Below are 56208 nucleotides of genomic sequence, written 5' to 3' on the forward strand. Positions count from 1 at the left end.
GGCTGGAACGGCAGCGCGCCGAGTACCGGCTGGGCAGCGATGACCGAGCAAGCCATGGCACTGGCCACGGCGTCCGCCGCGCCGGACAGCACCGCACCCATCGGTGACGCGGCGGCGGCACCGCCGACGGCATCGGCGTCCGTGTCAGCGCCGAGCGCCCCCACCAGCCCCGCTGCGGCCGACCTCGGTGCACCGGCAATGTCAGCGCTGCACCAGCTGTTGGGCGCTGCCCGGCAGGCACATGCGGCCGGCGCGGTACCTGGCGGCGCAGCGCTGGCCGCGCAAGCCGTCGGCGCCTCGGCCCAGCCCGTTGCCACCCCCACGGAAAACGCCTTCCTGGCGCCCGAGGCGCCTCCCGCGCTGGCGGTACCGGCCGACGCCGTGCACGCCACGCTGGCCAGGCTGCAGGGCCAAGCGGTCGCCCCCGGCGGCGCCCGCCGCAGCATGGCCGATCTGCACAACGCGCTGCTCGCCCAGGTCCGTGCCGAGCATGGCGCGCAGGCGTCATTGACGGTCAAGGACAGCGACACTTTCGATCTGCTCGACATGCTCTACGGGCAGATCCAGCGCGAGGTGCGGCCCGAGGCCGTGGCCGCCGACCTGCTGACCCGCCTGCAGGTGCCGGTCGCCCGCGCGGCCCTGTCCGACCCGGCCTTTTTCGTGCGCGACCAGCACCCGGCGCGCGAACTGCTCAATGCGGTGGCCGAGGCCGGCGCCAACTGGCTGGGCGAGGAAGACGTGGACCCGCAGCTGGTGCAGAAGCTCGGCCACGCCGTCGACCAGGTGGTCAACGAGTACGACGGCGATGTGGCGGTCTTCGACACCGCCAACGAGGAGATCCAGCAGCACTTCCGCACGCTGGCCCACAAGGCCGAACTGGCCGAGCGGCGGCATGTCGAAGCCGCCCGCGGCAAGGAGCGGCTGGAGGCGGCCAAGCAGCAGGCCAGCACCAGCATCGAGCAGTTGTGCGCACAGGCCGCGCCCCCGCGCTTCGTGCAGGCGCTGCTGAAACAGGCGTGGTCGGACGTGCTCACGCTCACCCTGCTGCGCAACGGCGAGACCTCGCCGCAGTGGCAGCAGCGCCAGCAGGAAACTGCCCGGATCGCCGAGGTGACCTGCCTGGCGCCGGGCATGGCCGAGCGTGATGATGTGCTGGGGCAGCAGGTCGAGTCCGCTCTGCTGCAGGTCGGCTACCACCAGGACGAGGCGGCCGCGATCGCGCGGCGCCTGTCCACGCCCGGCGGCGAGGATGACAGCAGTTCACGCACCGAACTCACCGCCCGCCTGCGTGCGCGCACCCGGCTGGGCGAGCAGGCCGACGCCAGCGACCCGCGCAAGGTCGCCCCGCTCGCGCGCAGCACCGCCGAGGACGACTGCTACCGGCAGCTGCGCACCCTGCCCTTCGGGACCTGGTTCGAGTTCACCACCAACCAGCAGGGCGACGTGCGCCGGCAGCGGTTGTCCTGGTACAGCCTGATCACCGACAACGCGCTGTTCGTCAATCAACGTGGGCAGAAGGTGGGCGAGTACTCGCTGGATGCACTGTCGCGGCTGATGGCCCATGGCCAGGTGCGGATCGTCACCGAAGACAAGGGCAGGCTGATCGATCGTGCCTGGCAGGCTACCCTGCGCACCCTGCGCTCGCTGGCCGGCAGCCCCGCGGAGAACGCCGAATGACCACACCCGATACCCGCCGCGCGCCGCGCCGCCAGGTGACCGAGCTGGTCCCCGTGACCGACCTGATGGCCGAGACCGTGATCGGCCGGCTCGGCAATGTCTCCGAAACCGGCATGCTGATGCTGGCCTCGGTGCCGATGCAGGACGATGCGCTGTACCAGTTGCAGTTCACCATTCCCGGCCCGCAGGGTCAGCCGCTGCTGATCGACGTCGGCGTGCACCTGCTCTGGAGCGAGCAGACCCATGCACCGGGCCAGGCCTGGGTGGGCTTCCGCTTCCTGACCTTGCCCCGCGAATCACGCGAGCAGCTGCGGCAGTGGATCGCCGAGGAAACTTCGGCAGTCTGAGCGCCGGTTCCGGCACAGCGCCCGCTGGCGGATTGCGGCAGAATCTAGGGCTGCATTCCGCACTGCCAGCGAGCTTCATGCCATGAACCAGCCAGACCTCGGCGCCCTGTATTCCCACCATGCCAGCGTGATGCGCCAGCGCGCCGATGAAGCGCTGGCCCGTGGCGGCTTCGACCATCTGGTGATTCCCAGTGGCACCCTGCATTACCAGGCCTTTGATGATCGCGATTACCCGTATGCGGTGAATCCGAACTTCAAGGCCTGGCTGCCGCTGACCAAGCTGCCCAACAGCTGGCTGGTGTACACCCCCGGCAAGCGCCCGACCCTGATCTTCCATCAGCCTTTCGATTACTGGCACGTGGTGCCGGGTGCGCCGAATGGCTGGTGGGTGGAGCATGTCGATATCCAGATCATCCGCACGCCCGACGAGGCGCTGGCGCTGCTGCCCAAGGGTGCGGCGCGTTGCGCGATCCTCGGTGAGCCGCGCAGTGCACTGGGCGCCTTCGTGCCGAACAATCCCGCACCGGTCATCGATTACCTGGACTGGCAGCGCGGCTACAAAACGCCGTATGAAATCGCCCTGATGCGCGAAGCGCAGCGACTGGGCGTGCGCGGCCACCGTGCCGCCGAAGCCGCCTTCCGCGCTGGCGCCAGCGAATTCGAGATCCACATGGCGTACTGCCGTGCGGTCGGCCAGGACGCCAATGAGTTGCCCTACGGCAACATCATCGGCCTCAACGAACATGCGGCCGTGCTGCACTACACCGATCTGGGCCGCAGCGCGCCGACCCCACTGCGCAGCTTCCTGATCGACGCCGGTGCCAGTGCCCACGGCTATGCCAGCGACATCACGCGCACCTATGCGGCCAGCGGCCATGACGAATTCCAGGCGCTGATCGATGCCGTGGATGCGGCCCAGCAGCAGATGGGCGCCGCTGTGCGTGCCGGCGTGGACTACAAGCAGCTGCACATCGACGCACACCTGTCGCTGATGGGCATCCTCAAGGACTTCGGCGTGCTCAACGTCTCGCCGGAAGCGGCGTTGGCCACCGGCGTGAGCGCGGCCTTCTTCCCGCACGGCCTGGGCCATCTGATCGGGCTGCAGGTGCATGACGTGGCCGGCTTTGCCGCCAGCGACCGCGGTGGCCGCATCGAGCGCCCGCAGGGTCACCCGTACCTGCGCATGACCCGCGTGCTGGAGCCGGGCATGGTGGTCACGATCGAACCGGGCGTGTACTTCATCGACATGCTGCTGGACGAAGTGAAGCAGGCCGGCAATGGCGCCAGCATCAACTGGGACCGCGTGGATTTCTTCCGCCCGTATGGCGGTGTGCGGATCGAGGACGAGGTGCTGTGCACCGAGGGCGATGCGGACAACCTGACCCGCCCGGTGTTTGCGGCCGCCAGCTGAGCGGCGATGCGGGTGCCGACCCACGGTCGGTACCTGCACTGCATCGTGTGCCCGCCGCCGGCCGCTGATCGCCGCCCCGGTATCCGCGTAGAGCCACCCCATGGGTGGCTGAAGACCACGCCGGCACGGAGCGCAGCCACCCATGGGGTGGCGCTACCCTGGCGCGGATCAGCGCCTGGCCATTTCTTCTTCGATCTCATCGGCACTGCGCGCCAACGCTGCGGTCAGCACCTGATGGCCGTCCTCGGTGATCAGCACGTCGTCTTCGGTGCGAATCCCGATGCCGCGCCAGCGCGCTTCCACGCTGCGGTCGTCCGGTGAGACATACAGGCCGGGCTCGATGGTGAACACCATGCCCGGCTCCAGCATCCGCGAGTCCCCTGCCAAGCGGTAGTCGCCTACGTCATGCACGTCCAGGCCCAGCCAGTGCCCGGTCTTGTGCCGGTAGAAGCGCTGGTAATGCGCTTCGGCGATGTTCTCTTCCAGCGTGCCCTTGAGCAGGCCGAGCCGCAGCAGGCCCTCGGTCAAGGTCTCCACCGCGGCCAGATGGCCAGCCTCGTACGCATTGCCCGGGCGGGCCTGGGCCAGTGCCGCAGCCTGCGCCGCACCGACCAGATCATGCAGCGCGCGCTGCTCGGCGGTGAAGCGGCCGTTGACCGGGAAGGTCCGGGTGATATCACTGGCGTAGCCGCGGTACTCGGCGCCGGCATCGATCAGGACCAGATCGCCATCGTGCGCGCGCGCGTTGTTGTCGCGGTAATGCAGGATGCAGCCGTTGGTACCGGCACCGACGATGCTGCTGTAGGCCGCACAGGCATCATTGGCACGGAACACACGCTCCAGATCGGCCTGCAGTTCGTACTCATGGATGCCCGGCCGCGCCACGTGCATCGCCGCACGGTGCGCCTGCACGCTGATGTCGGCAGCGCGCTGCATCACGGCGATTTCCGCGGTCGATTTGAACAGCCGCTGTTCGTGCAGCAGGTGGCCCAGCTCCAGGAATTCATGCGGCGGCTGCGCGCCATGCCGCACCTGCGAGCGCACCCGGTTGACCCAGCCGATCAGCTTGAGATCGAACTCGGCATCGCGGCCGAAGTGGTAGTACACCCGCGAGCGCCCTTCCAGCAGGCCGGGCAGGATGTCGTCCAGATCGTCGATCGGGTACGCATCGTCCATGCCGTACTGCGAAACCGCGCCTTCCTGGCCGGCGCGCGCGCCATCCCAGGCTTCGCGGTCGGCGTCGCGCTCGCGGCAGAACAGGATCACCTCGCCATGGCGACGGCCCGGGATCAGCACCAGCACGGCCTCCGGTTCCGGGAAGCCGCTCAGGTACCAGAAATCCGAGTCCTGGCGGAATGGATAATGCGTATCCAGGCTGCGCACCCGCTCGGATGCGGCCGGCAGCACCAGGATCGCGTCATCGCCGGCCATCTCCATCAACTGCTGGCGGCGGCGGGTGTATTCGGCGGCGGAGATGCCGGTCAGCTGCCGGATATCCATCTCAGTTCAAGCGCTGCCGGTGGCGCGCGGCCATCACACAGTCGCCGTGCAGCAGCAGCACCGCCACGCGGATGAACTCCTCGATCTCGGCCAGCGCGTCTTCATCGTCGTCGTTGCCGCTTTCGAAGTCTTCGCTGGAGGCCTGGGCCAGCTTGGCCAGATCGGTCAGGGCTTCATCGCCCTCTTCGGACAAGGCCGGCCGGTTCTGGCCCGAGCCCAGCCCGAAGCCGCCCAGGAACGCACGCGCCCAGGTGAACAGCGCATCGGCCTGCGCGGCGGTATCGCTGGCATCGCTCAGCAGCAGCTCGAAGGCGAAATCGCGGTCTTCCATCTGCGCTACGCTGGCATCGAGCAGGCGCGCCAGGGCGTCACCTTCGGCCGGGGTCGGCAGGTTGTCATCGGCCAGCACGCGGGCCGGCCATTCACGCACCGGCGCACCGCCGGCGGACAGCCAGCCGCAGAGGCCGCCGTGCAGTTCAGCGGCGCTGGCGCCCAGGCCCAGGGCCTGGCTGGCCTGGTTTACGTCGTCGACACTCGGGAGTTCGGTCATCTTGGGGCTACGGTTTGTGAGCGCCACAGTGTAGCAATCCACCTGTGTCCACCGGGTTGCCATGGCCCGCCCCGGCCCCCGCCCCGGCACCGGCGGGCCGACTGCCGGCAGGCCCCGTCATTATTCGCTTGACCGCCCCGTCCGCCCTTGCCTATGGTGCCGGACATGGAACCCGCCGACGCCATCGCCCAGTTGCAGGCCTTCGCCGCCCGCGTCGAGGCGTTGCTTGAGCGCAACGAACGCCTGGCCGACGAGAACCGCAGCCTGCGCCATCAGCAGGAGCAGCTGGTGGCCGAGCGCTCCCAGCTGCTGGCCAAGAACGAACAGGCCCGCTCCCGGGTCGAAGCGATGATCACCCGCCTCAAGTCCCTGGAGCAGCACACATGAGCCAGACCGAACCGGTCAGTGTCCGCATCCTGGATCGTGAATACACGGTGGGGGTGGGGGCCGAGGAACGCGAGAGCCTGACCGCCGCTGCCCGGCTGCTGGATGCCAAGATGCGCGAGATCCGCGGCAGCAACCGGATGGCCGCGGTCGACCGCGTCGCGGTGCTGGCCGCGCTGAACCTGGCCCACGAGCTGCAGCAGCTGCGTGATGAGCACGCCCGGCAGGCCATTGCTCTGCAGCAGACCCTGAGCGATCTCAATCGCCGCCTGGATCGGGCTTTCGACAGCGCGGGTTGATCCACGCGACCGGTTCCACGCGGTGATTGATTGCACACGTGCATCGCGCGGTCTTCATCGATCTGAATTGATGTGCAATTCGACCGACGAACGGACTGGTCGAATCGCACAAGAGGGCTATAATCCTCGTCGCGTTCTCTGCTGTGAACGACGGCGTGTGCAAACATTCGCCTTGTCCCTTAATTACGACCACGGGTGCGCGACGGCGCCGGGAGTGCAAGTCCGCCTTGTAGCGGGAAGCCCGATGGAACCCCAGCGTACCCACTTGAACCCCGGGTTCAAGGTCGTTTCGCATGCATCGTCACGGCGGAGAATGCAATATTCCAGCAAGAGCGGCGTTCCCTTGGGACGTCGCTCTTGTTTTATCCGCTTCCCCCGCACGCTCCGGACCCAGGCATGACCGACCCGCGCTCCGCACTGCGCCAGCAGCTGCGCCAACGCCGCCGTGATCTCCCCGCCGCCGTGCGCCTGGCCGCCGCCGAACAGTTGGCCGATGGCCTGCTCGCCCTTCCTTTCGCGCCCACGCAGGGCCATGTCGCCGGCTATTGGGCGATGGATGGCGAGATCGCGCTGCACCGCTGGCAGATGCAGTTGCCCGCCGGCCTGACCTACTGCCTGCCGGTCCTGCACGAGAAGACGCTGCGCTTCGCGCCCTGGCGCCCCGGGCAGGCACTGACCACCAACCGCTTCGGCATCCCCGAACCCGATCTCGCGCTGGACGACACGCTCGCACCGGAGCAGATGGCGCTGGTCGTGGCGCCGCTGGTGGGTTTCGACGCACAGGGGCGCCGGCTGGGCATGGGAGGCGGCTGGTATGATCGCAGCTTCGCATTCCGCCACCAGCGCCCGGCGCCGCCGTGGCTGGTCGGGGTCGGCTTCTCGGTCCAGCAGGTCGATGACCTACCGGTGCAACCCTGGGACGTCGCGGTGGATGCGATCTGCACCGACGTCTCCACCCTTGTCTGCGTACCGACCAACGGTCGGCACCTACCGTAATCAAAGACTCCGCATGACCGCACGCAAGCGCTACTGGCTGATGAAGTCCGAACCGGACGCCTTTTCCATCGACGATCTGCAGCGCGTGGGCCGTGAGCCCTGGAACGGCGTGCGCAACTACCAGGCGCGCAACTTCATGCGCGATGGGATGAAGGTCGGCGACGGGGTGATGTTCTACCACTCCAACACCAAGGTGCCGGGCATCGTCGGGCTGGCCACGGTGGCCAGCGAGGCCTACCCGGACGACACCCAGTTCGATCCCAAATCCGATTACCACGACCCCAAGGCGACCCGCGAAGAACCGCGCTGGATGCTGGTGGACGTGGCCTTCGAGCGCAAACTGCGCGACACCATTTCGCTGGATGAGATCAAGCTGCACGCCGATGCGCTGGGCGAAGGATTCCCGCTGACCGCACGCGGCAACCGTCTCTCGATCCTCCCGGTGACCGCTGCGCAGTGGAAGCTGCTGCTGTCGCTGGAAAAGCACTGACCCCTTTCCTCCAAGAGTTGCCCGCCATGTCCGAAGCCAAGCGCCTGGCCGCTGAAAAAGCCATTGAATACGTCGAAGACGGCATGATCGTGGGGGTCGGCACCGGCTCCACCGTGGCCTACTTCATCGATGCCCTGGCCAAGATCCAGCACCGCATCAAGGGCGCCGTGTCCAGCTCGGACCAGAGCACCGCGCGCCTGAAGCAGCACGGCATCGAGGTGCTCGAGCTCAACCACACCGGCAACCTGTCGCTGTATGTGGATGGGGCCGACGAATGCGACGGCAACAAGAACCTGATCAAGGGCGGCGGTGCCGCGCTGACCCGCGAGAAGATCATCGCCGAGGCCAGCGAGCGCTTCGTGTGCATCATCGACCCGAGCAAGCAGGTCAAGGTGCTGGGCAAGTTCCCGCTGCCGGTGGAAGTGATCCCGATGGCCCGCAGCCTGGTCGCCCGCCGCATCATGGACATGACCGGCGGCCAGCCGGCCTGGCGTGAGGGCGTGGTCACCGACAACGGCAACGTGATCCTGGACATCCACCACCTGGAGATCACCGATCCGGTCAAGCTGGAGCGCGAGCTCAACCAGCTGCCGGGCGTGGTCAGCGTCGGCCTGTTCGCGCGCCGCCCGGCCGATGTGGTGATCATCGGCGGTGAGCCGCCGATCGTGATGTGATCCCGTGGCCGGCGCCCGCGCCGGCTGCCCCAACGAGGTACGCCCATGTCCCTGTTGCGCCTGCTGCCCCTGCTCCTGCTGTTCACCCTGGCCGGCTGTGCCAGCACCAACGCCCGTCACTGGGTGGAACTGGACGGCAACCGTTACCACGTTGAACTGGCCACCAACGACGATACCCGCGCCCGCGGGCTGATGTTCCGCGACCAGATGCCCGAGGACCACGGCATGCTGTTCATCCATGAACGCGAAGAACTGCAGGCGTACTGGATGAAGAACACCAAGATCGCGCTGGACATCCTCTACTTCGATGCGCAGCGCCGCCTGGTCAGCCAGCAGCGCGATGTGCCGCCGTGTTCGGCCGGCGATCGTTGCCCGCCCTACCCCAGCAGCGAGCCGGCCCGCTACGTGCTGGAACTCAACGCCGGGCAGGCCGAAAAGATGGCGCTCAAGGACGGCACCGAACTCACCTTCGGCCCCGGCATCGCCGACGGCAAATAAAAGTGCCCTGATAAACGCGCCGCGCCCTTGAATCGCGGCGCGTTTGTCGCCAGTCTTGTCCCATGCAGGGGCAGATCACATTGCCGACGTGGGACTCACTGGCCGAGCTGGATGACGAGGCGCTGCCGCTGTTGCCGACCGCGTTGCTGATCGCCCGGGACGAATACCCGGATCTGGACCCCGCCGTCTACGACGCGGTCCTGCAGAGTCACGCCGACCACCTGCGCACCGAGATCGCCACGATCGACATGTGGCCGCTGAAGATCGCCGCGGTCAACCGCCACCTGTTCGACGAGCTGGGCTACAGCGGCGACCATGGCGAGTACTACGACCCGCGCAACAGCTATCTGAACCAGGTCTTCGAACGCCGCCTGGGCAATCCGATCTCGCTGGCGCTGGTGCAGATGGAAGTCTCGCGCCGGCTCGGCATCCCGCTGGACGGGGTGTCCTTCCCCGGGCACTTCCTGGTGCGTCTGCCGCTCAACGACGGCGTGCTGGTGATGGACCCGTTCAACGGCGGCCGCCCACTGGGCGTGGAGGAACTGCGCGAACGCGCACGCTCACACCTGGGCGGTGAAGTCCCCGACGACGACGTGCTCGCGCAGATCCTGGACCCGGCCCCGGCACGCGCGATCCTGATGAGGATGCTGCGCAACCTGCATGGCGTGTACGTGGAACGCGGCGAATGGGACCGCGCCGCGCGCAGTGCCGACCGCCTGCTGAAGCTGGCACCCGAACAGGACGACGCGCTGCGCGATCGCGGCATGGCCTACCTGCAACTGGATTACGAGGCCGGCGCGCGCAACGACCTGGGGCTGTATCTCAAGCGCAATGCCAAGGCCAGCGATGCCCAGTTCGTCCGCGAGAAGCTGGTCGGCCTCGGTGGCGTGGTGCCGCGCCTGCACTGACGGTGCCGCGACGCGGCGCCTGGCGGTGCCTCAGTCGACTTCGACCATTTCGAAATCATCCTTGGTCACGCCGCAGTCCGGGCACGTCCATGTATCAGGGATGTCTTCCCAGCGCGTGCCCGGGGCGATGCCCTCGTCCGGCAGCCCGTCTTCTTCCCGGTACAGGAAGCCGCAGACAACGCACATCCAGGTGCGGAAGGTGGTGGCGGTTGCGTCGGTCATCGGATAATCACGGCGGGACAAGAACTGGCAGCGCTCATTGTCCCACTCCCGTTGCGCTACCGGTAGCCATTGATGAATCACGCTTCAGCCCCCACGCCGCCCCGCGGCGTCTACCTCATTACCCCCGACGAGCCCGATACCGCGCGGCTGCTGGCGCGCACCGCGCCGCTGCTGGCGGCCGGCGCCACCTGGCTGCAGTACCGCAACAAGAGCGCCGATGTGGCCCTGCGCCACGCCCAGGCCGCTGCGCTGCAGGGCCTGTGCCAGCTGTACGCGGCGCCGCTGCTCATCAATGACGACGTGGCCCTGGCCCAGGCGGTCGGCGCGGCCGGTGTGCACCTGGGCGAGGACGATGGCGATATCGCCGCCGCCCGTGCCCTGCTCGGCCCGGACGCCCTCATCGGCGCCTCCTGCTATGACACCCTGGCGCTGGCCGAGCGCGCGGTCGCCGCTGGCGCCAGCTACGTCGCCTTCGGGGCCTTCTTCCCCAGCACCAGCAAGGCCACCACCCGCCGTGCCCCACCGGACCTGCTGCGGCAAAGCGCCGCACTCGGGGTGCCCCGGGTGGCGATCGGCGGGCTGAGCCCGGACAATGTGACACCGCTCATCGCTGCCGGCGCCGATCTGGTTGCCGTCATCAGCAGCGTGTACGCCGCGCCCGACCCGGTCGCCACGCTGCACGCCTACCTCGCTTGCTTCCAGGATACGACCGCATGAACCACGACCAGTCCCACGCCCTGTTCACCCGCGCCCAGACGCTGCTGCCGGGCGGCGTCAACTCGCCGGTGCGCGCGTTCAAATCGGTCGGTGGCGAGCCGTTCTTCGTCAAGCGCGCCGATGGCCCCTACCTGTACGACGTGGACGACAACCGCTACATCGATTATGTCGGCTCCTGGGGCCCGATGATTGTTGGCCACAACCACACCGCCGTGCGCCAGGCGGTCAAGCAGGCGATCGGCAACGGTCTGTCCTTCGGCGCGCCGTGCGAAGCCGAAGTCACCATGGCCGAAACCCTGACCCGGCTGGTGCCGTCCTGCGAGATGGTGCGCATGGTCAACTCGGGCACCGAGGCCACGCTGTCGGCGATCCGGCTGGCACGCGGTGCCACCGGCCGCAGCCGCATCGTCAAGTTCGAAGGCTGCTACCACGGCCACGGCGACTCGTTCCTGGTCAAGGCCGGCAGCGGCATGCTGACCTTGGGCGTGCCGACCTCGCCGGGTGTCCCGGCCGGGCTGAGCGAACTCACCCTGACCCTGCCCTACAACGATGTCGAAGCGGCCACCGCGCTGTTCGCCGAACAGGGCGAGCACATCGCCGGGCTGATCATCGAGCCGGTGGTGGGCAACGCCAACTGCATCCCGCCGCGCGAGGGCTACCTGCAGCACCTGCGCGCACTGTGCACGCAGTACGGCACGGTGCTGATCTTCGATGAAGTGATGACCGGCTTCCGCGTGGCGCTCGGTGGCGCGCAGGCGCATTACGGCGTTACCCCGGACCTGACCACCTTCGGCAAGATCATCGGCGGCGGCATGCCCGTGGGTGCCTACGGCGGTCGTCGGGAGCTGATGTCGCAGATTTCCCCGGCCGGCCCGATCTACCAGGCCGGCACGCTGAGCGGCAATCCGGTGGCCATGGCAGCCGGCCTGGCGATGCTGGAACTGGTGCAGGAACCGGGCTTCCATGATCGCCTGAGTGCTTCGGCCGCGCGCCTGTGCGCGGGGCTGGAAGCGGCAGCGGCGGACGCAGGCGTGGCAGTGACCACCACCCAGGTCGGCGCGATGTTCGGCCTGTTCTTCACTGACCAGAAGGTGGAAACCTACGCCCAGGCGACCGCGTGCGACATCACCGCGTTCAACACCTTCTTCCACGCGATGCTGGAGCGCGGCGTGTTCCTCGCCCCCTCGGCGTATGAAGCCGGCTTCCTGTCCAGCGCACACGACGACAGCATCATCGAGGCAACGCTCGAGGCCGCGCGCGAAGCGTTCAAGGTCGTCAAAGGCTGATCAAATAACGGGGACGGGGGTAGTTAATAATGACCCCCGTCCCCGTTAAATATTGATTGCTTCAACCGAACACGAAACGGCCTTTCATCATCGCGAAGTGGCCCGGGAACGAGCAGAAGAAGGTGTAGTCGCCACCCTTGGTCAGCTTGGCGGTGGAGAAGGTGACGCTGGTGCTTTGTCCACCGCCGATCACCGGGGTATGCGCCAGCACGCGCGCATCGCCCTTGGGCAGGTAGCTGTCGGCCAACGTGGTGCGCATGCCAGCCATTGCCACCGGCTGGTAATCCGCGGCGCGGGTCAGTACCCAGTTGTGGCCCATCGCGGTCGCCGCGAGCTTGCCGGTGTGGCGCAGGGTCAGCTTCACCTGGGTGCAGTCCGCGGCAACCTTGAGTTCCTTCTGGCTGAAGCTCATCTGGTCGGTACTGTCGATGGCGATCGCGCAGACACGCGCATGGGCGGCCGGGGCCAGCATCAGGCCGGCAAGCAACACGAGGGCAAGCAGTTTCAAGGCGATCTCCATCAGGCAGTCTCCGCGATTCTAGTGACCGCCCGTGCAGGCGACGTGCGACGCGATGTCGCAGCGCAGGCCCCGGCTGGGTTACGGTCAGCCCTGGACCTGGACGAGACTTCCCCATGCCGCGTGTGATCGAGTGCCTGCTGCTGGATTTCGATGGCGTGCTGGTGCGCTATGCGCGACACCTGCGTGTGCGCCATCTGGCCGCCAGCATCGGCTGCAGCGCGGCGCAGGTGCAGACGGCACTGTTCGACAGTGGGCTGGAACGCGCCTACGACAGCGGCATGGCGACCGACGCTTACCTGCAGCAACTGGGCGATGCGCTGCAGACCACGATCAGCATCGCGCAGTGGCAGGCCGCGCGCCTCGTGGCATGCATCCCGGAGACTGGCGTCATCGAACGCGTGGCACGGATCGCGCAGGCACTGCCGATCGGGATCCTGACCAACAACGGCGCGCTGATGGCGCAGACGATTCCACAGCTCCTTCCGACCTTGGCCGATGCGCTGCACGGCCGCATCCTGTGCAGCGGTGCGCTGGGCGGGCGCAAGCCGGATCCGGCGATATTCGCCAAGGCGGTGACGCTGCTCGGCGCACGTGCCGAGCGCACGCTGTTCATCGATGACCTGTTCGTCAACGTGCGCGGGGCACGGCTGGCCGGCCTGCAGGCCGAGACCGCAACGGACAGCCGCGCGTTCGGCAAGATCATGAAGCGATACGCCCTGACCTAGCGCCGACCGTTGGTCGGCTGCGCTCGCCCCAGAACACCAGCAGCCGACCAACGTTCGGCGCTACCGCCGTTGGCTAGCGCGACGCGATGAACGACTGCACGGCCGCGCGCAGACGCTTCAGGCCTTCGGCGATTTCTTCATCGGTGATGTTCAGCGACGGCACGAACCGCAGCACATCCGGCCCGGCCTGCAGGGTCAGCAGGCCGTGTTCGGCGGCGTGATCCAGGAGGGGACCGGCCTGGCCGGCGAAATCCTTGTCCAGCACCGCGCCCAGCATCAGGCCGCGACCGCGGACCTGGCTGAACACCTTGAACTCGTCGTTGATCTTGCCCAGGCCATCGCGCAGCGCCTGCGACTGACGGCTCACGTTGTGCGCGATCTCCGGTGAGGACAGCTTGCGCAGCGCCACCCGGGCGACGGCCGCGGCCAGCGGATTGCCACCAAAGGTGGTGCCGTGCGCGCCGAACTGCATCACCTCGGCCACCTTCGGGCCGGCCAGCATCGCGCCGATCGGGAAGCCGCCGCCCAGTGCCTTGGCCAGGGTGACGATGTCCGGTTTGATGTTGTCCTGCCAGTGCGCGAACAGGGTACCGGTGCGGCCCATGCCGGCCTGGATCTCATCCAGCACCACCAGCGCATTGTGCTGGTCGCACAGCTCACGCACGCGCTGCAGGAAGCCCGGCTTGGCCGGCATCACGCCGCCCTCGCCCTGGATCGGCTCCAGCATCACCGCGGCCACATCGCCGGCGGCCATCGCGGTCTCCAGCTGCACCTCATCGTTGAAATCGACATAGCGGAAGCCACCGGGCAGCGGCTCGTAGCCTTCCTGGTACTTCGGCTGGGCAGTGGCGGTCACCGCCGCCAGCGTGCGCCCGTGGAAGCTGCCGCGGAAGGTCACGATCACCCGCTGGTGCGCCGGGCGGCCCAGCGAGGAGGCCCACTTGCGGACCAGCTTGATCGCCACTTCATTGGCTTCCGCGCCGGAGTTGCACAGGAACACGCGCTCGGCGAAGCGCGAGGCGGTGACCAGTTCTTCGGCCAGCCGCAGCGGCGGCTCGCTGTAGAACACGTTGCTGGTGTGCCAGAGCTTGCCGGCCTGCTCGATCAGCGCGGCGGTGAGGTCCGGATCGTTGTGGCCCAGGCCACACACCGCGATGCCGGCGGCCAGATCGATGAATTCGCGGCCCTGGTTGTCCCAGACGCGCGCGCCCTGGCCACGTTCGAGCACCACCTGGCGCGGTTTGTAGACCGGCAGGTAGTAATGCGACAGGGACAACAGCGGATCGGTGGCAGCGGCAGTCATGGCGGTCAACGGCTCAGGAAAGATCCCATTCTCGCGCTTTGGGCCGGTGGGGCACAATGCGCCCCATGCGACCGTTCACTGCCCCCCAGCTCAACCCCGCCACCGACTCCGGCTGGCGCCGCCAGTGGTTCGACATCATCTACCGCCACGACACCCGGCCCTCGCGCAATTTCGACCTGCTGCTGGTCTACGCGATCATCGCCAGCGTGGTGGTGGTCATGTTCGACAGCGTGCAGCGCTTCCATGCGGCCTATGCCGACTGGCTGTACGTGCTCGAATGGGGGTTCACGATCCTGTTCACCGGCGAATACCTGCTGCGGCTGGTGGTGGTCAAACGCCCGCTGCGCTACGCATTCAGCATCTGGGGCATCATTGATCTGGCCTCGATCCTGCCGACCTACCTGTCGCTGTTCATCCCCGGCGCGCAGAGCCTGCTGGTGGTGCGCGCGCTGCGCATCCTGCGGGTATTCCGGATCCTCAAGCTGACCCGCTACATCGAAGAAAGCGGCGTGCTGATGGAGTCGCTGTGGCGCAGCCGCCGCAAAGTGCTGTTGTTCCTGTTCACGGTCATCACCATCACCATCATCGCCGGCACCATGATGTATGTGATCGAAGGCCCCAACCACGGCTTCACCAGCATCCCCAGCAGCATGTACTGGGCGGTGGTGACCATGGCCACGGTGGGCTTCGGCGACATCGTGCCGCAGACCGTGCTGGGCCGCTTCGTCACCTCGGTACTGATCCTGATCGGCTACAGCATCATCGCGGTGCCGACCGGGATCTACACCGCCGAACTGGCCAACACCATGCGTGATGCCGAGCATGCCGCGCGCCGGGATGCGCGCGGCTGCCCGCACTGCGGGCTGGAAGGGCACGAACCGGATGCCCTGCACTGCCGCCACTGCGGCGACAAGCTGCCCCCGGTCTTCAACGTGTGATCACCGCGGGGCGGGCCGCCTGGCAGCCCGCCGCGCGCCCGCTCAGCGTGCGCCGCTGGACTGCGCCAGGCGGTTGCTCATGTCGACCAGGTCGTTGTAGCTGACCAGCAACGCTTCGGCCGAGCCCTGCGGGTTGTTGATCCGGCCGCCGCTCTGGATCAGCATCTGCTCGCTGCGGGTGTACGGCTTCTTTGACTCGACGCGCTCGATACGGCGACCGGCATCACGGGCCAGCGTATCGGCCGCACGCTCCAGGTGCCCCCACATCGCATCGCCCTTGCCGACCTTGTCATCCTGCGCCTGCTGCAGCAGCGCCTGGAACGCGGTGAGCTGGGTGCGGGCCACGGCCAGGTCCGGCGCCTCGGTGTTGAGCAGTTGGGTCAGCTGCTTGCCATCACCGAGGATCTTGATCTGGTAGTACGCCATGGAGCGGCCTTCAGAGGCTTCAATCTCCTTGAGCTGCTCGGCACGGCGTTCGTCTTCGCGCTTTTCCAGTGCGGCATCCAGCGCGGTGCCTGCATCGAAGAAGGCCATGTAGGCTTTCATCAACGGCGCATGCTGGCTGCGCATCCCGGCATGGTCATCGCGCAGGTAGTCCTCGCGGCTGTAGTAACGGTCAGCCTGCTCGATCAAGGCGTACAGGTCGACGAAGGTCTTCTGGTAATTGCTGGCTGCCGGATCCAGTGCCGGCTCGGCCGGCGTCATCGCCAGCGCGGCCACCATCGGGGCATTGCATGCGTCCACGCGATGCGACAGCACCGTGCCCGGCCCACGCACCTTTTTCTCGTTGCCGGTCGGGCCGGCCTCCGGGTCCTGCATCCAGCCGATGTACTGCTGGAAGCCTTCGTGGATCGGCTGTTCAACGGCATTGAAGCAGGCGATGTAGGCGTTCACCTTCTCCACGCCCTGGGTATCGGCGACGCTGCCCGGCCCCTTGCTGCAGGCGCCGAGCAGGCTGATCAGGGCAATGGCGGCGGCAAGCGGCGCGGTCCGTGTGCGGAATGACATGCGAGTGTCCATACAAATTGGGGCCCGCACCTTAACAGCCCGGTGTGTGCAGCCGCTGTCATCGCACGCCGGGCGCGCGTCACTCCAGGAACAGATCCGGCATCAGCGGGCGCGATGGATCAACGGCGTAGCCGCTCAGATCGGTGATGCCGGCCTGCGCCAACACCTCGTCATCGAGCAGGAACTGTCCGCTGAAACCGGCCGCCTCACGGCACAGCACCGCGTGCGCGGCATCGGCCAGAATCGCCGGCGTGCGGCAGCCCCCGATGTCCACGCCGGGAATCATGTTGATCGCATCGGTGGCGATCACCGTGCGCGGCCACAACGCATTGACCGCCACGCCCTGCGGGCCGAACTCGGCCGCCAGGCCGAGGGTGACGAAGCTCATGCCCATCTTGGCCAGCGTGTAACCGGTGTGCGGGGCCCACCACTTCGGGTCCAGGCTCGGCGGTGGTGCCAGCGTGAGAATGTGCGGGTTGGGCGCCTGCAGCAGGTGCGGCAGGCAGGCCTGCGCGCACAGGAAGCTGCCGCGCGAATTGACCTGCTGCATCAGGTCGAAGCGTTTCATCGGCGTGTCCAGCGTGCCACGCAGCCAGATCGCGCTGGCGTTGTTGATCAGGATGTCTATGCCACCGAAGGTATCCACGGTGGCGGCGACGGCCGCGCGCACCTGGACTTCTTCGCGGATGTCGCACTTCAGTGCCAGCCCCTGCCCGCCTGCGGCGGTCACTGCCTCGGCAGCGCTGTGGATGGTGCCGGGCAGCTTCGGATTGGGCACCGAGGACTTGGCCGCGATCGCGATGTTGGCGCCGTCGCGTGCTGCACGCAGCGCAATGGCCAGGCCGATGCCGCGCGAGGCGCCGGTGATGAACAGGGTCTTGCCTTGCAGACTGGCCATGCGCGGAATTCCTTGGATGCGAGTGCAGTGAATCCGCATTATGCCGCCCCGGCGCACACGCCGGATTCATGCGCCGCGTCGATACTGGGCGTTCACGTTCTGCATGGAATGAGCGACATGACGGCGATCCGCCTTCCCCTGACCGCGTTGGCCCTGGTGCTGGCCCTTGGCGCCTGCCAACCTGCTGGCGATCCTGCCGCCTCGGCGACGCAGGACGCGGCTACCGTCCCGGGCACCGCCGGTGGCACCTCCCCCTTCGGCGAAGCGGCGATCTGGGACGGCGAGGTCGACGCCTGTCGTGGCCAGGCACCGGTCGCCGATGATTGTCTGTCCAAGGCGATGCAGGCGGCCAAGGCCAGCCCGCAGGCGATCGCCGCCGCCCATCAACTGGGTGCGCAGGGCAATCCCGGCTACGTGAGCGCATGGCTGGACCAGGACGGCGTGGGCATCGCCACCATCGAATACCCGTTCCGTGCCAACACCAATGAAGGCACGCTGCTGGTCGACAGCGCCGGGCACACGGTGGATGTGGATGCGGACGTACTGCCGGAAATGTCGCGCGCCGATGCCACCGTCAAACCGTTCCTGGATGCACACCCGGATGCCTCGCCGTTTGCCCCGGCCGAAGCCAGCGGCAGCGAAGCCCTGCCCAACGGCGGCGTGCGCCTGATCTACAGCACGCCGCTGCGCACCTGCCATGCGTGTGCCGAGGATGGGGTGCTGCGGGTCGCCTACGATTTCGATGCGCAACGCCGCTTCGCCGGCAAACAGATCCTCGATCTGCGCTGATCACCCGCGCGTGGTCAGCCTCGGCCCGGCGCTGGCCCGGTCATTGCGGCGAGTGCGCGCTGCCTGCGCTCACGGCTTGGGCCCCTGCCCTTCGTTGTCTTCCCAGTGCAGGATTTTCCGCGTGACAAAGCGATAGACCGGCTTGCCGGTACGGAACCAGAGATCGCGCACCCATGAGGTGCGTTTGAGCAGCCGCTTTTCCACCGGGGTCAGCGACTGCCGGCAGTACATGCGCTTGTGCTTGAGCAGATGCCGCAGGTCCTCGCGGGCCAGCAGGCGCATCCAGCGCGAGCGCGGGTTGCCGATCACCGCCAGCTGGAAATCGATCAACGCCGGCGAGCCGTCTTCGCGCACCAGCCAATTGGCCTCCTTGGCCAGGTCGTTGTGCGCGATGCCGTGGCGATGCACCTGCTGCAGCAGCCGTCGCGCCGCGCGGAAGTAGGCCAGATCGCCATGCGGCGGACGCTGGTACATGGCATCACCGGCCATGAAGCTGCGATCCAGCCAGCGCCCGTTCCAGGCCAGCAACCGCGGCGTGGCCGGCATGCCATCCAGATGCGCCAGCGCGCGCGCCTCGCGCCGGGCCAGCCACCACGCAGGTACCCGCAGCCACCAGGGCGTGGCCTCCAGGTCACGGCGCACGAAGCGCTGGCCATCCTCCTCCATCAGCAGGATGCGGCCAAAACTGTCAGCTTTGAGGGCGGTCGGCGCGGGATCGGCAGGGCGTGTCATGCCGCCATTCTAGGCGGGTGATCGCGTTCATTCACTGCAGAAGCTGCACATTGCCGGCGTCTGGCGGGCAGTCAGTCACTTTGCGCCCCCTATAATCCCCCGATGGACTCGTCATGGATCGATGCCACGCTTGCGTGGATCTCAGCTCACCCCGTGCTTGCCGGCGCGGTCATTTTCCTCATTGCCTTCTGCGATGCGGTCATCGTGCTGGGCGCGATCGTGCCCGCGTTGCCGCTGTTGTTCGCGGTCGGTGTGTTCATCGGCCTGGGCGAGATCTCCGGGCCGTATGCCGTGGCCTGCGCGGCGTTGGGCGCATTCGCCGGTGACGGCCTCAGCTACTGGGTAGGCCGGCGCTGGGGCGATCGGCTGCGCGGCTTCTGGCCCTTCAGCAAATACCCGCAGCTGCTCGATCGTGGCGAGACGATGTTCCGCCGCAATGCCTTCAAGAGCATCCTGGTGGCGCGCTATGTTGGCGCGATCCGCCCGTTCGTCCCGGCCATCGCCGGCATGATGAAGATGCCGCTGTCGCGCTACATACAGGCCAGCGGCATCGCCAGCCTGTCCTGGGCCGTTCTGTTCCTGGCACCCGGCTGGGTGCTCGGCGAGGCGTATGACGCGGTCGCCGCGGTCGCCGGCCGGCTGGTGATGGTGCTGGCCCTGCTCGGCATGATCATGGGCCTGGTGTGGGCGATCGTGCTGTATGGCTACCGCTGGTCGGCCTCGCGCATGGACAGCTGGCTGGCCAGTCTGCTGGCCTGGTCGCAGCGTCACCCGACCCTGGGCCGTTACTCTGTCGCCGTGTTCGACCCGCAGCGCCGTGAGTCGGTGCCACTGGCGATGCTGGCGCTGATGTTGCTGCTGCTCGGCTGGGGCTGGTTCGCGCTGTTGATGGCGGTGGTCGCCCACGGCGAGCCGTTGATGGTCGATCTGGCCGTGCACCACGCGATGCTGGCATTGCGCAACCCACTGGCCGATTACCCGATGGCCGCACTGGCGTCGCTGGGGGCCTGGCAGGTCCTGCTGCCGGCCACGGCGGCAGGCATGGGCTACCTGGTCTGGCGCCGGCGCTGGATGGCGGCCGCGCACTGGCTGGCCGCCCTCGCCTTCGGGCTGGCGCTGTGCAAGCTGCTCGGTGCGACGGTGGACGTGGTCCGCCCGCCGGATGCCAGCAGTGGCTTCGGCTTCCCGTCGGTCTCGGTGACGATGGCCACGATCACCTTCGGCTTCTTCGCCGTGCTGATCGCCCGCGAACTGCCCGGGCGCACGCGTGTGTGGCCTTACCTGCTGTCGGGCATCATCGTCAGCCTGATCGGCTTCGCCCGCATCTACCTCGGCGCGCATTGGCTGAGCGATGTGATCGGCGGCATGCTGTTCGGCCTGTTCTGGCTGCTGGTGCTGGGCATCGCCTACCGCCGCCGGTTCAACCGCTCGTTCTGGGTCAAGCCGGTGGCATGGCTGTTCTACGGCACGTTCGCCATCGCCGCGCTCTGGTACGCCCCACGCAACATCCCGGTGAAACTGGCGCGCTTCGAGCCGGCCCAGCCGACCCCGGCGCCGCTGGATGCCCAGGCCTGGTGGACGACCGAGTGGCAGCACCTGCCCTCGCGTCGCAATGAGTTCGATGACGATCAGCGCTGGCCGCTGGATGTGCAGGTGGCCGGTCCACTGGCGCCGCTGCAGCGCCGGCTGGAAAGCCAGGGCTGGCGCGTGCAGCCGCAGGCCGGCTGGGAGCAGGCGTTGTTGATGCTCGACAAATCCTCGGACAAGGACAAGGTACCGGTGCTGCCGGCCACGCTGGATACGCAGGTCGAATCGCTGCTGATGCTGCGGGCGGGCAACGCACCCAATGAGATCTTCGCCCTGCGCCTGTGGCCCGCACCGGCACGCCTGGCAGCGCCGGACAACGAACCGCTGTGGCTGGGCAGTGCACAGACCCTGCACTACCAGCAGCACTTCAAGCTGATCGGGATGTGGCGGCCGATGCGGGGTATCGACCCGTCGCTCAATGCGGTCCGCCAGGCACTGGACGGCCTGCCGCAGCAGGTCGATACCCATCCGGACACCGAGATGCCGGTGCTGCGCGTGCGCATGCCGCCGGCCCAGTGATGCAGCGCCGGGGGCTACCCGGCCGAGGGGCGTAACGCGGGGCGGGGCCGCGCGTTACGGCATCCAGTCCAGCAGCGCCTGCAGGCGCTGGTGCGGGTCATCGTGTTGCAGCAGTTGCAGGCGTTGCGCGTCCTGCAGCGGCAGCAGTTCGGCCAGGCGCCAGCCGACCCAGCTGGCCTGCTCCATCTGCGCCGGGCTGACCGGTGCGAAGGCCGCGCCGGCCTGCTCGATGATGTGCTCCAGCACGGTGGCCATCAGTGCGTGCTCGGGCTGCAGCTCGTCGTCGCTGTCGGCGGCGCACCAGGTCACCTCGGCGATGATCAGCCCGTTGTCGCGCACGCGGGTGTGCTCCACATGGAAGCGGCGCTGGCCACGCAGGCGCAGCACCAGCACGCCATCGGCGCCCACGTCGAAATCTTCGATCCGCGCTTCGACACCGTAGGCCGCCGGCAACGCCGGCGCACCGACCTCCACACCGTCCAGGATCAGGCACACCCCGAAGGCCGTCCCGGCACGGCTGCATTCGCGCAGCATGTCCAGGTAGCGGCGCTCGAACACCCGCAGGCCGAGCACCGCGCCGGGCAGCAGCACGGTGTGCAGCGGGAACAGGGGCAGTGAAGCGGTGTCGGTCATGGCCCGCGTCCCTCAGGGCTGCTGCAGCTGCGCGAGGAAACGACGCGGGGCCCCGTCGAAACCGCCGTTGGACATGAACACCACATGGTCGCCCGGCGCCGCGATCGCGCCCAGTTGAGCCAGCAGAGCATCCGTATCGGGCACGGCATGGGCCTCCCCCCGCACGGCGGCAATCACGCTGGCCGCATCCCAGGCCAGTTCCGGGCGATGCAGGAACACCACCGCGTCGGCACCGTCCAGCGAAGGCGCCAGCGCCTGTGCGTGTGCCCCCAGCCGCATCGAATTGCTGCGCGGCTCCATGGCCACCACGATGCGGGCATCGCCCACCTTGGCACGCAGGCCATCGAGGGTGGTGCGGATCGCGGTGGGGTGATGGGCGAAATCGTCGTAGAGGGTGATGCCGCGCGCCTGGCCGATCACTTCCAGCCGGCGCTTGACGCTGCGGAACGTGGCCAGCGCCGGGATCACCGTGGCCAGCTCGACGCCGACTGCATGCGCGGCAGCCAGCGCGGCCAGCCCGTTGAGGACATTGTGGCGGCCGAGCAGCGACCAGCGCACTTCACCGACCCGCTCGCCGCGATGGTGCACGACGAACACACTGCCGTCGGCCTCCACCAGCTCGGCATGCCATTCCAGCGAGGGATCGAAACCGAAGCGATCCACCGGGGTCCAGCAGCCCATCGCCAGCACTTCAGCGAGATACGCATCTTCACCGTTGACGATCAGGCGCCCACGCGCGGGTACGGTGCGGATCAGGTGGTGGAACTGGCGCTGGATCGCGGCCACGTCCGGGAAGATATCGGCATGGTCGTATTCGAGGTTGTTGAGGATCGCCACCAGCGGCCGGTAGTGCACGAACTTGCTGCGCTTGTCGAAGAACGCGGTGTCGTACTCATCGGCCTCGACCACGAATTCGCGCCCGCTGCCGACGCGCGCGGAGACGCCGAAATCTTCAGCCACGCCGCCGATCAGGAAGCCAGGTTCACGCCCGGCGCTGTGCAGCAGCCAGGTCAGGATGGTGGTGGTGGTGGTCTTGCCGTGGGTGCCGGCGACGGCCAGCGTGTCACGGCCCGGCAGCACCTGCTCGGACAGCCACTGGGCGCCGGAGATGTAGCGTTGGCCTGCATCCAGCACCGCTTCCACCGCGGGATTGCCGCGCGAGAGTGCATTGCCGATCACCACCGCGTCGCAGTCCGGCGCCACGCTGTCGGCGCGGTAGCCCGGATCCAGTGCGATGCCCAGCCGTTCGAGCTGGGTGGACATCGGCGGGTAGATCGCCTGGTCGCTGCCGCGGACCGTATGGCCCTTCTCGCGTGCCAGCGCGGCCACGCCGCCCATGAAAGTGCCTGCAATGCCGAGAATGTGGATCGTGCTCATGCGTGCGATTGTCGCCGATCACCACCGTCGATGGAGATCGCCGTCAGACAACTCCTAGTCGACTATAAGAAAAGCCAAGCGGGGTGTCGGGGAATTCCCGATAGCGCCGTACTGTGAAGACGGACACAATTCTATTGGCCAGCCGCAGTACCCCATTGGTCCTACTCCCCAAGAGGCCATCCCCAGGGGGGCTCATGCTGCGGGGCTCTGAGCAAGCCCGCTCGCTGGCACCTTCAAACCACACGCCTGGTCCCTTCGGGGGCCGGGCGTGTGTGTTTCCGGCGCCTGCAAACGTGCGGCCGGCGCGGTGCCGCCGTAGCGGCACCGACCCGCATCAAGCCTGGATCGCAGCGCGGATGCGCGCTTCCACGTCGTTCAGTTCGCCCACGCCATCGACGCGTGCAAGCGTGCCGCGGCCGGCATAGAAATCCACCACCGGCGCGGTCTGGTCGTTGTAGACCTGCAGGCGCTGGCGCACCGATTCTGGATTGTCATCGGCGCGGCCCTGTTCGGCGGCGCGGCCGGCGATGCGCTCGACCAGCAGTTCGGTCGGCACGTCCAGCTGCACCACGGCATCCAGCGGCTGGCCGATCTTGGCCAGCAGGCTGTCCAGCGCGTTGGCCTGGGCCACGTTGCGCGGGTAACCGTCGAGGATGAAGCCCTTGGCCACATCGTCCTGGCCCAGGCGCGACTCGAGCATGCCCAGCAGGATGTCATCGGACACCAGGTTGCCAGCGTCCATCACGGCCTTGGCCTGCTTGCCCAGCTCGGTGCCGGCGGCGACTTCAGCGCGCAGCAGATCACCGGTGGAAATGTGCGCAATCGAGAGATGTTCCTTCAGGCGCGTCGCCTGCGTCCCCTTGCCCGAACCGGGCGGTCCCAACAGAACCAATCGCATCAACCTGACTCCAACGTGGTAAGAAAATGGAAGGGCGCGCGCCCCGGGATTGTCCACAATCACGCTGCACCGCAATACGCGCACTTTACCCCATACCGGTAATGTCTCTGCAATGTCCTTCCCCCAGACCAAGGTCGCACCATGCCCAACGGTACCCTGCTCTACGCCCAGTCAGGCGGCGTCACCGCCGTCATCAATGCCACCGCCTCGGCGGTCATCAGCACGGCAAGGGCCAAAGGAATCAAGGTCTTGGCCGCGCGCAACGGTATTCTCGGCGCGCTCCGCGAGGACCTGATCGACACCTCGAAGGAGACCGCCGCCGCCATCGCCGGCCTGGCCCATACCCCCGGCGGCGCGTTCGGCTCGTGCCGCTACAAGCTCAAATCGCTGGAGGCCGACCGCGGCAAATACGCGCGCCTGCTCGAGGTGCTGCGTGCCCATGACGTGCGCTGGTTCCTCTACAACGGCGGCAACGATTCGGCTGATACCGCGTGGAAGGTCTCCCAGCTGGCCAAGGCCTTCGACTACGACCTGACCTGCATCGGCGTGCCCAAGACCATCGACAACGATCTGGCGGTGACCGATACCTGCCCGGGCTTCGGCTCGGCCGCCAAGTACACCGCCGTCTCCGTGCGCGAAGCCGCGCTGGATGTGGCCGCGATGGCCGAAACCTCGACCAAGGTATTCGTCTACGAGGCGATGGGCCGCCACGCCGGCTGGCTCGCGGCGGCTGCGGGCCTGGCCGGCCAGGGCGCCGACGACGCCCCGCACATCATCCTGCTGCCCGAGCGCGCGTATGACGAGGCCGCGTTCCTGGCCAAAGTGAAACAGGTCGTCGAGCGGGTGGGCTACTGCGTGGTGGTCGCCTCCGAAGGCATCCAGACCGCCGATGGCCGCTTCGTCGCCGATGCCGGCGGTGGCACCGATTCGTTCGGGCATACCCAGCTCGGTGGCGTGGCCTCGCAGCTGGCCGCGCGGGTCAAGGATGGGCTGGGCTACAAGGTTCACTGGACCCTGCCCGACTACCTGCAGCGCTCGGCGCGCCACCTGGCCTCCAAGACCGATTGGGAGCAGGCACAGGCAGTGGGCAAGGCGGCGGTGCAGTTCGCGCTGAAGGGCCAGAACGCGGTGATGCCGGTGATCGTGCGCACCAGTGACACGCCCTACCGCTGGAAGATCGAGGCAGCCCCGCTGCACAAGGTGGCCAACCATGAGAAGAAGATGCCGGCCGGCTTCATCCGCCGCGATGGCTTCGGCATCACCGCCAAGGCCCGCGCCTATCTCGCCCCGCTGATCAAGGGGGAAGCCCCGTTGCCTTACGGGCCCGATGGGCTGCCGAAGTACGTGACGCTGAAGAACGTGGCGGTGAAGAAGAAACTGCCTGCCTTCGAAGCGTAATCGACCCGGTAGTGCCGGCCGCTGACCGGCATCGCGGTGTCCGGCAGCGTCCTGGGCGCCGGCCAGCGGCCGGTTTCATCGCGCCTCTGACGGTCCGCGTGGAGCCGGCCAGCGGCCGGCACTACCCGCGGTTGCGGGGCGTCAGTTGCAGGCCTTGCCCTCGACCTTCATCTGCGCGGCAAACATCGGCACCTGCGCGATCTTGCCGGCGGCCGCCTGCTTCTTCGCGTCTTCCAGGTAGATGCGCGACTGGCCCTGGCCATCGAGTTCCGGCTTGGTGGTGACCGGCATGCGCCACACGCGCACCACCGCCTGCTGCGCCGGGCAGGCGGCATTCGGCACGCGGATCACATCATTGAGCTTCCAGCCCTTGGCTTCGCTGGGCTGCGCCTTGTCGTACTCGACAAAGCGCGCACGCGGCTGGCACTGCTCGCTGGTGCGGACCACAGCGAATTTGTACGGCTGTGCCGCCTCGCCGGTGAACACGCCTTCCAGCCGTGCGCAGGCTTCGGGAATCTGGCGCAGCGTGTGGGCCGCGCCTACCGCCTGCGGTGTGCCGGCGGCGCGCTGAAGCTCGGGAGTTTCCGCGGCGAAGGCGGACACGGCGGGCAACAGGGCCAGCCACAACAGATGACGGGGGGACATGGCAGGACTCCAACGGCGGGGGATGGGCCGAGGCTGCCAGTGGATGGCTGAACGGCGTGGCAAAGGGGGTCCTTCGTCCGGATCTGCGTGGTTGCCGGCCAGCGGCCGGCACTACCTCCGTCGTTGGCGATCCGGGCACGCACGCGCAGTTTGAAATCCTTGCTGGCATGCATCGGGGATTTGCCCGCATACTCGGGCCACCAGGGATTGCTGAACACCGCCACACGCTTGAAGACCGGCACGGTCTGAACGGGTTGGTTCATGGTTGCAGCCTGTTGTGCCCCCGCGTGGAGACGTTCATCCGTTCACTGGATGTCATTCCATCACCCGGGAGGGGACATGCTGGAACGTTACGGGCTTTCTCTGGCGCTGTTGTGCGCCATTCTCGCGATTCTCTACGGCATCGTGTCGGCACGCTGGATCCTCCGGCAACCGGCTGGCAATGCCCGCATGCAGGAAATCGCCGCCGCCATCCAGGAAGGCGCGCGCGCCTATCTCAACCGTCAATACCTGACCATCGCCATCGCCGGTGCCGTGCTGTTCGTGCTGGTCGGCCTCTTCCTCAGCTGGTACACCGCGATCGGTTTCGCGATCGGTGCCGTGCTGTCCGGTGCGGCCGGCTACATCGGCATGAACGTTTCGGTGCGTGCCAATGTGCGCACGGCCGAGGCCGCCCGCAACGGCCTGAGTGCGGCCATGGATGTCGCCTTCCGTGGCGGTGCGATCACCGGCATGCTGGTGGTCGGGCTGGGCCTGCTGGGCGTGGCCGGCTACTACGCGCTGCTGCTGCGACTCGGGCTGGATGTCGCGCAGACGCTGCACGCCCTGGTCGGGCTGGCGTTCGGCTCGTCGCTGATCTCGATCTTCGCGCGGCTGGGCGGTGGCATCTTCACCAAGGGCGCCGATGTCGGCGCAGACCTGGTCGGCAAGGTCGAAGCCGGCATTCCCGAGGATGACCCGCGCAACCCGGCGGTGATCGCCGACAACGTGGGCGACAACGTGGGCGACTGCGCCGGCATGGCCGCGGACCTGTTTGAAACCTACGCCGTCACCGTGATCGCCACGATGCTGCTCGGCAACCTGATGATCGCCGAGGCCGGTGCGAATGCGGTGCTGTATCCGCTGGTGCTGGGCGGTGTGTCGATCATTGCCTCGATCATCGGCGCGCTGTTCGTCAAGGTGAAGCCCGGTGGCTCGATCATGGGCGCGCTGTACAAGGGCGTGATCGTGTCCGGTGTCCTGGCCGCCATCGCCTTCTATCCGATCACCACCCAGCTGATGCCGGACAACGCGCACGGTGCGCTGAACCTGTATTTCTGCGCCTTGATCGGGCTGGTGCTGACCGGGCTGATCGTGTGGATCACCGAGTACTACACCGGCACCCAGTACAAACCGGTGCAGCACGTGGCGCAGGCCTCCACCACCGGGCACGGCACCAACATCATCGCCGGCCTCGGCGTCTCGATGAAGTCCACCGCCCTGCCGGTGATCGCGGTGTGCGTGGCGATCTGGCTGGCGCACTACTTCGGTGGCCTGTACGGCATCGCCATCGCCGCGACCGCGATGCTCTCGATGGCGGGCATGATCGTGGCGCTGGACGCCTACGGCCCGATCACCGACAACGCCGGCGGCATCGCCGAGATGGCCGAACTGCCGCCGGAGATCCGCGACATCACCGATCCGCTGGATGCCGTCGGCAATACCACCAAGGCGGTGACCAAGGGCTACGCGATCGGCTCGGCGGCGCTGGCCGCACTGGTGCTGTTCGCCGATTACACGCACAACCTGCAGGCGGCCAATCCCGGCGAGGTCTTCGCCTTCGACCTGTCCAACCATGAGGTGATCATCGGCCTGCTGATCGGCGGCCTGATTCCCTATCTGTTCGGGGCGATGGCGATGGAAGCGGTGGGTCGCGCGGCGGGCGCGGTGGTGGAGGAAGTGCGCCGCCAGTTCCGCGAGATTCCCGGGATCATGGACGGCACCGGCAAGCCGCAGTACGACCGCGCGGTGGACCTGCTGACCCGCTCGGCGATCCGCGAAATGATCATCCCCTCGCTGTTGCCCGTTGCGGTACCGGTGGTGGTCGGGCTGCTGCTCGGGCCACGCGCGCTCGGCGGCCTGCTGATCGGCACCATCGTCACCGGGCTGTTCGTGGCGATCTCGATGACCACCGGCGGCGGCGCGTGGGACAACGCCAAGAAGTACATCGAGGATGGCCACTTCGGCGGCAAGGGCAGCGAGGCGCACAAGGCCGCGGTGACCGGCGATACGGTCGGTGATCCCTACAAGGACACCGCCGGCCCGGCGATCAACCCGCTGATCAAGATCATCAACATCGTGGCATTGCTGCTGGTGCCACTGCTCTGAAGCAGGAGGGGCGCGCTGGCCTCAGGCCAGCGCGCCCGTGCAGCGCATGTCACACACGGCTCAACGCCGCCGCAGGAAGAACGTCACCGGCACCATCACCTCCACCGGGTCGCCGGTGATCTCTGCTGGCGGCGGCGGCAACGGGCTGCCGCGCCGCACCGTGGCCAACGTTTCCTCATCCAGCAGCGGATGGCCGCTGCTCTGGCCCAGCCGGATGTTGGAGGCGTTACCCTGCCGGTCCACCGAGAAGCGCACATAGGCCACGCCCTGCTGGCGCAGACGCTCGGCCTGGCGCGGATAACGACGGTACTGTTCCAGATGGCCCAGCAGCAGGCCCTGCCAGGTGACGGTCGCGCTGCCCTGGCGGCCAGCCACCGTCTGCGTGGCGGCATAGCGCTCGGACGGGCGTGCGGACACCGCCGGCGGTGCCAGGGTCTGGTCCACGTTGTGCTGGTCGGTCGGCGCTGCTTCGCGGGGTGTCTCGCGACGCAGGACGTCCTGCGTGTCCGGGGTGTCGTCCGGCGGGAGATCCTCCTTGGGCACCGGCGTAGGCTCGGGCCGATGCTGTTCCTGTTGCAACGGCCCGGGCGGGATCTCCTTCGGCGGTGCGGACGGCGCCTCCGGTACCGGCGCCAACTCCACCATCACCGCTTCCACCGGCGTGTCACTGACCCGCACCGGCGCACGCTGCTGCCACCACAGCGCGCCGCCGATCAGCACGGCATGCATAGCCAGCACGAGGGCGAGGCTGCCTGCCCAGCGCAGTGTCGCGGCGGTGTCGCGGCTCATTCGCTGCGCTGCTCCACGCCCACCAGCGCGATCCGGCGATACCCGGCCGCGCGCAGCGCGTTCATGGTCTGCATCAGGTCGCCATACGGCACGGCCTGATCGGCACGCAGGTAGATGCGCTGTTCGTGGTCGCCAGCGGTCAGCCGCTCCAGCGTTGCATTCAGCCCGTCAGTGCCGACCGGCACATCGTTCACGCTCAGCGACAGATCGGCCTGCACCGAGAGGAACACCGGTTCGGCATCGCGCGGCTGTGGCTGCGCGGTGCTGGCCGGCAGCTCCACCGGCGTATCCACCGTGGCCAGCGGCGCGGCGACCATGAAGATGATCAGCAGCACCAGCATGACGTCGATGAAGGGGGTGACGTTGATTTCGTGGCTTTCTTCCAGCGCGTCGTCGTCGTGCCGGGCGGTCTTGATGGCCATGACCGGTCCTCAGCGCGCGTCGCGGACAGCCGGCGCATTGCCGAGCCGGTCCAGATCGCGCGAGACCAGCTGCTGCACGCCGGCCGACAGATCACCGAGCAAGCCGCGGATGCCGGCCAGCACGCGGGTGAAGTGGTTGTAGATCACCACGGCGGGAATCGCTGCGACCAGGCCGAGCGCAGTGGCAAGCAACGCCTCGGCGATGCCCGGTGCGACCACGGCCAGGTTGGTAGTGTTGGCGTGGGCGATGCCGATGAAACTGTTCATGATCCCCCACACCGTGCCGAACAAGCCGACGAACGGCGCGATCGCGCCGATGCTGGCGAGCAGCCCCACCCCGGTGCGCAGCTGCCGCGCATGCGCCAGCTCGATGCGTTCCAGGCGCGAGGCGACCCGTTCCTTGATCCCGACCGGATCATGCGCGTCCTGCGAGAGGCGCAGCTCGGTGCGGGCCGCGTCGATCAGGTCATGCGCCGCGCCGTCGTCCAGCAACGCATGGGTCTGCGGCACCGGCAGGTGCGCGGCCTGCAGCAGCAGCGCGCGTGCCTGGCGCAGCCGCGTGCGTTGCCGGCCCAGCTCCCAGGTCTTGGCAATCAGCACCGTCCAGGTGGCGATGGAGGCGAGTGCCAGTCCGATCATCACGCTCTGCACCACGCCATCGGCGGCTTGGTACATGCCCCACGGGGTCAGGTCGTGCGGCAGTGCCGCCACGGCGGCAGGAAGAGCGATGGGCAACGTCATGGGCGGAGTCGTCTGTCAGAGGCATCGCGGCACCGTGCAGGGCCGGAGGCAGGAAAGGGGCGGAAAGTATCGGGGGCGAGGCGGTGGGAATCAGTACCGGGCGGACAGCACGTTCAGCGCTGCGACGGGCGATCGGCCGTGGCCGACGGCTGCGGCCCGGGCCGTGACAGCACATAGGCCGCACTGGCCGCAAAGAACAGGCCGACGCCAAGCAGCAGCGGCCAGGACGGATGCGCGCCCCAGCAGAACATGACGAACCCGAATGCCATGCCGGCGCCGGCGAAGGCCTTGCCCTTGCGACTGATCGCGCCCTGTTCGCGCCACAGCCGCAGCGATGGACCGTAACGGGGATGCTCCAGCAGCCGGCGTTCGAACGTCGGCGAGCTGCGCGCGAAGCAGCCGACCGCCAGGATCAGGAAGATCGTGGTCGGCATCACCGGCAGCAGTGCACCGATGACGCCCAGCGCCACCATGATCCAGCCCAGGCCGAACCAGAGCCAGCGCATCATGGGTGGCCGCGATGGTCCGGCACAGCGGGCTCGCAGCGGACGGCGGTCATGCGAATTCTTCCTCGACATGCCCGTGCACGCTGCGGAACGCCGCATCGGCTGCATCGATCACCTGCTGCTCCTGCGCCTCGGTCAGCGCGACACCATCGAGCGCGGCCGTGAACTCGCGCCAGTGGCGGGCGGCACCATCGGGATGGGCGGCCAGGTGACGGGCGCCGAAATTGCTGTCCAGGCCAAGACGTGCCGCCATCTTGTACAACACGGTGCCACCGAGATTGGAGCCTTCGGCGACGTACAGCCAGCCCAGGGCGGCCGGCAGCGGCAGATCGCCATCCAGGCGCGTCGACGCCGGCAGCGGCAGCGTCTGTTCGAGGTCGGCCAGGTCGCGGGCGATCAGGGGCAGCCGGCGGCGCTCGTCCAGATCGGGCAGCAGCGCGTCCAGCGCGGGGTTGCCGTAGAGCGCATCGATATCGCGGTGGAAGCGGTACTGCACGCGCAGGAATTTTGCGAACAGGTCGCGGCTGGCGAAGATGTCGCCGGCCATGATGCGCTTGTCCAGCGCGCCGTGGCTGTCACGGGTGGCCGCCTTGAGGCGTTGGCTGCGGGTGGCTTGGGGAGTATCGATGACGATCATGGCACTGCTTGGATGGGGAAGTGGGGCACGGTTCTCTGTTGAAGACGTCTGGCACGGGGGTAACCCCAAGCCCATTGTCGCGCGGTCAGCGGTGCGACCGTCACATGCCACCGTCACGGCCTTGCCCCGATAATACGGACCACGCCCTGCCACTGGAATGACACGATGATCACCACCGAACCGCGCATGACCAATCTGTTCCTGCAGCTCGGCCTGGACGCCAGCGAGGCGGCGATTGCCGCCTTCATCCGCGATCACCAGCTGTCCAACGAGATCCGCCTGATCGAAGCACCCTACTGGAACGAGGGGCAGCGCCAGTTCCTGACCGAGCAGCTGCGCTCGGATGCCGAGTGGGCGATCGTGGTCGATGAGCTCAGCGAAGCCCTGCACGCCGATGCGACCGTACAGGCCAACGCGGGCTGAGCGATCGCGGGATGCCGATACCGGCCGCGCACCCTGTGTGCCGGCCGGATGCACGCAGGGGCCGGCAATGCCGGCCCCTGTCGTGTCCGGGCATCAGTAGCGGTAGGTCAGCGCCAGCCGCACGGTCCGGCCCGGTGCGGGCATCACGCCCAGCGCCAGCGGATCGAGGTAGTAACGATCGGTCAGGTTGTCCACGTTGAGGTCCACCGCGAACTGCTCGCTGGCCTGCCAGCTGGCGAACAGATCCACGATGGTCGCCGGGCGGTACAGCTGCTGGATCGCCGACAGACCGACGTTCCATTCTTTGTCCAGCTTGCTGATCGGGCCGGCGTTGTGGATCACCCGGGTACCGACGCTGAGGCGCTGGTCGAACAGGCGCGAGCCCAGGGTCAGGTTGACGTTGTAGCGTGGCGGGTTCTGGGTGTTGCTGTAGGAGCCTTCAAAGCCACCATCCACGCAGTCCGGGGTGTTCTTCAGCTCCTCGATCCTGCGCTGGATCCCGTAGGCGCGGCGCTCGGCGGCGATATCCGGCGCGCAGGTCTTGGCCTGGAGGTAGTAGTGCGCGGACAGATCGGCGAACACCGTGCCGCTGTCATAGCTGGACTGCAACTCCACGCCGGAGACCTTGAAACGGTCCACGTTGCGGATCAGACCGGCCGACAGGGTGCGGTAGTCGCGGGTGATCAGATCATCGATGCGTGTGTTGAAGTAGGCCAGCTTGAAGCCCGCCTGGTCGCCCTCGGTGAACAGATTGTGGCGTACCGTGCTCGCGCCGATTTCCCAAGTCCCTGCCCGCTCCGGCTTGAGCTCACCGGTGGGCTTGGCCGCGGTGAACAGGCCCAGCGTGGTTTCGAACAGGCTCGGCAGCTTCACGCCTTCGGCGTACTTCGCATACACCATCGTGTCTTCGTCGAAGCGGTAGGCAACGCTGGCGCTGGGCATGAAGGCACTGTCGCGGCGACGGATCGGCTGCGACCAGGTCCAGCTGACCGGCACGCTCAGGTCTTCGGCGTCATCGGCGTCATAGAAGTTCCAACCGGTGATGTCACCGACCGTGCCCTTCTCATACGGCGAAGCCAGCAGCGAGGCCTCGGTGAACTGGCCATTGGCATCCGGATACCAGTTCAGCATGGCGATGCGCTTGGCGCGCCATGCCGGCAGGTTCGGGTTGCCATCCAGCAACTGCGTGTAGCGGTACTGACCGATCACGCCGTAGGCGTCCGGCGTGGCCAGGCGGTTGCGGTCATGCACGTTGACGCGGTTGTAGCGGCCACCGACCACCACTTCCCAATGCTCGTCCGGCTGCCATTTGACCGAGGCCACCGCACTGTATTCCTTGCGCTCGGCATTGCGCAGGAAGCGGTTGTTGACCAGGTCGTCGTGCATGACCGGCGAGTGCGGGCCGGGGCCGACGTCCTCATCGCTGAAGGACAGACCGTAGTCCAGCGTGAACAGCCCGGCGCCGGTATCCAGATGCGTGGTGTTGCCCACATCGAAGCCGAGCCGCGTCTGCGTCAGCTCATTGCGGTAGGCATCCTTGTAGCCCGGATCGGTATTGAACGACGGGCCGTCGTACCACTCGGTGCGGCGATCGAAGTACCACGGCGTGATGCCGGTCAGGCCGTTGTACATCAGGCTGTCGGCGTCGGTGTACCAGAGGTTGGCCTTCAGATCGATCAGCTCGTTGTCCGGGTTGAAGCGGTAGCGCAGGTTGTAGGCATCCATGTCGACATGGCCCGGATCCCACTGCGGTACGCGGTCACGGTCCACACGGATGATCTGCGAGGCCATGATTTCGCCGGCGGTGCCTTCATAGCGGCGGTAGCCGGCTTCCAGCGTCTGGTTGTCGTCGATGCGCCAAGTGCCCTTGAGCAGGAACGACTTCGAGCGCGAGGAGGTGTTGAACACCTCGGTATCCGGCGGATTCAACGGCGCCAAGGTGCGCCGGGTCTGCGGGAAATCGTCGTAGCCATGCTTGCCCGAGAAATAGTTGCCGTTCTCGCGCCATGCGTACGCCGCGACCAGGTCGAAACGATCCCAATGCTTGGCGGTGGCGATGTTGAAGAACTGGCTGCCCAGCGCGCTGCGGTCGGTACGCGGTGCGGCGTCATAGGCGGGCACGTTGTTGGCGCTGGCATTGGCCATGCCGGTGCGCACGCGCAGCCCGGCATCGCGGCCGTCGCGCAGCACGTCTTCGATCTTCAGCGTTTCCATCTCCACCACGCCGCCGATGCCACCGGAGGCGTTGACACCCAGGCTCGGGCCCTTGGTGATGGTGATGTTGGAGATCAGGTCCGGATCCAGATAGGTGCGCTGCGACTGGCCTGCGTAACCACGGTAGGTATCCATGGTGGACTGACCGCCGTCGATGATCACCGGGATGCGGCTCTGGCCCTGGATGCCGCGGATGTTCACGTCCAGCGCGTTGGCGGTACGCGGATCGCCCGCGGTGACGCCGGCCACGCCCTTGACGATGTCCGCGGTGGAGGTGCCGCGGAAGCGCTCGATGGTGGCGCGCGCGATGTAGGCACTGGAACCGGCCGTGCGGTACACCTCCAGCGCACGCTCGGCATCGCCGCCGCCTTCGATGCGGTCACCGGCCACGCTCAGCGCGTCGGTGACGATCAGGCCATCGTCGTTGGCTGCCACGGCAGCGCGCTCCAGCGTGACCGCGTCCGGCCCGACCTGGCGCAGGCTCAGCCCGCTCCCCTGCAGCAGGCGCAGCAAGGCAGACTGCGCATCCATCTGCCCGGCCACCGCCGTGGAGGTCACGCCTTCGGCCAGCGCGGCCGGATAGGCGACCTGCACCCCGGACTGGCGCATGTACGTGCGCAGCGCATCGGACAGCGGCTGGGCGGGAATGTCGAACCGCAGCGTCGCCGCAGCGGGTACCGCGCTGGATTGGGCGAATGCCGGCAGGCCGGGCGCGGCCGCCAGGCCAGCAGTGAGCAAAGCGATGCAGAGACGTGACGGGCGCGGACGATGGCCCGCGCGGGTGGAGATGCGCATGGAAAAACCTGTCAGAAGATCAGTGCCGCAGAGGCGGGTCACCCGCACGCGGGTGCGGATGCAGCGTACGTACGTGGCGGCGGCGGGTACGTTATGCCGGGTAAGACGAACGAACCGTGCGCAGCCCCAAGACCCGTGCGTGTACGTGATGCCACGACCACGGGCTCGCCGCGCTACTCCGCCGTGATGTTGGCCGGTGCCACGATCGCCACCCCCATTGGCAGCCGGGTGACGCGCAAGCCAGCGCTCACCGCCAGCGCGTCCAGTGCCTGCTCCGGCCGGTCGATGCGAAAGGCAGCGTTGACGGCCGGCAATGCGGACAGATCGCCGCGCACGAAGGTGGCGCCGGCGCGATAGCGCGCGATGCGCCGCACCGCATCCTCGACCCCGGTCGCCTCGAGCAGCAGTTCGCCCTCGCGCCATGCGGCGATGCGGTCAAGGGCGACGTCCTGCTCCCGCACGACCCGCCCGCCCGGTGCAAAGCGCGCGCGCTGGCCCGCGTCGAGATATGTCCAGCCCGCCCGATCGGCCGCTGCGACCCGGACCCGTCCCTGCTCGACCCTCGTTTCCACGTGATCGTCTTCTCTGGCGACCGCGAACGCCGTGGAGATGTCTTCGATCACACCGCCCTGCGCCTCCACCTGGAACGGACGCGCCGGATCGGGCGTCACCTGGAACCAGGCGTGCCCGCGCAACAGCGCGATGCGGCGCACCTGCCCGTCGTACCGGACCGCGATGGCACTGTCGGCATCGAGCACGGCGCGGCTGCCATCGGGCAGCGCCACGGCCTGGATGCCCGTCCCGCTGCGGTGATCGGCCTGCAGCCGCAGCCACGCCTCCGGTGCCACCCACGCAAGCGCGAGCAGCGCCGCGCTGGCCACCCCGAACAGCGGCCACCGCGGCCGGCGCCGTGACCGTGTTGCAGCCGCGGCGGGCGCCGGTCGCGGCCCGAGGCTGCGCCACAACTGGCGCTCGTATTCGAACGTGCGGCGATTGTCAGGCTCGGCCAGCCACTGCTCGAAGGCCTGCATCTGCACCGGCTCGACCGCGCCGGACGCCAGCCAGGCAATCCAGGCACGGGCCTGGACGGCAGCAGGGTCGGACGGCGGCAAGGGTCGGGACATCGGCGGTTGTTCGTGCGGGCTCATGGCTGGCGGTGGATCGCGCGATCACGCGCGGACGAAGAAGATGCCGGAAGGGACGGCATTATGATCAAGACGGATGGGAAACGGGCTTCCCCAAGCCCAGGCGGTGCCGCTCAGCGCCCGTTGCGCGCCCAGGCCAATCGCTGCAGTGCACTGCGCACGTGGTTTTCCACGGTCGTCACGGACACGCCCTGACGTTTGGCGACCTCCACCTGGGTCATGCCCTGCAGGCGGTTGAGGCGGAAGATCGTGCGGGTCGGCTCGGGCAGGTGCTCCGCTGCGTCCAGCACGCGCTGCAGTTCGTCCTGCGCCATCGCCTGCTCTTCGGTTGAGAGCGCCTCCTCCGGGCCCCACAGGTAGTGCTCGGCCAACAGGCGCGTGCGGCGCGTGCGCTCACGCCCATGATCGGTCGCCAGGTTGGCAGCCAGCCGGTACAGATAGGCGCGCGGGTTGCTGATCGGTTGCCCGCTGTCCACGCCCCGGGCCTTGAACCAGATGGACTGGATCACATCCTCAGCGCCGCTGTCGCTGCCAAGAATGCGCTGCACCAGACGCAGCAGCGCCGGGCGTTCGCGGATCAACAGCTCGGTCAGGGTAGTGGCGTTGGTGGACATGGGCCGATGCACGAAGCGGGGCCGCAGGGACACGACAACCCGTAAGGCGCGGCATGTTACTCCGCAAATGAGAATCAGTCACGTTTGCAGATCGAGCGGGTGGGCTTCACAGGCACTCGGTCAGCCCGTCGTACATGCTGTCGGGCGTGCCCGGCAACGGGGCGTGCAGTGCCTGCCCCTGCTCCAGGGTCTGCAGCAACACAGGCAACTGCGTATTGGCCGCCAACGGCGCCCGGCAGGCCCAGGTCCGCGCATCGACCACGATCGCCCCGCTGGCGGCGTCGACGCGGGCGGTACTGCCGGTGAAGGTCCACACGCATTCCTCCACCCGCCCGCTGGCCGCCTCCACCGAGCAGCGGAAGCGCAGCGCCTGCAGGTTGTGGTACTCGCCCTCGCAGAACGTGTCGCCGCAGACGTCGTTGAAGCCCCCGACCAAGCGGGCTTCCACCGCACGGAAGCGCTCCCAGCCCACGGCCTGGGTCGGGTAGGTCCGCGCGTCGACGAAGGTCTCCGCGGTACGGCCGTCCATCGGGAGGCTGCAGACCGCCAGTACCAGCAGAGCGCTCGGGAAGATCGGTTTCATGGGTGTCTCCTGTACGGCGTTGGGGAAGCGCATGCTCAGTTGAGGCACTCGAACAGCGCGTCGTGCATGGATCGGTGTGTGCCCGGGAGCGGCCGGGTCAACGCGTCAGGTCGCCCGAGTGCGGCATGCAGTGCTTCCACGGAGGTATCGGGCGCCAGCGGCGCCACGCACGCCCAAGTCCGGCTGTCCGGCACTACCTCTCCGGTGGTCGGCTCCACCTCCAGGTTGCCCGCCGCGATGACCAGCACGCAGGACGCGACGCGTCCACTGGGCGCGTTTACCGAGCAGCGGAACTGCAGGACGACATGGTTGCTGAACTCACCCTCGCAGTACGTATCGCCACACAGGTCATGGAACTCCCGGGTCAGATGATCCTGGAGATCGTAGAAGCGGTCCCAGTTGGCTTCGGTGTAGGGGAAGTCGACCAGATCCACGTACGGACCACTGCGGGCGCGGGCCTCCCCGGCCACCGCCGCGAGGGACAGGACGAGCGCCATCGACAGGCAGGCCATCCGATTTGTCAGGGTCATCACCATCCTCCAAGCGGGTTCGTGGCCATGATCGACCGCTCGGCCAGGCGCAACCATCGGCCCTCTGCCCGGGGCAGGGTCGGGATTGACGGCACTGCCCTGTGGCGGTCTGCCCACCCTCCCCCGCGCGCAGGGTGACCTTCCTGGCCCACGCCCGCTGCGGATCGACCGATCGGCGGCACGGCCGCTGCACGCTGGCCGCCAATGGGCCTAAAATGGCGGACTTTGCGCCCTACCCCCTCTCAGCTGGAGCACGACCATGGGTCTGGAACTCGTTTCGCCGGGCAAGAACCCGCCGGAAGAAATCAACGTCATCATCGAAATCCCGAAGGATTCCGAGCCGGTGAAGTACGAAGTGGACAAGGAAACCGGCGCGATCTTCGTCGACCGCATCCTCTCCACCCCGATGCGCTACCCGTGCAACTACGGCTATGTGCCGAGCACCCTGTGCGGCGATGGCGATCCGGCCGACGTGCTGGTGGTGCTGCCGCTGCCGCTGGTCCCGGGCTCGGTGGTGCGTTGCCGTCCGGTCGGCGTGCTCAAGATGAGCGACGAAGCCGGCAGCGACGAGAAGATCCTGGCCGTGCCGATCTCCAAGGTGTTCAGTGGCTATGCCCACGTCGAGGACATCGAGCAGGTGTCCAGCCACTGGCTGGAGCGCATCGGCCACTTCTTCGAGCACTACAAGGATCTGGAAAAGGGCAAGTGGGTCAAGCTGGATGGCTGGGGCGGCGCCGCCGAAGCCAAGAAGATCCTGGTCGAAGCGCACCAGCGCTACCTCGGCAACATCGCCTGAGACTGACCTGCGTCGCTCCGGCACACCGCTGCCGGAGCGATGCGCATCACGTTTTTTCAATGCGGCACATCACTATTCGTGCCGGATTGGGTACATTGCGTCTCTTCACACCGTCCACGGTGCGTTTCACCGTGGTCAGCCAGGGGACCGTGTCGTGCGCATTCTGCTTGTTGGGGACGAAGCCAGCCTGTCGGCTGAGCTGTTGGAATTCATTGCCGATCTTGGGGAAGAGTGGCAACCGCTGACCGCGACCGATGGCCAGAGCGCCATGGGCATCGTTGCCGGCTCGCCGGTGGATGCGGTGATCGTGTGCCCGCAGTTGCCCGATCTCAACGCCACCACACTGCTCGGCCAGATCCGCACGCTGCGCCCTGAGACCATCCGTATCGCGCTGGTGGATGCCGAGCATGGCAACCGCCCGCCGCCGGCGCGCCTGATCGGCGTGGCCCATCGCTTCCTGCCGATGCCGCTGGCCCCGGAGGTCCTGCTCGAAGCCCTGACCAGCCTGGAAGAGCTGCGCGAACTGCTCGACAGCGCGCGCCTGCGCAGCGCCATCGGCCGGATCGAGAAGCTGCCCTCCCCGCCGCATCTGTACCTGACCCTGACCCAGGCGCTGGAACACGACGACGATACCAACACCGCCGACGTGGCCAAGCTGGTCGCGGCCGACCCGGCCATCGCGGCCAAGGTGCTGCAGCTCTCCAACTCGGCCTTCTTCAACAATGGCCGGATCATCTCCGACCTGCGCAGCGCGGTGACCCGCCTGGGGCTGTCCACCCTGCGTGATCTGGTCCTGGCCAGCGAAGTGTTCTCCGCGCAGCCGCTGTCCGGTGCCGAGCGCAACTCGCTGCAGCAGCGCGCGCTGCTGGCCTCCCGCCTGGCCGCCAAGCTGTTGCCGGAGTCCAGCGCCGAACTGGGCGCCACCGCGGCCCTGCTGGCCGACATCGGGCTGCTGCTGCCGGGCGTACGCAACGAACGCAGCGCCGAAGACCCGGCAGAGAATCGCCCGGGTCACGCCGAGGCAGGCGCCTACCTGCTGGGGCTGTGGGGCCTGCCGATGCCGATCATCGAGGCGGTGGCCTTCCACCTGCAGCCGCAGCGCTCGAACACCCGCAGTTTCTGGGTGACCGGTGCGGTGCACGTAGCACTGGCGCTGATCAATGGCGATCCGGTGGACGAGGAGTATCTGCAGCGGGCCGGCGTGCTCAACAAGCTGCCGCAGTGGCGCGATCACGCCAACGCACTGATGGGGCTGGTCGCCAGCGACGCCTGAGTGTGAGGTGGAACGTTCTCAAAGGATGGCGCGCCCTGTGGCGCGCCATCGTCGTTTCAGCGCTGCGGACAGGCGTCCAGCACGCAATCACGCCAGAGGCGCTCACACATGGCAGCCGAGCGGCCCTCGGCCAGGCATTCGGCACGGACGCCTTCGCAGTAGCGCCCTCCTGCGCAGATGATCAGGCTGGGCGATGCACTGGCGCCAAGCGCGAGGGACGCAAGGAACACGGCCGAAAATTTCTGAGCGAGCGTCATTTTCATATCGATCTCTCAATCGTCCAAGATTGGACCGATTGACGGTATCAACTGAATTTCCACTCGAAACGTGAGGGGGATCACCCTTCGCTGAAACTCAGAGTTTCCTTACCCACAACGCAAAGAGGGCGGACCTTGCGGTCCGCCCTCCTTTTTTGCGCCATTGCTTCGATGGATCAGAAGCGCTGGGTGTACTTCAGGTAGTAGAACCGACCGATGTCGAAGCCGCCGTAGTAGGAGAAGCTCGAGTTCGGCTGGCTGTACATCACCGGGCCTTCGTGGTTGAACACGTTGTTCGCGCCTGCCGAGATGGTGGCATCCCACGGGGTGGTGTAACGCACCTGCAGGTCATGGAACGTGTTCGAACCGGTGTTGCGCACCGGGATCGCCAGCGTATAGGCCGACGAGTAGCTCGGATTGTTGCACTCCGGGCCGCCTTCGCGATCGTAGGCGCACTCTTCCTTCAGGCCGGAGTAGTAACGCATGCCCCAGTTGACGCCGAAGTTGCCCAGGCTCCAATCGATGTTCAGGTTGGAACGCACGCGGAAGTTGCCGCCCCAGTCGCCCGTGCCCCAGCCAGTGTGCTGCTCGACAGCGGTTTCAGCTTCGTTGTCGCGCTTGTACTCGAGGTAGTCCACATACGTGGTCTTCCAGTCGATGACGACATTGCCGAAGGACAGTTCCGGCAGACGGTAACGGATACCCAGATCGTAACCTGCGGTTTCCTGGTAGCCGCCGTTGATCAGCGTACGGGTCACGTCGACGACCTGACCGGAGTCGGTGTCACGGGTGACTCGGTCACAGGCGTTGGCGTTGTTCAGCACGTAGCACTGGTTGAGGATCGAGGTGACCGACTCTGCCGCGATGACGTTGTCGATGCGGATCTTCCACCAGTCCAGGCTGACATCCAGGCCCTGCACGAAGTTCGGGCTGTAGACCAGGCCGACCGTCCAGGTCTTGGAGGTTTCCGGCAGCAGACCATCATTGGAGCCGGACAGGTACGGGTAGTTCGACTGTGCGCCCGGGCCGGTGGCATCGATGCCACCGGACGCTTCCTGACGGAAGTTGGCCGGCACGGCACCGCCGCAGCGGGCGGCGACGTCGGGGTTGCGCACGGCTGCACCGAAGGAGGTGTCGCACGGGTCGGTGTACTTGTCGAAGCTCTGCGAGGTGCCACCGTACAGGTTGGCCACGGTCGGCGCACGGAAGCCAGTGGCATAGGTGCCACGGACCAGCAGGTCGTCGATCGGCTTCCACTTCAGGCCGAACTTGGAGTTGAACGTATCACCGAAGGTGTTGTAGTCCGAGTAACGGCCGGCCATATCGACCGACAGTTCCTTGGCGAACGGCAGATCGGCGAGGATCGGCACATTCAGTTCCAGGTAGAACTCGTCCAGCTTGTAGCCACCGGCGGTCGGCGCACCGGCCAGGTCGGTGCTCAGGCCCGACTGCAGCAGCGCATCCGGGTTGTACTCGGCTTCTTCTTCGCGGTGCTCGTAGCCGGTCGCGAAGGACAGGTCGCCGGCCGGCAGGGTCACGATGGCGCCGCTCAGGTTGGCGCTGTAGACCTTGCTGGTGGTCAGCGAGGTGTCGTGGGTCGGCAGGAACAGGTACTTCTGCAGGTCCGGGTTGGACAGCGAACCGTCGGCGGTGGAGCCGTACGGCAGCAGCGGGTTCCACGGGGTGCAGCCGGCGATCGGAGCCGCTGCGGTACCGCACTGGGCAACACCGTTCGCATCCAGGTACGACGGACCCACGGCATTCTTCACGTTCGGAATGAACAGATTGCCGGTGCCGGTCTTGACGCCCTTGTTGCGGTTGTAGACGTAGCCCACATCCCAGTCGAAGTACTTGTCGGCGAACTCGAACGAGCCTTCCAGACCGCCGCTGAAGCGGAAGGTGTTGAGCTCGGACTTGGTCTGACGCGGCACTTCCCACGTACGACGCATGAAATCAACGTCGGTATCGAGCGGATTGAAGACGCTGTTGGCGTCCATCTGGGTGTCGTAGGCAGCCGAACGGTACGGATAGCCGGCGATCTGCTGCAGCGCTTCGCGTTCGGTGTACAGGACGCTGGCGGTACCGCGGATGTTGTCGGTGAAATCGAACTGGCCGTTGGAGAAGACCGAACGACGCTTGATGCCGGTCGACAGGAACATCTGCTGCGACGGGTTGGACAGATCGGCGTTGCCCAGCTCGTGGTAGTCGCCGAAGTTGTTCGAGGCGCCGCCCGGGTTCAGGACGTAGTTGCCATCATCGGTAACCAGCACGCCCTTCTCGGTGATCGCGCTCCAGCCGTTGGTGTCCTCATCGGTCGGCACCGGATGGCGGTAACCGTTGGCCGAGGCGCTGTAGCGACGGTTCTTGGCCAGAACCGGCTTTTCTTCGCTGTACTCGGCGCCGAGGGTGATCGAGCCGCGATCGCCGGTCTGGCCGTAGACGAAGTTGTAGGTGGTCTTGTCGCCGTCGCCCTGGCCGTACTGGCCCTTGTAGACGCTGGCTTCCAGGCCGTCGAAGTTCTTGCGGGTGATGATGTTCACCACGCCGGCGATCGCGTCGGAACCGTAGATCGCCGAAGCGCCATCGGTCAGGACTTCGATGCGCTCCACGACCGAGGTCGGGATCGAGGCGAGGTCGGTGTAACCGCCGGAGCTGACGCCCATGCGCTTGCCGTCGAGCAGCACCAGGGTGCGCTCCGGGCCGAGGTTGCGCAGGTCGACGTACTGGCCGCCAACTTCTTCACCCGAGGACAGCGCATCGGCGCGGCTGATGGCCGGCGAGCCGGTGGCCGACAGGTTCTGGACGATGTCGGCGACGCTGGTGAAGCCCTGCTTCTCGATGTCGGCGCGCTGCAGCGCGATCACCGGCTGGGCGGTCTCGGTGCTGGCCTGACGGATACGTGAGCCGGTGACCTGGATGCGGTCCAGGTCGGTCGTGCCGCTTGCTTCCTGCGCCGAAGCAAAGGCCGGCGTCAGGGCAAGCGCAATGCCGGCGGGCAGAAGGCCCAGCCGCACTGCGGGAGTACGAAAATTCATTTATCTCTCCGAGGTACGTTAGTAGCGTGTTAAAAACGCCTCGGAAAGTTACGATTGCGTTGCAGTGAATTATTTGCGTGAGACAACCGAAGACTTTGCCGACTCTGGCGAGAGATTCGCACCGGCCTCACGATAGCGTGACGCGGACAGTCCGAAGCGGGCTCGAAACGCCCGTGCAAAGCTGCAGCAGTTGTCAAATCCACTCGCTGCCGCCACCTCGCCGACCATCATGTCCGTATCGCGCAGCAGATCGGCGGCGCGCTCCAGGCGCAGGCGGGCGGAAAGCGATTGCGGGCTTTCCGCGTAGAGGCTCTGGAACGTCTTGGACAGGTACCAGCTGGAGAAATTGGTCAGTTCGGCCAGTTCACCAATGCGCACGACACGGTGGCTGTTGCCCTCGAGGTACAGACGGGCGCGCTGCATGCGTCCGAAGACCTGGCGTTTGCGGCTGCGTGAGCGCCCCGGGCAGCGCTGCACGCCAGTCGCCATGCCCTGCTGCAGGGCGGCCAGATGCAGCAGTACCGGGCGCAGGGCCTGGGTAGGATGGCCGGTGGCCAGGACGTCACGCCACAGGCGCAGGGCGACGCGGGCGTCGCTGCGGCTCATGCTGCCGCGACCCGCGTAGAGACTGCAGTCGGTGAGCTCACCCAGGGCGCGCAGCGCGTCCGGCGCCAGGCTCAGCCCGATGCACAGACCGTCGCGGCCGGCCTGGACCATGGGGCGCGATTCCTTCTCGAAGGCGATCCACTCACGCTGGCGCAAGCGGAACCGCCCTTCCTTGGACTCGACCCATGCGCTGCCACGCAACTGGATCCACACAGTGAAGGTCGTCCCAGGACTCTGCAGACTGCCCAACCGGGCCACACCCAGACAGGTTGGCAAGGGACCGTCGTCGACGACCTTGTCCAGGGAGAGCGCTTGACCGCGATCGGCCAGGGAGAGCTGACGCATGACTTCACCGAGAGTTTGCCTTTGCTGGCCTGCAGTCTTGCCAAATCAGGCCGCTGCCTCAGGAAGTCCTGGCGAGATTGATACGAATTCGAGACGAGAACGCCACGAAGAAGTTACGAAGGGTTTTTTGTTTTCAAAATCATGGACTTGACGAACCCCGGAAACAACGACGGTACGCGCTCGGGGAGCGACATCACCCCGATGTCGGTGCCATCGGCCACCGCCAGGGCCACATACAGGGCCTCCCCGCCGGGTCCTGCGCTGAATCCATTGCTGGCGCTGAGGCGGCCTGCATCCAGGCAATGCTCCTGATCGGCGATCGGCTGCGCAATCCGGGTGAACACCGTGGCGCAATCGGATCGATTGGAGAGATAGTCGATCGCCCCCTGCGCGGACACGGTCCAGGTGCGATAGCGCCAGCGCGTGGGGCGGTCTTCGCTGATCTGGCGGATGCTCTGCGAACTCAGCGAAGCGTCGGCCTGCCACAGCCCCCCCGCCGAGAGCCGGGTAAACAACACGCGCTCGCCTGCGACGTCATAACGCGCCTGGGAAACGCCCTCGATGCTGCCGATGAGTCGCCAAGGGGTCAGGCTGCGATCGAACAACGACAGACGCATCCGCTCATCACGGTCGCGCTCCACCACCAGGACCTGCAGCGGATCCCTGCCATACAGCGCCTGCAATGGCTGGCGCACCGGGACGGGCAGACGCACGGTCTGCTCATCGCGCGGGGAGACCTCATAGATCCCGGGGTTGGCATGCTCATCGCGCCCCAATACCAGCACGCGCTTGCCGTCATGCGACCAGTCCGAGGCCTGGCGCGCTTCGGGCCTGAGGCCCTCGATCGGACGCAAGGACTCCGGCCGCTGCAGATCCGCCCACCACAGTGCATAGCTGCCCGAGCGGTCCGAAGAAAACACGATCTGCTGACCGTCCGGAGACACCATGGGCTGCGAGTCACGTCCTCCCGAGGGGAACAGGCGCTGCGGCACACCCAGCGCGCCAGCTTCCACAGGCACCCGGAACAGGCCGAACTGGGGGCGCCGGTGTACGAAGGCGAGCATGTCGTTCGCCCGGGACACGGTGGGGGACTGCGCATCGTCCAGACCGACGTCGCGCAGGACACGCGTATCGGTATCGAGCTCATACAGGCGCGATTCGCTGTCGACCCGGCGGCCGAACACGATATGGCGGCTGTCGCCGCGCCAGGCCCAGCCCCGGATCTCCGCCGAGTCATCGGTCAGCTGCTCCGGGCTGCCCCCCCCAGCCGGCATGCGCCACAGATCGCCGATCTGCGGATTGCGCACGAACACGATCCAGCGCCCATCCGGCGAGTACCGCGGGGCATATTCGAAGTTGTCGCTGCCTATATCGTATTGGAGCGGCTGCCAGCGTCCGCTGGCGATGTCCAGGGTGCGGATGCCGCGCTGCGCATACCGGCCGGACAGCGAGCCGAAGACCAGGCCGCGACCATCCGGGGTCCAGTCGAAGCTGAGCAGCTCAGTGCCGTCGCAACGGGTCACGTGACGCACCGCCCCACCCGTCGCACTGGCGATCAGCACCTCGCAGCTTTCGGCCGGACCGAACCGGGCGAACGCGATCTCACGCCCATTGGGCGACCAGCTCGGGAAGCGGTCGGACATGCCTGGGGGCGGCTCGACCAGCAGGCGTGCCGGCGTGTTACCGGAGGTCTGCACCTTGATGACGCTGCCCGGTCGGCTGGGCACATCGGCTTCATAGGCGATCTGCGACCCATCCGGAGACAGCGTGGGATAGGTTTCAAATCCTGCCGTGGCGGTAATCAGGCGATACGGGCGTTGAGGACTACCAATCACCCGCGTGCCATCCTCCACCGCGGCCTCGACCGCTGAGGCCGGCGGATCGCGTTGCATCAGCAGGGCTGCCATCACCAGCAGCGCCACCAGCATCACCAGCCCGACGACCATCACCGCGTAGCGGCGAATGCGCCGCCGACGGCGTTTGATCGGGTCTTGCGGAGGCCGCGCATGCGGCAGTACCGCCGGTACGTGCGCGGCGGCGAGCACGCCCGCGGAGGCCGGCTGCAGCTCGGGCTCGAGCAGCAACACAGGTGCGGCATCCTCGACCACGCTGACCGGCATCAGCAGGCGGTAACCGGTCTTGGCAATGGTCTCGATATAGGGTTCGGCCGCATCGTCATCAGTGGCGAAGGCCTTGCGCAGCTGGGTGACCGCCTGGGTCAGCACGTCGTTGGTCGGCAGCGTGTCCGGCCAGACCTCCGCGAACAGTTCATCGCGGGTGACCACCGCCCCTGGAGAACGCAGCAGCGCCTTGAGAACACCCAATGCTTTGGGTGTCAGTCGACGTGGACGACGCATGCCTTCGCTCATCACTTCCCGCGAGGAGAGAGTGACGAGGAAATCGCCGATCTGAATCACATCGGCGGAAGGGCGCTCACTGTCGTTGCTGATCATCCAGGACACGAGGAAAATACAAAAAACCACTGGAATTCACACGGTCGCCGCAGTCGATACCGCCAGACGAACCGCCAGATTCCGCACACGCCATCGGCGCAAACCGCAAAACCACCGAGGCGCGCGAATACTAGCCTATGCCGGTTAACCGCGCCTGTGCGTGCGGCCGACAACAGGCTCTCTCTCGCCGATGAATTCACATAAATTGCGTCAACATTCGCGCCTTCTGGCGCGAATTTTTTATGTTTTATTCAGTTTCGTGCACGGGTCAGCATGGTCAGTCCCACCAGCCGCGAGACCACCAAAGCCACGTACATCACGCCTGCGAACTGCTCCAGCATCACCAGCGCGCGCGCCTGTGAATGGATGGGCACCACATCGCTCAAGCCGACCCCGGACAGCAAGCTGAAGCTCAGATAAAGCAACTCCATCCAGGTCCGCAGTTCGCTCTCGCTGGTCGCCACGAAACTGCCCGGGTACCACTGCTGGCACACCGCGAACGCGAAGGCGAATGCCCACGCCAACAGCGTGAAGGTGGCCCCCGCCGCGAACAGCTCGTCGCGGGTCACCTTGTGGTCCTGCAGCATGTAGGCGATCAGGCTGCCAGCCGTATAGAAGTACAGCAGGCATTCGAGCAGCTGCGCAGTGGTGACCAGCGCCGGGCGGTCCAACAGAGCACCGGAGATGGAGAACACCACCGAGGGGATCGCCAGCACCAGCGCCACCCACATGCCGAGCGGGCTGCGCCGTACCACCCACAAGGCCAGGCCGAGCACGGCGATGCCGAACGCACCAAACAGCGCGCGACTGGCGCCGGCCTCGTCCATTGCCGGATACAGCAGCACGCCGAGCAGTTGCACGGCCAACAGCCAGGCAGAGGGATGCCGGCGCGCGATGGCCAGCCATTTGGTGCTGCGTGCTATCGCCATCGTCGTCCCCGCCCCTGCCTGGTCGCGCCGAGCTTAGCTGGAATCACACCGCCGGCGGATGATGGCCGTGGCGGCGCGCCCCGCCACGGCCGGCGCCTCATTCCTGGCGATACACCTGCGCCCCGAGATCCCGGAACTGCGCGGACTTTTCGGCCATGCCGGCCTCCAACGCCTGCTGCGCATCCAGGCCCTGCCCCGCCGCATAGTCACGCACATCCTGGGTGATCTTCATCGAACAGAAGTGCGGGCCGCACATCGAGCAGAAGTGGGCGAGCTTGTGCGCATCCTTGGGCAGCGTCTCGTCATGGAATTCCTTGGCCTTCTCCGGATCCAGCCCAAGGTGGAACTGGTCCTCCCAGCGGAATTCAAAACGCGCCTTGCTCAACGCGTTGTCGCGGACCTGCGCGCCGGGGTGGCCCTTGGCCAGGTCCGAGGCGTGGGCGGCAATGCGGTAGGCCATGATGCCGTCGCGCACGTCCTGGCGGTTGGGCAGGCCCAGGTGTTCCTTCGGGGTGACATAGCAGAGCATCGCGGTGCCGTACCAGCCGATCATGGCCGCACCGATCGCACTGGTGATGTGGTCGTAGCCCGGCGCGATATCGGTGGTCAGCGGGCCCAGCGTATAGAACGGTGCTTCACCACACTCGCGCAGCTGCTTGTCCATGTTTTCCTTGATCAGCTGCATCGGCACGTGGCCGGGGCCTTCGATCATGGTCTGCACATCATGCTTCCACGCGAGCTTCGTCAGCTCGCCCAGTGTCTCCAGTTCACCGAACTGCGCGGCATCGTTGGCATCGGCGATACAGCCCGGGCGCAGGCCGTCGCCCAGCGAGAAGGTCACGTCGTAGGCCTTCATGATCTCGCAGATGTCCTCGAAGTGCGTGTAGAGGAAGTTCTCCTTGTGATGGGCCAGGCACCACTTGGCCATGATCGAGCCACCGCGCGAGACGATGCCGGTCACGCGCTTGGCGGTCAGCGGCACGTAGCGCAGCAGCACGCCGGCGTGGATGGTGAAATAGTCCACGCCCTGCTCGGCCTGCTCGATCAGCGTGTCGCGGAAGATCGCCCAGTTCAGCTCCTCGGCGCGGCCATCGACCTTCTCCAGGGCCTGGTAGATCGGCACGGTGCCGATCGCCACCGGCGAGTTGCGCACGATCCACTCACGCGTTTCATGGATGTGCTTGCCGGTGGACAGGTCCATCACGGTGTCGCCGCCCCAACGGATCGCCCAGACCAGCTTTTCCACTTCCTCGGCAATGCCCGAGGACACCGCACTGTTGCCGATGTTGGCGTTGATCTTAGTCAGGAAGTTGCGGCCGATGATCATCGGTTCGCTTTCCGGGTGGTTGATGTTGTTGGGTAGCACCGCACGGCCGCGGGCGATCTCATCGCGGACGAACTCGGGGGTGATGACCCTGGGGATCGAAGCACCAAAGGACTCGCCGGGATGCTGCTTCAGCAGTGCGGCGTCGCGGATCGCATCGAGGCGCTGGTTCTCGCGGATCGCCACGAACTCCATTTCCGGCGTGATGATGCCGCGGCGTGCGTAGTGCATCTGGGTGACATTGGCGCCTGCCTGTGCACGGCGTGGCTGCAACCGCGCGGGGAAGCGCACCGCATCCAGGCGGGCATCGGTTTCACGCGAGCGGCCGAACACCGAGCTCAGGCCCTCCAGCACCTCGGTATCGCCACGCTCGGCCACCCAGGCGGCGCGCAGTGCGGGCAGGCCGGCGGAGAGGTCGATGGCGACCCCCGGATCGGTATACGGGCCGGAGGTGTCGTACACGGTGACCGGCGCGTTCTCTTCGCCACCGAACAAGGTGGGCGTGCGGGTCAGCGTGATCTCGCGCATCGGCACCTGCAGGTCGCTGCGCGAGCCCTGCACGTGGATCTTGTGCGAGCCGGGAATCGGCCGCGTGACCGATTCGGAGAGTTGCTGGGCCTGTTGCTGCAGGGCGGAGAGCTGTGCGTTCATCGAGGCATCGTCCTAGGTTCAATCCCCGCACAGGGACTGTGCGGTTCTATGCGAGGGATTCGCATGGGAGGGACGAAACGGCGGCGCTCGACGGACGGATCGCGGGCGGTCTCCGGGCACGGTGGCCCTACGGCGCAATGCATCTGCAGATGCGAAGCTTCCCTACGCCGGTATCAACCGGATCAGGTTCGAAGGGACTGTCTCAACCTTGGCCACTGGGCCGCGGTACCCCCGCTTCGGGGCGAATTAGAGCACAAAGCAGCGCGCAGGGGCGCACCGCCAAGCCGCACACCAACGTGATCGGCCTGTGCATGTGAACAGAGCACCGACACGCCATGCACTACCATGCTGCAGCGCGGTATGCGGTGCGGTCAGGGGGTAGCCTCCCGATCGCGTGCACACCGCGCTCTGCTCGACGCCATTGACGTCCGTACTGACCGGCCTCGACCGGCTTGATCCGCCCCAGTCGTTGCCGTTGCGCCGCTGGAGATTGCAAGCCTCGGCTCGCCCCTACTGATCGGAGACACGCCAGCATGGTGTTCCGCATTTCCATCGCACTGGTCGCACTGCTGGTGCTGATCGCCGGCCTCGCGCCGGGCCCCTTCAACGAGGTCGTCCAGAGCGGCCTGTCCACCATCATCCGCAGTACCGGCTGGCTGTATCTGCTGGTGGTGTTCATCACGCTGTCGTTCCTGATGTACCTGGCCTTCGGCCGCTTCGGTTCGCTGCGCATCGGCGGCGAGGATGCCGAGCCTGATTTTTCCAACGCCAGCTGGATGTCGATGTTGTTCGCCGCCGGCATGGGCATCGGCCTGGTGTTCTGGGGCGCGGCCGAGCCGATCTCGCACTTCGTGAAGCCACCGGAAGGGCTGGCCCCGCAGAGCATGGAGGCGGCGCGCGCGTCGATGCGCTATGCGTTCTTCCATTGGGGCCTGCACCCGTGGGCGATCTATGCGCTGATCGGCCTGGCGATGGCCTGGTTCCAGTTCAACCGCAACGGCCGCGGGCTGATCAGCGATCTGCTGCAGCCGATCATCGGCGCGCATCACCGCGGCTGGATGGGCACGGTGGTCAACGTCGCCGCGGTAGTCGCCACGGCGATCGGTGTGGCCACGACGCTGGGCTTCGGCACGATCCAGATCGCGGCCGGCCTTGAGCGCGTGTTCGGTATCCAGGCCTCGGTACCCGTGCAGTTGACCATCATCGCGGTGGCGTTCGTGCTGTACATGGCCTCCACCACCAGTGGCGTGCACCGCGGCATCAAGTGGCTCTCGAACTTCAACCTCGGCCTGGCGGCATTGCTGCTGGCGCTGATCCTGGTGCTCGGGCCGACCGGCTTCATCTTCGATACGTTCACCACCACGATCGGTTCCTACCTCAATTCACTGGTGACGATGAGCCTGCGGATGTCGCCGTTCTCGGGCAGCACGTGGGTGGCGGACTGGACGATCTTCTACTGGGCGTGGTGGATCGCGTGGGCGCCGTTCGTGGGCTCGTTCATCGCGCGCGTCTCGCGTGGGCGCAGCATCCGCGAGTTCGTGCTGGGCGTGGTGATCGCGCCGAGCGTGCTGGGCTTCCTGTGGTTCTCGGTGTTCGGCGGCACGGCGCTGTGGTCGCAGATTTTCGGCCACGTGGATCTGGCGCAGGCGCTGGGCAATGGCTACGAGACGGTGCTGTTCACGATGTTCGACAGCCTGCCGATGCCGACGGTGCTGTCGGTGATCGCGCTGGTGTTGTTGATGATCTTCTTCGTGACCTCGGCCGATTCGGCGGTGCTGGTGCTGGCGACGATGTCGACGGAGGAGGCGGGCGATCCGCCATTGGCGCGCCGGATGGTGTGGGGCGTGGCGATCGCGTTGATCGCGGGCGTACTCTTGTTGGCGGGCGGTCTCAATGCGCTGCAGGGGATGATCACGATCGCGGCATTGCCGTTTGCGTTGTTGATGCTGGCGGTGATGTGGTCGTTGTATCGGGTACTGGATATGGAGCATGCGCTGCAGCGGCGCCGTGCGCAGCGCGCGCGGCGGTTGATGGATGAGTGGATCGAGCGGGAGATCGCGGCGCAGGAAGAGACGCGCGATGAGGCGGCTCGGGCGCCTTGAGTTGGTCGCCTGGAGCGGCACGTTTCCCGGGCTATCGGTGGGCGGGCCGGGACGGGTGGGTTGGCGGGACACGCCGTGAATCCGTCCATGGAGGCTCATGTCGCGCCATCCATGGCGCTCATGGTCCCGACAACCCACCCGCCCCGTCCCGCTCACAGTTTCAAGGTGGTTCTGGTAAAGCCGCCGAGCAGTGCCAGGCAAGGCGCGCCCGACTCACAGTGTCAGAGTTCCAACGCGAGCAGCGTAGCCAAGCTCGACACAGTCGACGTTCCGCGCAGTGCGCTTGGGGTAATTCGGGCAACGCAGCCGAGCAACGCTCGGCACAGCAGCGTGCACCTGACGCATCGGATCATCGTTGAGAAAAAAGGAGCCACGCATGGCGTGGCTCTTATCTCTTGCCGATCTGGCACTTTAGGTGCCGAGAGCCCGGCGTGGGCGACCGTGTGGCTCTAGGTCTTGCGACCGCTAGGTAGCTTGGGTCCCCACGCCGGTTTCTCCCTGATCCGCCCGAACAGTTGATCGAGTTGGCGCTCGGACTGATAAGACTGGGCAAGCGGGGGGGAGCTCTCGACCCTGTCAGCCTAGCGGAGTTCTGCCATGTATGGGATTGGGATCGACGTAAGTCAGGCCACGCTGGATGTGGCTGTCCATGAACAGGCGTTTCGCCAATTCAGCAACGACAAGCGCGGCTTTGTGCGGCTGATTCAATGGCTGAAACAATGGCCCATCACGCAGGTCGTTCTGGAAGCCAGCGGCGGCTACGAGCGTGCCGCCCTGGAGGCTTTGCACGAGGCTGGGCTTCCGATGGTCCGCATCAATCCCGCTCGGGCACGCCGCTTCGCCCAAGCTACGGGACGTGCTGCCAAAACCGATCGACTCGACGCAGCCGTGCTGGCGCAGATGGCGCACCTTTTACCGCTCACCCGCTACGTGCCACCGGCACCGTGGCAGCGGCGTTTGACCGAATTTGCCCAGTGCCGCCGTCATCTGGTGCAGATGCGCGTCAGCGAGATGCAGCGCTTGCGGCAGCTGACCGATCCAGTCCTGATCACGATCAAGCAGCGCCATCTTGCCCAGCTGTCCGAAGATCTTAAACAGCTGGACAAGGCCATGGCCGAGCAGCTCGCCGCGCAGCCGGGCTGGAAGAACATCGGAACGCTTAAAGGCGCTGGGCCGATCCTGGTCAGCACCTTGGCCTGCGAACTGCCGGAACTGGGAACACTGGGGAGCAAGGCCATTGCTTCGCTGGTCGGCCTGGCCCCCATGAACCGCGAGAGCGGTACCTGGCAGGGCAAGCGCAGCATCACCGGGGGCCGGGCCGTAGTGCGCGAAGCGCTCTACATGGCGGCGCTAACTGCCATCCGTTACGAGCCCAAGCTACGTGACTTTTACGCGACCCTGAAAGCCAAAGGAAAGGCGAGCAAGGTCGCCTTGGTAGCTGTCATGCGCAAGATGCTGGTCATCCTCAACGCCCGGATGCGCGACGCTCAAAGCGAATCGATCCCCGCCTGAAGCGCGCCTGGGCACATCTCCAACGGCTGCCGGCCAGCGGCCGGCACTACCGCGCCCGTCCGCTGGGGGCTGAAGCTCCTCCAGCAACACAGTTACTACCGCTTTCGCATGGGCGCCGATCCATTGTGGGTGGGTCGGCCTGGGTGGGTTGGCGGGACCATGAGCCGCATGGATGCGGCGACATGAGCCTCCATGGATGGATTCACGGCGTGTCCCGCCAACCCACCCAGGCCGGCCCACTACCCGTAGCCCCAAAGCGTCCTGCTTTACGCTCTGCTCTGCGCTTCTGCAGACCAGCGATCGGCACTACGGAGCACGAGAGAATCAGTACCCCGCCGCCTGCCCATCCTTGCGGCTCTCCGAAGCGCCGTAGTACACCCCGGTCTCCGGATCACGCAGGATCGCCTGATACCCACCGTAAGGACCATCCGCGAACACCACGCGGTGGCCCTTGCGCATCAGCGCGCGCACCGTGTCATACGGGAAGCCGGTTTCCAGATTCACCTCGCCGCCATCGCTCATCGCCGTCGCCTGCCCGGTCGGCTCGGTCGAGCCCTCGTGCTGGATGCGCGGCGCATCGCCGGCTTCCTGCAGATTCATCCCGAAGTCGACCATGTTCATCACGATCTGCGCATGGCCCTGCGGCTGCATCGCGCCCCCCATCACGCCGAAGCTCATCCACGGCTTGCCGTCCTTGGTGACGAAGCCCGGAATGATGGTCTGGAACGGGCGCTTGCCCGGCGCATAGCCGTTCGGGTGATCCTTGCGCAGCACGAACATCTCGCCACGATCCTGCAGGATGAACCCCAGGCCCGGAGGCGCCATGCCGCTGCCCATGCCGCGGTAGTTGGACTGGATCAGCGAGACCATCATGCCGTCGGCATCCGCCACGGTCATGTAAATCGTGTCGCCTTCCTGCAGCTGCTTGGGCGTACCCGGCTGCACTTCACTCAGGGCCTTGTCCATCGAGATCAGCTTGCGGCGCTCAGCGGCGTAGCCCTTGGAAATCAACCGGTCGACCGGGGCCGGGTGGAATGCCGGATCGGTGTAGAAGCGCGCGCGGTCGGCGAAGGCGAGCTTCTTGGCTTCCACGAACAGGTGCACGTGCTCGGGTGAGCCGAAGGCGATCTTGGAGAAGTCGTAGCCTTCCAGTACGTTGAGGATCTGCAGCGCGGCGATGCCCTGGCTGTTCGGCGGCAGCTCCCATACGTCATAGCCACGGTAGTTGCTGCTGACCGGCTCGACCCACTCGCCATGATGGCTGGCCATGTCGTCATAGCTCAGGTAGCCACCGTTGGCCTTGAAGTAGGTGCCGATGGTGCGGGCGATGTCGCCCTTGTAGAAGGCATCGCGGCCGCCCTGGGCGATCTGCTCCAGGGTGTGGGCCAGGTTCGGGTTCTTCCACATCTCGCCCTTGCGCGGGGCATGGCCATCGATCGTGAACTGCTCGGTGAAACCGGGGTACTTGGACAGCCGGGGCACCGAGCGGTCCCAGTAGTAGGCGATGACCTCGGCGACCGGGTGGCCCTCGCGGGCGTAACGGATCGCGGGCGCGAGGTTGTCGGCCATCGGCTTGCGGCCGAAGCGGTCGTGCAGGGCGAACCAGCCATCCACCGCGCCGGGCACCGAGACCGGCAGCGGGCCAGTCGCCGGGATCTCCTTCAGGCCGCGGCGCTGGAACTCGGCCAGGGTCAGCGACTTCGGCGAGCGGCCTGAGCCGTTGTAGCCATACAGCTTCTGCGTCCTGGGGTCCCACACGATCGCGAACAGATCACCACCGACGCCGTTGCCGGTGGGCTCCATCAAACCGAGGGCGGCATTGGCCGCGATCGCGGCATCCACCGCCGAACCACCGGACTTCATCACGTCCAGGGCGATCTGCGTGGCGAGGGGCTGGGAAGTGGCGGCCATCGCGTGCGGGGCGATCACCTCCGAGCGGGTGGCAAAGGTGTGGCCGGTGATCCGGTCGGCGGCAATCGCTGCGGCGGGCAGGGCACACAGGACGGCGGCGGCAAGCAGGCCGCGGGCAAGGCGTGAGGACACGGGGTGGTTCCTGAGGGTGGTAGCCACCCGATGGTGGCGGCAGAGGCCGCTGGATGACATCCCACAATGGTCATGCCCCGAGGTTGAAATTGACCCCCGATCCGCGCAATCCGCTGCACCAAAATGCTGAATTCCAGTTCATCGGAACGCTTTCAGCCGCAACCATCCTTCTACGGCGGGGCCTTGCGGTGGATGCAGGCGAAACCGATGGAAATTGTCTTTCCAGGGTTGACACCGCCAAAACCCGTGTGGTTTTCTCGATCTCATGTTGCAGCGCACAGCCACCCGCGAATCCATCGAGCACGCCGACCACGGCGCGGCCTCCATCCATTCGCTTCTCGTCCTCGTACTTATTACCCAACCAACAGGTGCGGGACGGACCGGCGTGTAAGCAAGACTGCCAGGTATCCATCAAAACCCGCACCCGACCAGGTGCGGGTTTTTTCGTTTCAGAACCCTTTGATTTCCATCCTCCCCTCTGAGTTGCCCTCCACCATGACCCGCCAGCCCACCTCGAGCCAGCCAGTGCCCACCGCCCCCACGGCGGGTGCGTTCGCGTGTGCTCGCGGCCAGGCCGGTGCCACCCCTTCCCCTGATGGGCCGACGCGTCGCTGACCGTCGGCCCTCTTTTTTCTTGCCTCCAAAGGACCTCCCCCATGAGCACCAACGACCTGCCCCAGATCAAGATCGCTGTTGTCGGCTACGGCAGCCAGGGCCGCGCGCACGCGCTGAATCTGCGTGAATCCGGTTTCGATGTCGTCGTCGGGCTGCGCCCGGGCGGTCCGACCGAGGTCAAGGCTCAGGCCGACGGCTTCACCGTCAAAGCCCCCGCCGAGGCGGTGAAAGAGGCAGATCTGGTCGCCGTGCTGACCCCGGACATGGTGCAGAAGAAGCTCTACGAAGACGTGCTCGCGCCGAACATGAAACAGGGCGCGGTGCTGCTGTTCGCGCACGGTCTGAACGTGCATTTCGACATGATCAAACCGCGCGAGGATCTGGACGTGGTGCTGGTCGCGCCGAAGGGCCCGGGTGCACTGGTCCGTCGCGAGTATGAGATCGGCCGCGGCGTGCCGTGCATCTGGGCGGTCTACCAGGACAAGAGCGGCAAGGCCGCCGAGTTCGCGCTGGCCTACGCCGGTGGCCTGGGTGGCGCGCGCGCCAACCTGATCCAGACCACCTTCAAGGAA

Annotated in this window: 53 protein-coding genes, 1 other RNA gene and 1 riboswitch (2 of these 55 running past the window's edge); of the genes, 25 read left to right on the top strand and 29 right to left on the bottom strand. The window is 66.8% G+C overall.

Features of this window, described 5'->3' with window-relative positions:
- From BCL79_RS07610 to pepQ, 3 genes are all read left to right on the top strand, one after another.
- A protein-coding gene (locus BCL79_RS07610; protein WP_121039466.1) for a DUF1631 domain-containing protein crosses the window boundary here: on the top strand, positions 1-1677 show its 3' portion. 801 nt of this gene lie to the left of the window's left edge; 1677 of the gene's 2478 nt are visible here — the last part of the coding sequence; the start codon falls outside the window, past its left edge; its stop codon occupies positions 1675-1677.
- Entirely contained in the window at positions 1674-2024 is a 351-nt protein-coding gene (locus BCL79_RS07615; RefSeq protein ID WP_121039469.1) for a PilZ domain-containing protein, read from the top strand. The genes BCL79_RS07610 and BCL79_RS07615 overlap by 4 nt, the downstream gene beginning before the upstream one ends.
- 82 nt (positions 2025-2106) lie before the next feature.
- Positions 2107-3435: a Xaa-Pro dipeptidase gene (gene pepQ / locus BCL79_RS07620; protein WP_121039472.1), complete on the top strand. Its 1329-nt coding sequence runs from the start codon at positions 2107-2109 to the stop codon at positions 3433-3435.
- Between the two features lie 168 nt (positions 3436-3603).
- Here pepQ and BCL79_RS07625 read toward each other — a convergent pair whose 3' ends face one another.
- Positions 3604-4929: an aminopeptidase P N-terminal domain-containing protein gene (locus tag BCL79_RS07625; protein WP_121041208.1), complete on the bottom strand. Its 1326-nt coding sequence runs from the start codon at positions 4927-4929 to the stop codon at positions 3604-3606.
- A 7-nt stretch (positions 4930-4936) separates the two neighbouring features.
- Positions 4937-5485: a UPF0149 family protein gene (locus BCL79_RS07630; RefSeq protein WP_121039475.1), complete on the bottom strand. Its 549-nt coding sequence runs from the start codon at positions 5483-5485 to the stop codon at positions 4937-4939.
- A 165-nt stretch (positions 5486-5650) separates the two neighbouring features.
- Between BCL79_RS07630 and BCL79_RS07635 the strand changes: the two genes are divergently transcribed.
- The 8 genes from BCL79_RS07635 to BCL79_RS07670 all read left to right on the top strand — a co-directional run bounded on the left by BCL79_RS07635 (position 5651) and on the right by BCL79_RS07670 (position 9734).
- Positions 5651-5872 carry a TIGR02449 family protein gene (locus tag BCL79_RS07635; protein ID WP_121041210.1) on the top strand — a complete coding sequence of 74 codons (222 nt, stop codon included), beginning with the start codon at positions 5651-5653 and terminating at the stop codon, positions 5870-5872.
- Complete coding sequence (locus BCL79_RS07640; protein WP_019183856.1) at positions 5869-6168, top strand: cell division protein ZapA; 300 nt, start codon at positions 5869-5871, stop codon at positions 6166-6168. Before BCL79_RS07635 ends, BCL79_RS07640 begins: the two co-directional genes overlap by 4 nt.
- A gap of 132 nt (positions 6169-6300) precedes the next feature.
- A non-coding RNA gene (gene ssrS / locus BCL79_RS07645) (6S RNA) lies at positions 6301-6485 on the top strand.
- Between the two features lie 79 nt (positions 6486-6564).
- Positions 6565-7164 (top strand): 5-formyltetrahydrofolate cyclo-ligase, encoded by a 600-nt coding sequence (locus tag BCL79_RS07650; RefSeq protein WP_121039478.1) that lies wholly within the window; start codon positions 6565-6567, stop codon positions 7162-7164.
- A 13-nt stretch (positions 7165-7177) separates the two neighbouring features.
- Positions 7178-7654: an EVE domain-containing protein gene (locus tag BCL79_RS07655; protein WP_121039481.1), complete on the top strand. Its 477-nt coding sequence runs from the start codon at positions 7178-7180 to the stop codon at positions 7652-7654.
- 26 nt (positions 7655-7680) lie between these two features.
- On the top strand, positions 7681-8328 hold the full coding sequence (gene rpiA, locus BCL79_RS07660) for a ribose-5-phosphate isomerase RpiA (protein WP_121039484.1): 648 nt from the start codon (positions 7681-7683) through the stop codon (positions 8326-8328).
- A 45-nt stretch (positions 8329-8373) separates the two neighbouring features.
- Positions 8374-8826 (top strand): DUF192 domain-containing protein, encoded by a 453-nt coding sequence (locus tag BCL79_RS07665; protein WP_121039487.1) that lies wholly within the window; start codon positions 8374-8376, stop codon positions 8824-8826.
- Between the two features lie 62 nt (positions 8827-8888).
- Positions 8889-9734: a SirB1 family protein gene (locus BCL79_RS07670; protein ID WP_121039490.1), complete on the top strand. Its 846-nt coding sequence runs from the start codon at positions 8889-8891 to the stop codon at positions 9732-9734.
- A gap of 30 nt (positions 9735-9764) precedes the next feature.
- On the opposite strand, the gene BCL79_RS07675 is transcribed toward BCL79_RS07670, so the two are convergent.
- Complete coding sequence (locus BCL79_RS07675; protein ID WP_121039493.1) at positions 9765-9956, bottom strand: rubredoxin; 192 nt, start codon at positions 9954-9956, stop codon at positions 9765-9767.
- Positions 9957-10028: 72 nt separating this feature from the next.
- Between BCL79_RS07675 and thiE the strand changes: the two genes are divergently transcribed.
- Both thiE and hemL read left to right on the top strand, forming a co-directional pair.
- A complete protein-coding gene (thiE, locus tag BCL79_RS07680) occupies positions 10029-10673 on the top strand; it encodes a thiamine phosphate synthase (protein ID WP_121039497.1) in 645 nt (214 codons plus the stop codon).
- Entirely contained in the window at positions 10670-11959 is a 1290-nt protein-coding gene (gene hemL, locus BCL79_RS07685; protein ID WP_121039500.1) for a glutamate-1-semialdehyde 2,1-aminomutase, read from the top strand. The genes thiE and hemL overlap by 4 nt, the downstream gene beginning before the upstream one ends.
- A 61-nt stretch (positions 11960-12020) precedes the next feature.
- On the opposite strand, the gene azu is transcribed toward hemL, so the two are convergent.
- Entirely contained in the window at positions 12021-12479 is a 459-nt protein-coding gene (gene azu, locus BCL79_RS07690) for an azurin (RefSeq protein WP_121039503.1), read from the bottom strand.
- Positions 12480-12592: 113 nt separating this feature from the next.
- Here azu and BCL79_RS07695 point away from each other — a divergent pair, with 113 nt between their 5' ends.
- On the top strand, positions 12593-13204 hold the full coding sequence (locus BCL79_RS07695; RefSeq protein WP_121039506.1) for an HAD-IA family hydrolase: 612 nt from the start codon (positions 12593-12595) through the stop codon (positions 13202-13204).
- Positions 13205-13277: 73 nt separating this feature from the next.
- Here the strand turns inward: BCL79_RS07695 and BCL79_RS07700 are convergent, their stop codons facing one another.
- Complete coding sequence (locus BCL79_RS07700) at positions 13278-14507, bottom strand: acetylornithine transaminase (protein WP_121039509.1); 1230 nt, start codon at positions 14505-14507, stop codon at positions 13278-13280.
- 65 nt (positions 14508-14572) lie between these two features.
- Here BCL79_RS07700 and BCL79_RS07705 point away from each other — a divergent pair, with 65 nt between their 5' ends.
- On the top strand, positions 14573-15445 hold the full coding sequence (locus tag BCL79_RS07705) for an ion transporter (RefSeq protein ID WP_121039512.1): 873 nt from the start codon (positions 14573-14575) through the stop codon (positions 15443-15445).
- Positions 15446-15487: 42 nt separating this feature from the next.
- Here BCL79_RS07705 and BCL79_RS07710 read toward each other — a convergent pair whose 3' ends face one another.
- Both BCL79_RS07710 and BCL79_RS07715 read right to left on the bottom strand, forming a co-directional pair.
- Positions 15488-16453 (bottom strand): YiiG family protein, encoded by a 966-nt coding sequence (locus BCL79_RS07710; protein WP_121039515.1) that lies wholly within the window; start codon positions 16451-16453, stop codon positions 15488-15490.
- Positions 16454-16532: 79 nt separating this feature from the next.
- Entirely contained in the window at positions 16533-17351 is an 819-nt protein-coding gene (locus BCL79_RS07715; protein ID WP_121039518.1) for an SDR family oxidoreductase, read from the bottom strand.
- A gap of 117 nt (positions 17352-17468) precedes the next feature.
- On the opposite strand from BCL79_RS07715, the gene BCL79_RS07720 reads away from it, so the two are divergent.
- Positions 17469-18140, top strand: a complete 672-nt coding sequence (locus tag BCL79_RS07720; protein ID WP_121039521.1) for a hypothetical protein — start codon at positions 17469-17471, stop codon at positions 18138-18140.
- Between the two features lie 69 nt (positions 18141-18209).
- Here BCL79_RS07720 and BCL79_RS07725 read toward each other — a convergent pair whose 3' ends face one another.
- Positions 18210-18872, bottom strand: coding sequence for a phosphotransferase (locus BCL79_RS07725; protein WP_121039524.1), 663 nt, complete (start codon positions 18870-18872; stop codon positions 18210-18212).
- 102 nt (positions 18873-18974) lie between these two features.
- Between BCL79_RS07725 and BCL79_RS07730 the strand changes: the two genes are divergently transcribed.
- The gene (locus BCL79_RS07730) at positions 18975-20978 is read left to right on the top strand and encodes a bifunctional DedA family/phosphatase PAP2 family protein (protein ID WP_121039527.1); all 2004 of its coding nucleotides are present in this window, start codon (positions 18975-18977) and stop codon (positions 20976-20978) included.
- Positions 20979-21032: 54 nt separating this feature from the next.
- Here BCL79_RS07730 and BCL79_RS07735 read toward each other — a convergent pair whose 3' ends face one another.
- The 3 genes from BCL79_RS07735 to BCL79_RS07745 form a co-directional block, all read right to left on the bottom strand.
- The gene (locus tag BCL79_RS07735) at positions 21033-21611 is read right to left on the bottom strand and encodes an LON peptidase substrate-binding domain-containing protein (RefSeq protein ID WP_121039530.1); all 579 of its coding nucleotides are present in this window, start codon (positions 21609-21611) and stop codon (positions 21033-21035) included.
- Positions 21612-21623: 12 nt separating this feature from the next.
- Entirely contained in the window at positions 21624-22988 is a 1365-nt protein-coding gene (gene mpl, locus BCL79_RS07740) for a UDP-N-acetylmuramate:L-alanyl-gamma-D-glutamyl-meso-diaminopimelate ligase (RefSeq protein ID WP_121039533.1), read from the bottom strand.
- Between the two features lie 334 nt (positions 22989-23322).
- Positions 23323-23886 (bottom strand): adenylate kinase, encoded by a 564-nt coding sequence (locus tag BCL79_RS07745; RefSeq protein WP_019183836.1) that lies wholly within the window; start codon positions 23884-23886, stop codon positions 23323-23325.
- A 141-nt stretch (positions 23887-24027) separates the two neighbouring features.
- Between BCL79_RS07745 and BCL79_RS07750 the strand changes: the two genes are divergently transcribed.
- The gene (locus BCL79_RS07750) at positions 24028-25284 is read left to right on the top strand and encodes a 6-phosphofructokinase (RefSeq protein WP_121039536.1); all 1257 of its coding nucleotides are present in this window, start codon (positions 24028-24030) and stop codon (positions 25282-25284) included.
- Positions 25285-25425: 141 nt separating this feature from the next.
- On the opposite strand, the gene BCL79_RS07755 is transcribed toward BCL79_RS07750, so the two are convergent.
- Entirely contained in the window at positions 25426-25929 is a 504-nt protein-coding gene (locus BCL79_RS07755; RefSeq protein ID WP_121039539.1) for a hypothetical protein, read from the bottom strand.
- A gap of 339 nt (positions 25930-26268) precedes the next feature.
- Here BCL79_RS07755 and BCL79_RS07760 point away from each other — a divergent pair, with 339 nt between their 5' ends.
- Entirely contained in the window at positions 26269-28296 is a 2028-nt protein-coding gene (locus BCL79_RS07760; protein WP_121039542.1) for a sodium-translocating pyrophosphatase, read from the top strand.
- A 60-nt stretch (positions 28297-28356) separates the two neighbouring features.
- On the opposite strand, the gene BCL79_RS07765 is transcribed toward BCL79_RS07760, so the two are convergent.
- The 5 genes from BCL79_RS07765 to BCL79_RS07785 form a co-directional block, all read right to left on the bottom strand.
- Positions 28357-29085 (bottom strand): energy transducer TonB, encoded by a 729-nt coding sequence (locus BCL79_RS07765; RefSeq protein ID WP_121039545.1) that lies wholly within the window; start codon positions 29083-29085, stop codon positions 28357-28359.
- Entirely contained in the window at positions 29082-29507 is a 426-nt protein-coding gene (gene exbD / locus BCL79_RS07770) for a TonB system transport protein ExbD (protein WP_121039548.1), read from the bottom strand. The genes BCL79_RS07765 and exbD overlap by 4 nt, the downstream gene beginning before the upstream one ends.
- 9 nt (positions 29508-29516) lie before the next feature.
- Positions 29517-30248 carry a tonB-system energizer ExbB gene (gene exbB / locus BCL79_RS07775; protein WP_121039551.1) on the bottom strand — a complete coding sequence of 244 codons (732 nt, stop codon included), beginning with the start codon at positions 30246-30248 and terminating at the stop codon, positions 29517-29519.
- A gap of 113 nt (positions 30249-30361) precedes the next feature.
- Positions 30362-30754, bottom strand: coding sequence for a YbaN family protein (locus tag BCL79_RS07780; protein ID WP_121041212.1), 393 nt, complete (start codon positions 30752-30754; stop codon positions 30362-30364).
- Between the two features lie 49 nt (positions 30755-30803).
- Positions 30804-31391, bottom strand: a complete 588-nt coding sequence (locus tag BCL79_RS07785) for a biliverdin-producing heme oxygenase (protein WP_121039554.1) — start codon at positions 31389-31391, stop codon at positions 30804-30806.
- Positions 31392-31556: 165 nt separating this feature from the next.
- On the opposite strand from BCL79_RS07785, the gene BCL79_RS07790 reads away from it, so the two are divergent.
- On the top strand, positions 31557-31814 hold the full coding sequence (locus tag BCL79_RS07790) for a DUF2789 domain-containing protein (protein WP_121039557.1): 258 nt from the start codon (positions 31557-31559) through the stop codon (positions 31812-31814).
- A 93-nt stretch (positions 31815-31907) separates the two neighbouring features.
- On the opposite strand, the gene BCL79_RS07795 is transcribed toward BCL79_RS07790, so the two are convergent.
- The 5 genes from BCL79_RS07795 to BCL79_RS07815 form a co-directional block, all read right to left on the bottom strand.
- Positions 31908-34823 carry a TonB-dependent receptor gene (locus tag BCL79_RS07795; RefSeq protein ID WP_121039560.1) on the bottom strand — a complete coding sequence of 972 codons (2916 nt, stop codon included), beginning with the start codon at positions 34821-34823 and terminating at the stop codon, positions 31908-31910.
- Between the two features lie 173 nt (positions 34824-34996).
- Entirely contained in the window at positions 34997-35947 is a 951-nt protein-coding gene (locus BCL79_RS07800; RefSeq protein WP_259462117.1) for a FecR family protein, read from the bottom strand.
- A gap of 134 nt (positions 35948-36081) precedes the next feature.
- Positions 36082-36582 (bottom strand): RNA polymerase sigma factor, encoded by a 501-nt coding sequence (locus tag BCL79_RS07805; RefSeq protein WP_121039566.1) that lies wholly within the window; start codon positions 36580-36582, stop codon positions 36082-36084.
- Positions 36583-36688: 106 nt separating this feature from the next.
- Positions 36689-37165: a hypothetical protein gene (locus BCL79_RS07810; protein ID WP_121039569.1), complete on the bottom strand. Its 477-nt coding sequence runs from the start codon at positions 37163-37165 to the stop codon at positions 36689-36691.
- Between the two features lie 35 nt (positions 37166-37200).
- Positions 37201-37695 (bottom strand): hypothetical protein, encoded by a 495-nt coding sequence (locus tag BCL79_RS07815; protein ID WP_147433868.1) that lies wholly within the window; start codon positions 37693-37695, stop codon positions 37201-37203.
- A gap of 259 nt (positions 37696-37954) precedes the next feature.
- Between BCL79_RS07815 and ppa the strand changes: the two genes are divergently transcribed.
- Positions 37955-38491, top strand: a complete 537-nt coding sequence (gene ppa, locus BCL79_RS07820) for an inorganic diphosphatase (RefSeq protein WP_019183821.1) — start codon at positions 37955-37957, stop codon at positions 38489-38491.
- Between the two features lie 154 nt (positions 38492-38645).
- Entirely contained in the window at positions 38646-39764 is a 1119-nt protein-coding gene (locus BCL79_RS07825) for an HDOD domain-containing protein (RefSeq protein WP_121039575.1), read from the top strand.
- A 56-nt stretch (positions 39765-39820) separates the two neighbouring features.
- Here BCL79_RS07825 and BCL79_RS07830 read toward each other — a convergent pair whose 3' ends face one another.
- From BCL79_RS07830 to thiC, 6 genes are all read right to left on the bottom strand, one after another.
- Entirely contained in the window at positions 39821-40027 is a 207-nt protein-coding gene (locus tag BCL79_RS07830) for a hypothetical protein (RefSeq protein WP_121039578.1), read from the bottom strand.
- Between the two features lie 170 nt (positions 40028-40197).
- The gene (locus BCL79_RS07835; RefSeq protein ID WP_183073698.1) at positions 40198-43056 is read right to left on the bottom strand and encodes a TonB-dependent receptor plug domain-containing protein; all 2859 of its coding nucleotides are present in this window, start codon (positions 43054-43056) and stop codon (positions 40198-40200) included.
- Positions 43057-43125: 69 nt separating this feature from the next.
- Positions 43126-44007, bottom strand: a complete 882-nt coding sequence (locus BCL79_RS07840) for a helix-turn-helix transcriptional regulator (RefSeq protein ID WP_121039584.1) — start codon at positions 44005-44007, stop codon at positions 43126-43128.
- A 113-nt stretch (positions 44008-44120) separates the two neighbouring features.
- The gene (locus tag BCL79_RS07845) at positions 44121-46460 is read right to left on the bottom strand and encodes a winged helix-turn-helix domain-containing protein (RefSeq protein WP_121039587.1); all 2340 of its coding nucleotides are present in this window, start codon (positions 46458-46460) and stop codon (positions 44121-44123) included.
- A gap of 251 nt (positions 46461-46711) precedes the next feature.
- Entirely contained in the window at positions 46712-47389 is a 678-nt protein-coding gene (locus BCL79_RS07850; RefSeq protein ID WP_121039590.1) for an ion channel, read from the bottom strand.
- A 97-nt stretch (positions 47390-47486) separates the two neighbouring features.
- Positions 47487-49364 carry a phosphomethylpyrimidine synthase ThiC gene (gene thiC / locus BCL79_RS07855; protein WP_121039593.1) on the bottom strand — a complete coding sequence of 626 codons (1878 nt, stop codon included), beginning with the start codon at positions 49362-49364 and terminating at the stop codon, positions 47487-47489.
- Positions 49365-49505: 141 nt separating this feature from the next.
- A riboswitch (TPP riboswitch) is annotated at positions 49506-49607 on the bottom strand.
- Between the two features lie 290 nt (positions 49608-49897).
- Here thiC and BCL79_RS07860 point away from each other — a divergent pair.
- Both BCL79_RS07860 and BCL79_RS07865 read left to right on the top strand, forming a co-directional pair.
- Positions 49898-51466, top strand: coding sequence for a BCCT family transporter (locus tag BCL79_RS07860; RefSeq protein ID WP_102788207.1), 1569 nt, complete (start codon positions 49898-49900; stop codon positions 51464-51466).
- Positions 51467-52063: 597 nt separating this feature from the next.
- Positions 52064-52978, top strand: a complete 915-nt coding sequence (locus BCL79_RS07865) for an IS110 family transposase (protein ID WP_121039596.1) — start codon at positions 52064-52066, stop codon at positions 52976-52978.
- A gap of 324 nt (positions 52979-53302) precedes the next feature.
- On the opposite strand, the gene ggt is transcribed toward BCL79_RS07865, so the two are convergent.
- Complete coding sequence (gene ggt / locus BCL79_RS07870; protein WP_183073699.1) at positions 53303-55021, bottom strand: gamma-glutamyltransferase; 1719 nt, start codon at positions 55019-55021, stop codon at positions 53303-53305.
- A 656-nt stretch (positions 55022-55677) separates the two neighbouring features.
- Here ggt and ilvC point away from each other — a divergent pair.
- Positions 55678-56208, top strand: the 5' portion of a protein-coding gene (ilvC, locus tag BCL79_RS07875; RefSeq protein WP_121039599.1) for a ketol-acid reductoisomerase. Its footprint extends 444 nt past the window's final position; 531 of the gene's 975 nt are visible here — the first part of the coding sequence; its start codon is at positions 55678-55680; its stop codon lies beyond the right edge, outside the window.

Source organism: Stenotrophomonas rhizophila (assembly GCF_003651185.1).
GTDB lineage: Bacteria > Pseudomonadota > Gammaproteobacteria > Xanthomonadales > Xanthomonadaceae > Stenotrophomonas > Stenotrophomonas maltophilia_Z.

What these genes read in the sequence shown, in the direction of transcription:
- BCL79_RS07795 (WP_121039560.1), bottom strand. Translation starts at nt 34,823, where the DNA reads ATGCGCATCTCCACCCGCGCGGGCCATCGTCCGCGCCCGTCACGTCTC.
- thiE (WP_121039497.1), top strand. Translation starts at nt 10,029, where the DNA reads ATGAATCACGCTTCAGCCCCCACGCCGCCCCGCGGCGTCTACCTCATT.
- BCL79_RS07755 (WP_121039539.1), bottom strand. Translation starts at nt 25,929, where the DNA reads ATGTCCCCCCGTCATCTGTTGTGGCTGGCCCTGTTGCCCGCCGTGTCC.
- mpl (WP_121039533.1), bottom strand. Translation starts at nt 22,988, where the DNA reads ATGAGCACGATCCACATTCTCGGCATTGCAGGCACTTTCATGGGCGGC.
- BCL79_RS07705 (WP_121039512.1), top strand. Translation starts at nt 14,573, where the DNA reads ATGCGACCGTTCACTGCCCCCCAGCTCAACCCCGCCACCGACTCCGGC.
- BCL79_RS07665 (WP_121039487.1), top strand. Translation starts at nt 8,374, where the DNA reads ATGTCCCTGTTGCGCCTGCTGCCCCTGCTCCTGCTGTTCACCCTGGCC.
- azu (WP_121039503.1), bottom strand. Translation starts at nt 12,479, where the DNA reads ATGGAGATCGCCTTGAAACTGCTTGCCCTCGTGTTGCTTGCCGGCCTG.
- BCL79_RS07780 (WP_121041212.1), bottom strand. Translation starts at nt 30,754, where the DNA reads ATGCGCTGGCTCTGGTTCGGCCTGGGCTGGATCATGGTGGCGCTGGGC.
- rpiA (WP_121039484.1), top strand. Translation starts at nt 7,681, where the DNA reads ATGTCCGAAGCCAAGCGCCTGGCCGCTGAAAAAGCCATTGAATACGTC.
- BCL79_RS07805 (WP_121039566.1), bottom strand. Translation starts at nt 36,582, where the DNA reads ATGTCCACCAACGCCACTACCCTGACCGAGCTGTTGATCCGCGAACGC.
- BCL79_RS07840 (WP_121039584.1), bottom strand. Translation starts at nt 44,007, where the DNA reads ATGCGTCAGCTCTCCCTGGCCGATCGCGGTCAAGCGCTCTCCCTGGAC.
- BCL79_RS07730 (WP_121039527.1), top strand. Translation starts at nt 18,975, where the DNA reads ATGGACTCGTCATGGATCGATGCCACGCTTGCGTGGATCTCAGCTCAC.
- BCL79_RS07765 (WP_121039545.1), bottom strand. Translation starts at nt 29,085, where the DNA reads ATGAGCCGCGACACCGCCGCGACACTGCGCTGGGCAGGCAGCCTCGCC.
- BCL79_RS07720 (WP_121039521.1), top strand. Translation starts at nt 17,469, where the DNA reads ATGACGGCGATCCGCCTTCCCCTGACCGCGTTGGCCCTGGTGCTGGCC.
- BCL79_RS07745 (WP_019183836.1), bottom strand. Translation starts at nt 23,886, where the DNA reads ATGCGATTGGTTCTGTTGGGACCGCCCGGTTCGGGCAAGGGGACGCAG.
- BCL79_RS07750 (WP_121039536.1), top strand. Translation starts at nt 24,028, where the DNA reads ATGCCCAACGGTACCCTGCTCTACGCCCAGTCAGGCGGCGTCACCGCC.
- BCL79_RS07640 (WP_019183856.1), top strand. Translation starts at nt 5,869, where the DNA reads ATGAGCCAGACCGAACCGGTCAGTGTCCGCATCCTGGATCGTGAATAC.
- BCL79_RS07845 (WP_121039587.1), bottom strand. Translation starts at nt 46,460, where the DNA reads ATGATCAGCAACGACAGTGAGCGCCCTTCCGCCGATGTGATTCAGATC.
- BCL79_RS07700 (WP_121039509.1), bottom strand. Translation starts at nt 14,507, where the DNA reads ATGACTGCCGCTGCCACCGATCCGCTGTTGTCCCTGTCGCATTACTAC.
- BCL79_RS07725 (WP_121039524.1), bottom strand. Translation starts at nt 18,872, where the DNA reads ATGACACGCCCTGCCGATCCCGCGCCGACCGCCCTCAAAGCTGACAGT.
- BCL79_RS07835 (WP_183073698.1), bottom strand. Translation starts at nt 43,056, where the DNA reads ATGAATTTTCGTACTCCCGCAGTGCGGCTGGGCCTTCTGCCCGCCGGC.
- BCL79_RS07790 (WP_121039557.1), top strand. Translation starts at nt 31,557, where the DNA reads ATGATCACCACCGAACCGCGCATGACCAATCTGTTCCTGCAGCTCGGC.
- BCL79_RS07800 (WP_259462117.1), bottom strand. Translation starts at nt 35,947, where the DNA reads ATGTCCCGACCCTTGCCGCCGTCCGACCCTGCTGCCGTCCAGGCCCGT.
- BCL79_RS07635 (WP_121041210.1), top strand. Translation starts at nt 5,651, where the DNA reads ATGGAACCCGCCGACGCCATCGCCCAGTTGCAGGCCTTCGCCGCCCGC.
- exbB (WP_121039551.1), bottom strand. Translation starts at nt 30,248, where the DNA reads ATGACGTTGCCCATCGCTCTTCCTGCCGCCGTGGCGGCACTGCCGCAC.
- BCL79_RS07815 (WP_147433868.1), bottom strand. Translation starts at nt 37,695, where the DNA reads ATGACCCTGACAAATCGGATGGCCTGCCTGTCGATGGCGCTCGTCCTG.
- BCL79_RS07615 (WP_121039469.1), top strand. Translation starts at nt 1,674, where the DNA reads ATGACCACACCCGATACCCGCCGCGCGCCGCGCCGCCAGGTGACCGAG.
- pepQ (WP_121039472.1), top strand. Translation starts at nt 2,107, where the DNA reads ATGAACCAGCCAGACCTCGGCGCCCTGTATTCCCACCATGCCAGCGTG.
- BCL79_RS07760 (WP_121039542.1), top strand. Translation starts at nt 26,269, where the DNA reads ATGCTGGAACGTTACGGGCTTTCTCTGGCGCTGTTGTGCGCCATTCTC.
- BCL79_RS07710 (WP_121039515.1), bottom strand. Translation starts at nt 16,453, where the DNA reads ATGTCATTCCGCACACGGACCGCGCCGCTTGCCGCCGCCATTGCCCTG.
- BCL79_RS07650 (WP_121039478.1), top strand. Translation starts at nt 6,565, where the DNA reads ATGACCGACCCGCGCTCCGCACTGCGCCAGCAGCTGCGCCAACGCCGC.
- BCL79_RS07860 (WP_102788207.1), top strand. Translation starts at nt 49,898, where the DNA reads ATGGTGTTCCGCATTTCCATCGCACTGGTCGCACTGCTGGTGCTGATC.
- BCL79_RS07735 (WP_121039530.1), bottom strand. Translation starts at nt 21,611, where the DNA reads ATGACCGACACCGCTTCACTGCCCCTGTTCCCGCTGCACACCGTGCTG.
- BCL79_RS07830 (WP_121039578.1), bottom strand. Translation starts at nt 40,027, where the DNA reads ATGAAAATGACGCTCGCTCAGAAATTTTCGGCCGTGTTCCTTGCGTCC.
- BCL79_RS07810 (WP_121039569.1), bottom strand. Translation starts at nt 37,165, where the DNA reads ATGAAACCGATCTTCCCGAGCGCTCTGCTGGTACTGGCGGTCTGCAGC.
- thiC (WP_121039593.1), bottom strand. Translation starts at nt 49,364, where the DNA reads ATGAACGCACAGCTCTCCGCCCTGCAGCAACAGGCCCAGCAACTCTCC.
- BCL79_RS07630 (WP_121039475.1), bottom strand. Translation starts at nt 5,485, where the DNA reads ATGACCGAACTCCCGAGTGTCGACGACGTAAACCAGGCCAGCCAGGCC.
- hemL (WP_121039500.1), top strand. Translation starts at nt 10,670, where the DNA reads ATGAACCACGACCAGTCCCACGCCCTGTTCACCCGCGCCCAGACGCTG.
- BCL79_RS07785 (WP_121039554.1), bottom strand. Translation starts at nt 31,391, where the DNA reads ATGATCGTCATCGATACTCCCCAAGCCACCCGCAGCCAACGCCTCAAG.
- exbD (WP_121039548.1), bottom strand. Translation starts at nt 29,507, where the DNA reads ATGGCCATCAAGACCGCCCGGCACGACGACGACGCGCTGGAAGAAAGC.
- BCL79_RS07850 (WP_121039590.1), bottom strand. Translation starts at nt 47,389, where the DNA reads ATGGCGATAGCACGCAGCACCAAATGGCTGGCCATCGCGCGCCGGCAT.
- BCL79_RS07655 (WP_121039481.1), top strand. Translation starts at nt 7,178, where the DNA reads ATGACCGCACGCAAGCGCTACTGGCTGATGAAGTCCGAACCGGACGCC.
- BCL79_RS07675 (WP_121039493.1), bottom strand. Translation starts at nt 9,956, where the DNA reads ATGACCGACGCAACCGCCACCACCTTCCGCACCTGGATGTGCGTTGTC.
- BCL79_RS07865 (WP_121039596.1), top strand. Translation starts at nt 52,064, where the DNA reads ATGTATGGGATTGGGATCGACGTAAGTCAGGCCACGCTGGATGTGGCT.
- BCL79_RS07715 (WP_121039518.1), bottom strand. Translation starts at nt 17,351, where the DNA reads ATGGCCAGTCTGCAAGGCAAGACCCTGTTCATCACCGGCGCCTCGCGC.
- ppa (WP_019183821.1), top strand. Translation starts at nt 37,955, where the DNA reads ATGGGTCTGGAACTCGTTTCGCCGGGCAAGAACCCGCCGGAAGAAATC.
- BCL79_RS07695 (WP_121039506.1), top strand. Translation starts at nt 12,593, where the DNA reads ATGCCGCGTGTGATCGAGTGCCTGCTGCTGGATTTCGATGGCGTGCTG.
- BCL79_RS07670 (WP_121039490.1), top strand. Translation starts at nt 8,889, where the DNA reads ATGCAGGGGCAGATCACATTGCCGACGTGGGACTCACTGGCCGAGCTG.